Annotated in this window: 56 protein-coding genes, 1 tRNA gene and 2 pseudogenes (1 of these 59 running past the window's edge); 29 read left to right on the top strand and 30 right to left on the bottom strand. The window is 34.9% G+C overall.

Going from position 1 to position 57671, the window contains the following annotated elements; genetic code table 11:
• A protein-coding gene (gene thrC / locus ACTYA4_RS03555) for a threonine synthase (RefSeq protein WP_443480226.1) crosses the window boundary here: on the top strand, positions 1-1025 show its 3' portion. It extends 37 nt beyond the left edge of the window; the window shows 1025 of its 1062 coding nt (coding positions 38-1062); its start codon lies beyond the left edge, outside the window; the stop codon is at positions 1023-1025.
• Positions 1022-1945, top strand: coding sequence for a homoserine kinase (gene thrB, locus ACTYA4_RS03550; RefSeq protein WP_443480225.1), 924 nt, complete (start codon positions 1022-1024; stop codon positions 1943-1945). Before thrC ends, thrB begins: the two co-directional genes overlap by 4 nt.
• A 58-nt stretch (positions 1946-2003) precedes the next feature.
• Here thrB and ACTYA4_RS03545 read toward each other — a convergent pair whose 3' ends face one another.
• On the bottom strand, positions 2004-2240 hold the full coding sequence (locus ACTYA4_RS03545; RefSeq protein WP_443480224.1) for a NifU family protein: 237 nt from the start codon (positions 2238-2240) through the stop codon (positions 2004-2006).
• 149 nt (positions 2241-2389) lie between these two features.
• On the opposite strand from ACTYA4_RS03545, the gene ACTYA4_RS03540 reads away from it, so the two are divergent.
• On the top strand, positions 2390-2713 hold the full coding sequence (locus tag ACTYA4_RS03540) for a YuzD family protein (protein ID WP_443480223.1): 324 nt from the start codon (positions 2390-2392) through the stop codon (positions 2711-2713).
• A gap of 179 nt (positions 2714-2892) precedes the next feature.
• Here the strand turns inward: ACTYA4_RS03540 and ACTYA4_RS03535 are convergent, their stop codons facing one another.
• Complete coding sequence (locus ACTYA4_RS03535; RefSeq protein ID WP_445505519.1) at positions 2893-3969, bottom strand: NAD(P)/FAD-dependent oxidoreductase; 1077 nt, start codon at positions 3967-3969, stop codon at positions 2893-2895.
• 176 nt (positions 3970-4145) lie between these two features.
• Here ACTYA4_RS03535 and ACTYA4_RS03530 point away from each other — a divergent pair, with 176 nt between their 5' ends.
• Positions 4146-4382 (top strand): YuzB family protein, encoded by a 237-nt coding sequence (locus tag ACTYA4_RS03530; RefSeq protein WP_443480221.1) that lies wholly within the window; start codon positions 4146-4148, stop codon positions 4380-4382.
• Between the two features lie 62 nt (positions 4383-4444).
• Here the strand turns inward: ACTYA4_RS03530 and ACTYA4_RS03525 are convergent, their stop codons facing one another.
• A complete protein-coding gene (locus ACTYA4_RS03525) occupies positions 4445-5125 on the bottom strand; it encodes a DUF2225 domain-containing protein (RefSeq protein WP_443480220.1) in 681 nt (226 codons plus the stop codon).
• 461 nt (positions 5126-5586) lie between these two features.
• Here ACTYA4_RS03525 and ACTYA4_RS03520 point away from each other — a divergent pair, with 461 nt between their 5' ends.
• The 5 genes and pseudogenes from ACTYA4_RS03520 (at position 5587) to spsC (ending at position 8854) form a co-directional block, all read left to right on the top strand.
• Positions 5587-5952, top strand: a complete 366-nt coding sequence (locus ACTYA4_RS03520) for a HesB/IscA family protein (protein WP_443480219.1) — start codon at positions 5587-5589, stop codon at positions 5950-5952.
• 175 nt (positions 5953-6127) lie between these two features.
• Complete coding sequence (locus ACTYA4_RS03515) at positions 6128-6307, top strand: hypothetical protein (protein ID WP_443480218.1); 180 nt, start codon at positions 6128-6130, stop codon at positions 6305-6307.
• A 394-nt stretch (positions 6308-6701) separates the two neighbouring features.
• Positions 6702-7394, top strand: a complete 693-nt coding sequence (locus ACTYA4_RS03510) for a hypothetical protein (protein WP_445505518.1) — start codon at positions 6702-6704, stop codon at positions 7392-7394.
• 380 nt (positions 7395-7774) lie between these two features.
• A pseudogene (locus ACTYA4_RS03505) lies at positions 7775-7936 on the top strand (cupin domain-containing protein); the annotation flags it as partial.
• Between the two features lie 216 nt (positions 7937-8152).
• On the top strand, positions 8153-8854 hold the full coding sequence (spsC, locus tag ACTYA4_RS03500) for a stationary phase survival protein SpsC (protein ID WP_443480216.1): 702 nt from the start codon (positions 8153-8155) through the stop codon (positions 8852-8854).
• Between the two features lie 26 nt (positions 8855-8880).
• Here the strand turns inward: spsC and ACTYA4_RS03495 are convergent, their stop codons facing one another.
• Positions 8881-9357 (bottom strand): divergent PAP2 family protein, encoded by a 477-nt coding sequence (locus ACTYA4_RS03495; protein WP_443480215.1) that lies wholly within the window; start codon positions 9355-9357, stop codon positions 8881-8883.
• A gap of 256 nt (positions 9358-9613) precedes the next feature.
• On the opposite strand from ACTYA4_RS03495, the gene ACTYA4_RS03490 reads away from it, so the two are divergent.
• Positions 9614-11119 (top strand): leucyl aminopeptidase, encoded by a 1506-nt coding sequence (locus ACTYA4_RS03490; RefSeq protein WP_443480214.1) that lies wholly within the window; start codon positions 9614-9616, stop codon positions 11117-11119.
• Between the two features lie 295 nt (positions 11120-11414).
• On the opposite strand, the gene ACTYA4_RS03485 is transcribed toward ACTYA4_RS03490, so the two are convergent.
• From ACTYA4_RS03485 to ACTYA4_RS03475, 3 genes are read right to left on the bottom strand one after another with little or no spacing between them, the layout of a single operon-like run.
• Positions 11415-12431: an alpha/beta fold hydrolase gene (locus ACTYA4_RS03485; protein WP_443480213.1), complete on the bottom strand. Its 1017-nt coding sequence runs from the start codon at positions 12429-12431 to the stop codon at positions 11415-11417.
• 3 nt (positions 12432-12434) lie between these two features.
• Complete coding sequence (locus tag ACTYA4_RS03480) at positions 12435-12923, bottom strand: hypothetical protein (RefSeq protein WP_443480212.1); 489 nt, start codon at positions 12921-12923, stop codon at positions 12435-12437.
• A gap of 57 nt (positions 12924-12980) precedes the next feature.
• The gene (locus ACTYA4_RS03475) at positions 12981-13748 is read right to left on the bottom strand and encodes an SDR family oxidoreductase (RefSeq protein WP_443480211.1); all 768 of its coding nucleotides are present in this window, start codon (positions 13746-13748) and stop codon (positions 12981-12983) included.
• Between the two features lie 402 nt (positions 13749-14150).
• Here ACTYA4_RS03475 and ymaG point away from each other — a divergent pair, with 402 nt between their 5' ends.
• Positions 14151-14333 carry an inner spore coat protein YmaG gene (gene ymaG, locus ACTYA4_RS03470; RefSeq protein ID WP_443480431.1) on the top strand — a complete coding sequence of 61 codons (183 nt, stop codon included), beginning with the start codon at positions 14151-14153 and terminating at the stop codon, positions 14331-14333.
• A gap of 30 nt (positions 14334-14363) precedes the next feature.
• Here ymaG and ACTYA4_RS03465 read toward each other — a convergent pair whose 3' ends face one another.
• The 9 genes and pseudogenes from ACTYA4_RS03465 to ACTYA4_RS03425 form a co-directional block, all read right to left on the bottom strand.
• Positions 14364-14747 carry a YuzC family spore coat inner layer protein gene (locus tag ACTYA4_RS03465; RefSeq protein ID WP_443480210.1) on the bottom strand — a complete coding sequence of 128 codons (384 nt, stop codon included), beginning with the start codon at positions 14745-14747 and terminating at the stop codon, positions 14364-14366.
• Positions 14748-14989: 242 nt separating this feature from the next.
• Positions 14990-15346: a monovalent cation/H(+) antiporter subunit G gene (gene mnhG, locus ACTYA4_RS03460; protein ID WP_443480430.1), complete on the bottom strand. Its 357-nt coding sequence runs from the start codon at positions 15344-15346 to the stop codon at positions 14990-14992.
• Entirely contained in the window at positions 15330-15617 is a 288-nt protein-coding gene (locus tag ACTYA4_RS03455) for a Na(+)/H(+) antiporter subunit F1 (RefSeq protein ID WP_443480209.1), read from the bottom strand. Before ACTYA4_RS03455 ends, mnhG begins: the two co-directional genes overlap by 17 nt.
• Complete coding sequence (locus ACTYA4_RS03450; RefSeq protein WP_443480208.1) at positions 15617-16093, bottom strand: Na+/H+ antiporter subunit E; 477 nt, start codon at positions 16091-16093, stop codon at positions 15617-15619. Before ACTYA4_RS03450 ends, ACTYA4_RS03455 begins: the two co-directional genes overlap by 1 nt.
• Before the next feature lie 5 nt (positions 16094-16098).
• Positions 16099-17571, bottom strand: a complete 1473-nt coding sequence (locus ACTYA4_RS03445; RefSeq protein WP_445505517.1) for a Na+/H+ antiporter subunit D — start codon at positions 17569-17571, stop codon at positions 16099-16101.
• Positions 17564-17905, bottom strand: a complete 342-nt coding sequence (locus tag ACTYA4_RS03440; protein ID WP_443480206.1) for a Na(+)/H(+) antiporter subunit C — start codon at positions 17903-17905, stop codon at positions 17564-17566. Before ACTYA4_RS03440 ends, ACTYA4_RS03445 begins: the two co-directional genes overlap by 8 nt.
• Complete coding sequence (locus ACTYA4_RS03435; RefSeq protein ID WP_443480205.1) at positions 17905-18330, bottom strand: Na(+)/H(+) antiporter subunit B; 426 nt, start codon at positions 18328-18330, stop codon at positions 17905-17907. The genes ACTYA4_RS03440 and ACTYA4_RS03435 overlap by 1 nt, the downstream gene beginning before the upstream one ends.
• Positions 18317-20710 carry a Na+/H+ antiporter subunit A gene (locus ACTYA4_RS03430; RefSeq protein WP_443480204.1) on the bottom strand — a complete coding sequence of 798 codons (2394 nt, stop codon included), beginning with the start codon at positions 20708-20710 and terminating at the stop codon, positions 18317-18319. Before ACTYA4_RS03430 ends, ACTYA4_RS03435 begins: the two co-directional genes overlap by 14 nt.
• Positions 20711-21028: 318 nt before the next feature.
• Positions 21029-21508 (bottom strand): annotated as a pseudogene (locus ACTYA4_RS03425) (response regulator transcription factor); the annotation flags it as partial.
• Between the two features lie 707 nt (positions 21509-22215).
• On the opposite strand from ACTYA4_RS03425, the gene ACTYA4_RS03420 reads away from it, so the two are divergent.
• The 3 genes from ACTYA4_RS03420 to kapD all read left to right on the top strand — a co-directional run bounded on the left by ACTYA4_RS03420 (position 22216) and on the right by kapD (position 27394).
• Entirely contained in the window at positions 22216-24429 is a 2214-nt protein-coding gene (locus tag ACTYA4_RS03420) for an RNA degradosome polyphosphate kinase (protein ID WP_443480203.1), read from the top strand.
• A gap of 195 nt (positions 24430-24624) precedes the next feature.
• A complete protein-coding gene (locus ACTYA4_RS03415; RefSeq protein WP_443480202.1) occupies positions 24625-26151 on the top strand; it encodes a Ppx/GppA phosphatase family protein in 1527 nt (508 codons plus the stop codon).
• Between the two features lie 625 nt (positions 26152-26776).
• Positions 26777-27394, top strand: a complete 618-nt coding sequence (kapD, locus tag ACTYA4_RS03410) for a 3'-5' exonuclease KapD (protein WP_443480201.1) — start codon at positions 26777-26779, stop codon at positions 27392-27394.
• An 80-nt stretch (positions 27395-27474) separates the two neighbouring features.
• Here the strand turns inward: kapD and kapB are convergent, their stop codons facing one another.
• On the bottom strand, positions 27475-27858 hold the full coding sequence (kapB, locus tag ACTYA4_RS03405; protein WP_443480200.1) for a kinase-associated lipoprotein KapB: 384 nt from the start codon (positions 27856-27858) through the stop codon (positions 27475-27477).
• A gap of 130 nt (positions 27859-27988) precedes the next feature.
• On the opposite strand from kapB, the gene ACTYA4_RS03400 reads away from it, so the two are divergent.
• A complete protein-coding gene (locus ACTYA4_RS03400) occupies positions 27989-28501 on the top strand; it encodes a superoxide dismutase family protein (protein ID WP_443480199.1) in 513 nt (170 codons plus the stop codon).
• A 213-nt stretch (positions 28502-28714) separates the two neighbouring features.
• On the opposite strand, the gene ACTYA4_RS03395 is transcribed toward ACTYA4_RS03400, so the two are convergent.
• Both ACTYA4_RS03395 and ACTYA4_RS03390 read right to left on the bottom strand, forming a co-directional pair.
• Positions 28715-29986 (bottom strand): Nramp family divalent metal transporter, encoded by a 1272-nt coding sequence (locus ACTYA4_RS03395; RefSeq protein WP_443480198.1) that lies wholly within the window; start codon positions 29984-29986, stop codon positions 28715-28717.
• Between the two features lie 649 nt (positions 29987-30635).
• Complete coding sequence (locus tag ACTYA4_RS03390) at positions 30636-31730, bottom strand: iron-containing alcohol dehydrogenase family protein (RefSeq protein ID WP_443480197.1); 1095 nt, start codon at positions 31728-31730, stop codon at positions 30636-30638.
• A gap of 144 nt (positions 31731-31874) precedes the next feature.
• Between ACTYA4_RS03390 and ACTYA4_RS03385 the strand changes: the two genes are divergently transcribed.
• From ACTYA4_RS03385 to yugI, 4 genes are all read left to right on the top strand, one after another.
• Positions 31875-32135, top strand: a complete 261-nt coding sequence (locus ACTYA4_RS03385; RefSeq protein ID WP_443480196.1) for a DUF1871 family protein — start codon at positions 31875-31877, stop codon at positions 32133-32135.
• Positions 32136-32572: 437 nt separating this feature from the next.
• On the top strand, positions 32573-33073 hold the full coding sequence (locus ACTYA4_RS03380) for an Lrp/AsnC family transcriptional regulator (RefSeq protein WP_443480195.1): 501 nt from the start codon (positions 32573-32575) through the stop codon (positions 33071-33073).
• Positions 33073-34257, top strand: a complete 1185-nt coding sequence (locus tag ACTYA4_RS03375; protein ID WP_443480194.1) for an aminotransferase — start codon at positions 33073-33075, stop codon at positions 34255-34257. Before ACTYA4_RS03380 ends, ACTYA4_RS03375 begins: the two co-directional genes overlap by 1 nt.
• Before the next feature lie 175 nt (positions 34258-34432).
• Complete coding sequence (gene yugI / locus ACTYA4_RS03370) at positions 34433-34843, top strand: S1 domain-containing post-transcriptional regulator GSP13 (protein WP_443480193.1); 411 nt, start codon at positions 34433-34435, stop codon at positions 34841-34843.
• 469 nt (positions 34844-35312) lie between these two features.
• Here the strand turns inward: yugI and ACTYA4_RS03365 are convergent, their stop codons facing one another.
• Entirely contained in the window at positions 35313-35546 is a 234-nt protein-coding gene (locus ACTYA4_RS03365) for a DUF378 domain-containing protein (RefSeq protein WP_443480192.1), read from the bottom strand.
• 454 nt (positions 35547-36000) lie between these two features.
• On the opposite strand from ACTYA4_RS03365, the gene ACTYA4_RS03360 reads away from it, so the two are divergent.
• A complete protein-coding gene (locus ACTYA4_RS03360; protein ID WP_443480191.1) occupies positions 36001-37164 on the top strand; it encodes an iron-containing alcohol dehydrogenase in 1164 nt (387 codons plus the stop codon).
• Positions 37165-37549: 385 nt separating this feature from the next.
• Complete coding sequence (locus ACTYA4_RS03355) at positions 37550-38896, top strand: glucose-6-phosphate isomerase (RefSeq protein WP_443480190.1); 1347 nt, start codon at positions 37550-37552, stop codon at positions 38894-38896.
• 512 nt (positions 38897-39408) lie between these two features.
• Here ACTYA4_RS03355 and ACTYA4_RS03350 read toward each other — a convergent pair.
• Positions 39409-40401 (bottom strand): potassium channel family protein, encoded by a 993-nt coding sequence (locus ACTYA4_RS03350; protein ID WP_443480189.1) that lies wholly within the window; start codon positions 40399-40401, stop codon positions 39409-39411.
• A 508-nt stretch (positions 40402-40909) separates the two neighbouring features.
• On the opposite strand from ACTYA4_RS03350, the gene ACTYA4_RS03345 reads away from it, so the two are divergent.
• The 4 genes from ACTYA4_RS03345 to ACTYA4_RS03330 are packed head-to-tail and all read left to right on the top strand — an operon-like array spanning position 40910 to position 44516.
• The gene (locus tag ACTYA4_RS03345) at positions 40910-41650 is read left to right on the top strand and encodes a GTP cyclohydrolase II (RefSeq protein WP_443480188.1); all 741 of its coding nucleotides are present in this window, start codon (positions 40910-40912) and stop codon (positions 41648-41650) included.
• 12 nt (positions 41651-41662) lie between these two features.
• A complete protein-coding gene (gene ribD, locus ACTYA4_RS03340) occupies positions 41663-42757 on the top strand; it encodes a bifunctional diaminohydroxyphosphoribosylaminopyrimidine deaminase/5-amino-6-(5-phosphoribosylamino)uracil reductase RibD (protein WP_443480187.1) in 1095 nt (364 codons plus the stop codon).
• A gap of 30 nt (positions 42758-42787) precedes the next feature.
• Entirely contained in the window at positions 42788-43903 is a 1116-nt protein-coding gene (locus tag ACTYA4_RS03335; RefSeq protein ID WP_443480186.1) for an FAD-dependent monooxygenase, read from the top strand.
• Between the two features lie 34 nt (positions 43904-43937).
• Positions 43938-44516: a 5' nucleotidase, NT5C type gene (locus tag ACTYA4_RS03330; RefSeq protein ID WP_443480185.1), complete on the top strand. Its 579-nt coding sequence runs from the start codon at positions 43938-43940 to the stop codon at positions 44514-44516.
• Between the two features lie 24 nt (positions 44517-44540).
• Here ACTYA4_RS03330 and chrS read toward each other — a convergent pair whose 3' ends face one another.
• From chrS to chrB, 3 genes are read right to left on the bottom strand one after another with little or no spacing between them, the layout of a single operon-like run.
• Positions 44541-45017: a chromate efflux transcriptional regulator ChrS gene (gene chrS / locus ACTYA4_RS03325; RefSeq protein ID WP_443480184.1), complete on the bottom strand. Its 477-nt coding sequence runs from the start codon at positions 45015-45017 to the stop codon at positions 44541-44543.
• A 26-nt stretch (positions 45018-45043) separates the two neighbouring features.
• Positions 45044-45580 (bottom strand): chromate efflux transporter ChrA, encoded by a 537-nt coding sequence (gene chrA / locus ACTYA4_RS03320; protein WP_443480183.1) that lies wholly within the window; start codon positions 45578-45580, stop codon positions 45044-45046.
• Positions 45577-46152: a chromate efflux transporter ChrB gene (gene chrB / locus ACTYA4_RS03315; protein WP_443480182.1), complete on the bottom strand. Its 576-nt coding sequence runs from the start codon at positions 46150-46152 to the stop codon at positions 45577-45579. Before chrB ends, chrA begins: the two co-directional genes overlap by 4 nt.
• 1355 nt (positions 46153-47507) lie before the next feature.
• Here chrB and ACTYA4_RS03310 point away from each other — a divergent pair.
• The gene (locus tag ACTYA4_RS03310; protein ID WP_443480181.1) at positions 47508-48125 is read left to right on the top strand and encodes a flavin reductase family protein; all 618 of its coding nucleotides are present in this window, start codon (positions 47508-47510) and stop codon (positions 48123-48125) included.
• A gap of 16 nt (positions 48126-48141) precedes the next feature.
• Positions 48142-48750 (top strand): alpha/beta hydrolase, encoded by a 609-nt coding sequence (locus ACTYA4_RS03305; protein WP_443480180.1) that lies wholly within the window; start codon positions 48142-48144, stop codon positions 48748-48750.
• Between the two features lie 52 nt (positions 48751-48802).
• On the opposite strand, the gene nfsA is transcribed toward ACTYA4_RS03305, so the two are convergent.
• Positions 48803-49543 carry an oxygen-insensitive NADPH nitroreductase gene (gene nfsA / locus ACTYA4_RS03300; RefSeq protein WP_443480179.1) on the bottom strand — a complete coding sequence of 247 codons (741 nt, stop codon included), beginning with the start codon at positions 49541-49543 and terminating at the stop codon, positions 48803-48805.
• Positions 49544-49691: 148 nt separating this feature from the next.
• Between nfsA and ACTYA4_RS03295 the strand changes: the two genes are divergently transcribed.
• A complete protein-coding gene (locus tag ACTYA4_RS03295) occupies positions 49692-50687 on the top strand; it encodes a zinc-dependent alcohol dehydrogenase family protein (RefSeq protein WP_443480178.1) in 996 nt (331 codons plus the stop codon).
• A 47-nt stretch (positions 50688-50734) separates the two neighbouring features.
• Here ACTYA4_RS03295 and ACTYA4_RS03290 read toward each other — a convergent pair whose 3' ends face one another.
• Positions 50735-52156, bottom strand: coding sequence for an Ig-like domain-containing protein (locus ACTYA4_RS03290; protein ID WP_443480177.1), 1422 nt, complete (start codon positions 52154-52156; stop codon positions 50735-50737).
• A 246-nt stretch (positions 52157-52402) separates the two neighbouring features.
• Between ACTYA4_RS03290 and tlp the strand changes: the two genes are divergently transcribed.
• The gene (gene tlp, locus ACTYA4_RS03285) at positions 52403-52633 is read left to right on the top strand and encodes a small acid-soluble spore protein Tlp (RefSeq protein WP_443480429.1); all 231 of its coding nucleotides are present in this window, start codon (positions 52403-52405) and stop codon (positions 52631-52633) included.
• Positions 52634-52746: 113 nt separating this feature from the next.
• Here the strand turns inward: tlp and nspC are convergent, their stop codons facing one another.
• From nspC to ACTYA4_RS03265, 4 genes are all read right to left on the bottom strand, one after another.
• Positions 52747-53886 carry a carboxynorspermidine decarboxylase gene (gene nspC, locus ACTYA4_RS03280; RefSeq protein ID WP_443480176.1) on the bottom strand — a complete coding sequence of 380 codons (1140 nt, stop codon included), beginning with the start codon at positions 53884-53886 and terminating at the stop codon, positions 52747-52749.
• 10 nt (positions 53887-53896) lie between these two features.
• Positions 53897-55096, bottom strand: a complete 1200-nt coding sequence (locus ACTYA4_RS03275) for a saccharopine dehydrogenase family protein (RefSeq protein ID WP_443480175.1) — start codon at positions 55094-55096, stop codon at positions 53897-53899.
• Between the two features lie 438 nt (positions 55097-55534).
• Positions 55535-55607, bottom strand: a tRNA-Ala gene (locus ACTYA4_RS03270).
• A gap of 414 nt (positions 55608-56021) precedes the next feature.
• Entirely contained in the window at positions 56022-56714 is a 693-nt protein-coding gene (locus ACTYA4_RS03265) for an MgtC/SapB family protein (RefSeq protein WP_443480174.1), read from the bottom strand.
• Between the last annotated feature and the right edge of the window lie 957 nt (positions 56715-57671).

The following is a 57671-nucleotide window of genomic DNA, read 5'->3' as shown; positions in this document are numbered from 1 at the left end:
TTTTACCAATTAATGATTCAACACCTATGCTAACGTTAAACGAAGGAAATACTCCTTTAATTAAATTAGATAAATTATCAGAAGAGTGGGGAGTAGAACTTTACGTAAAAACTGAAGGTACGAACCCTACAGGATCTTTTAAAGACAGAGGCATGGTAATGGCAGTAGCGAAAGCAAAAGAAGAAGGAAATTCTACTGTTATATGTGCATCAACAGGGAATACTTCTGCAGCAGCGGCGGCATATGCAACTCGTGCTGGCATGCGCTGTATTGTGGTAATTCCAGAAGGCAAAATTGCGATGGGAAAATTAGCGCAGGCAGTTATGTATGGAGCTGAAATTATTTCTATCGAAGGAAACTTTGATCAAGCGCTGCAAATGGTACGTAAAATTAGTGAAACAGAGCCTGTTGCTCTTGTAAACTCAGTTAACCCTTACCGTTTAGAAGGACAAAAAACAGGTGCTTTTGAAATTTGCGACCAACTTGGCAGTGCGCCAGATGTTTTAGCAATTCCAGTAGGAAACGCAGGAAATATTAGTGCGTATTGGAAAGGATTTAAGGAATATCATGAAGTAAAGCAGACTGGTCTTCCGAAAATTCATGGATTTGAAGCAGCTGGTGCAGCAGCTATCGTGCATAACAGAGTATTTGAAAATCCAGAAACGATTGCTACAGCTATTCGCATTGGGAATCCAGCAAGCTGGAAATTAGCTGTACAAGCACAAGAAGAATCAAACGGTATTATCGATGAAGTAACAGATGAAGAAATTGTAGCAGCATATCGCAAAATAGCGGCAACAGAAGGTGTATTTGCAGAACCAGGATCATGTGCATCAATTGCTGGTTTATATAAACATATCCAAAGCGGAAAAATTGCAAAAGGGAGCAAAGTTGTTGCCATCTTAACAGGAAATGGATTAAAAGATCCAAATACTGCTATTGATGTTAGTCCGATTAAACCAGTACTTCTTCCTAATGATGAAAAAGCTGTTGCAGAACATATTAAGGGAGTAGTTCAAATATGAGTGAAGGTGAAATGCTACAAATAAAGGTGCCTGCAAGTTCTGCTAATTTAGGGCCCGGCTTTGATAGTATTGGACTAGCTCTTAATTTGTACTTAACACTGGAAGTTTCGCCTGCAGACAAATGGGAAGTTATTTCTTTATCAGAAGAGCTTGAACAATTTCCAAAGGATGAAACGAATTTTATCGTACAAACAGCTGCTGCTGTTGCAGCAAAATATAATAAAGAGCTGCCGCCTTGCAAAATAAAAGTGTCAAGTGATATTCCTTTAGCAAGAGGATTAGGCTCTAGTGCTTCTGCGATTGTCGCTGGCATTGAGTTGGCTGATAGCCTATGTGAATTAAAGCTTTCGAAAAAAGAAAAATTTCGTATAGCATCTATGATGGAAGGGCATCCGGATAATGTAGGTGCAAGTGTATTCGGCGGCTTAATAGTTGGTTGTCAATTAGAGGATGAAGTAGACGTGGAAGTGATTCATTCTGTTGATTTGGAGCTGCTTGCAGTTGTCCCTAAAGAAGAATTGCTTACAAAGTCTTCAAGAGGCGTTTTGCCAAATGAAATGTCTTTTTCTGAAGCTGTTGCAGCCGGAGCCGTGTCTAATTTATTAGTAGCAGCACTTTTATCAGGCAACAATGAACTTGCGGGTAAAATGATGGCAAAAGACAAATATCATCAACCATACCGTAAGCGTCTTGTTCCACATCTGCAAGTAATTGAAGACCATGCACTTACATTCGGTGCATATGGGGTAGCATTAAGCGGGGCAGGTCCTACAGTACTATGTTTTATAAAAAAAGGACAAACCCCTGCTGTGATAAATGGCTTAAAAGCACTTCTTCCAAACATGGAATATTTGCCTTTACAAGTTGATTTAAGTGGCAGTGATGTTGCAAAGAATGTTCTGTCTAAAATAAAAAAATAAAATAAAGAAGGTACCTAAAAATTATTTAGGTACCTTCTTTATTTAGATAGAATTCATATTAAAATACTTGTTCTACTTCCATAATACCAGGTACTTCTTCTAATAATGCACGCTCAATACCTGCTTTTAAAGTGATCGTAGAACTTGGGCAGCTGCCGCAAGCACCTAGTAAACGTAATTTTACGATACCATCTTCAACATCTACTAATTCACAGTCTCCGCCATCTCTTAATAGGAAGGGGCGTAATTTATCTAATACTTCCTGTACTTGTTCTTTTATTTCAACATTAGCCATACATATCGACTCCTTTCCTATTATTTATTATAATCACAATAAGGCAAAAAATCTATTCAAGAAGTACGAAAAAAGACAAACAATAATTGGATACTTTTATGAAAGCTAGGCGTTATTGGCAAATGAAAGCAGAAAAGGGGGGGAGTAGGGTGAAAAAAGAAATTGAAGTAAGTATATATGGAGCAGAACAAATTTGTGCAAGTTGTGTAAATCTACCTTCATCTAAAGATACGTATGAGTGGCTGCAAGCTGCCATTGGCCGTAAATTTCCTGATCAAAAATTTACGATCAATTATTATGATATTTTCCAACCACCTCAAGATGAAGAGAAAAAAATATTTTGTGAAAAAATAATCGAAGAAGATTTATTTTATCCTGTTGTTGTCATTGAAGGAGAAATTGTCGGGGAAGGAAATCCTCGCTTAAAAAACATCTATGCTGAATTTGAAAAATACGGATACGTAAGCATGTAATGTAAGCCACAAGGGGCAAAGCATTCGGTGAACAAATATAAGCCAATCTAGCATTGAGGTTGTTTTAAACCTCCGTGACAGATTGGCTTATCATCTCGAGCAAGTCACTTCTGAAGCTAGACACACTTCTAAGTTCAAAAAAATATAAAATCTTTATACTGGGTAAAGGCAAAACGACTTTATTTTAAGGATTGTCTTTTTTTCGTTTTATCTTTCCAAAGTACTCCTGATTTAATTAAACGAGGAACTCTTCCTGTTAAAGGTTTATTGGCAATAAGTCCAAACCCGTGTTTTTTTCCTAATGATCCTAAAACTCCTTTTATCCGAATCTCCGGCAAATAATAGGGCAGTTTTTTGTCTTTCCAGCGAGCGGTTAGAACAGCGGCTATTTGTTCAGCCTGTCCTTCTGAAAGCTGTGCACTCGGCGGTTTATTTAAACTGGCACAATCTCCCACTACAAAAATATGGTCATTCTCTGGCAAATGATGATATTTTGTTAATAGAATCCGCCCTTTTTTATCTTTTTTTACAGGTAATTCCTGTACTACTTTATTTGGTTTTACACCTGCTGTCCATACAATACAATCAAAGAAAATTGCCTCTTCATGATTATATACGATGTTTTTTTCAATGGAAGTAATATTGCTGTTGCGAATAATTTCTACCTTATGTGATTCAAACCATTTTTCAATATAGTTGCTGATGCGTATTGGATATGAGGGTAAAATGGTATTTCCTTTGTCGAACAGAGTAATTAGTAAATCAGACCGACTTTCTTGTAATTCAGAGGCTAATTCGACTCCGCTTAAACCTGCTCCAATAATGGCAACACGCGAACCGGACTGTAATTCATTTATGTGACAATACGTTTTTTGCGATTTTTCTAAACTCTGAATACTATGTGTATATGTATCTGCTCCATGTATATGATGATAATGATCCTCACATCCGATTCCAATAATTAAATCATCATAATACATGCATCCCTTGTTTTTTAAAAAGATTTTATGTTTATCTAAATCAAGTTTAACAACTTCATTGTTAACAAAATTCACTTGTGGATGTTTAGGGAATGGGATGCGGATATGTTTATCGGAAACAGTTCCTGCGGCTAAAGCATAGTATTCTGTTTTTAAAAAATGATATGGTGTTCGATCGATAAGGGTAACTAGTACATTATATGGCAAGTTAGGAATAATACTCGTAAGAATTTTCATCCCACCATAGCCACCTCCAAGTATGACAAGATTTTTCATATCATTTCCCCTCTATTGAAGTAGTTTTGTAAATGATTCTTTTTTCTTTTCGAATTATATGTTTGTTTAAATGACAAAAAACTGTTTTCTTAACAGTATATTATGAATACGATGCTCTTTATTCTTGATAATTAAAAGAAAACAAGATACTATATGTTGTATTGAGGTGAGAATACTTGATTAAGCCAATTATAGAGTTTTGTCTAAGCAACCTATCTTCTGGTTCAGAAGATGCTAAAGAGATATTAGAAAAAGATGAGGATTTAGATGTTTTGGACTATGGTTGTTTAGGCTTATGCGGACAGTGTGGAGAATCATTATATGCATTAGTGAATGGAGAAGTTGTCACGGCAGAAACTTCCGAACAGCTAGTAGCGAATGTGTATCAGTTTTTAGAAGAAAATCCAATGTGATGCATGTAAAATAACAAAAAGAAGCAGAAATAGTGCTTGTTTGCTCTGTTGACTGCTTCTTTTTATATATTTTGAACTTCTCTTATTTTATACCATCCTTCTTTAGCTAACCGAATAATGTTGGTCTCTATTGTTTTGCTTTGTTTTTCAATTACTTTTGAAAAATATTTAGTAGCTTGGTTTATTTGATCCGTTCTTCTCGATAACTCGCCAATTAAATACAGTGTTGTTAATTCTGAAACTTTTGTCCCTATATAGTCGCCTGACATATAAGAAGCTTCATATTCCTGCAAAGCAAGCTTCATAAAACGCTGTTCCTGTTCCGCTTCATTTATTAAACGATACATCCATGCTAAGCGAAGATAAATTCCTGCTGTCACGATATGTTTTTCTTGTCTTAAAAGAGAGCAATATGCTGCCAGTTTATAAGCAATGATCGCATCTGTTATCGTACGCTTGTTTCCAAATGAACGTGGTGTCCAACGAATACTTACTTTTTCAATTAGCATCATTTTCTCATTTAAAGAAAAATTGGTAGAAGTTTCATCATGAAAAGAAAATCCGCAATCCGGACAAACGTTAATATAATAGAGAAGGGGGTTATAGTCCACATATGTTGGAAAAAAATCTGCATCTAAATTAGTCATTTTGACAAATCGTGTACGAACTTTTTTGGTTGTAAAGAAAGTGTTGCACAATGGACATGTACATTGTTTATCATAAAGAGGCTCGATGGAGATCATATTTTCACCTTCTGTATTAGGTAATATGGTTCATTAATTTGTATGTTTATTATACAATATTTTATGCGTATATACCTATAAAAATAAACTATATATGAAAAAAGTTGGAACGGCAATGATAAAAATGGCTTTTACTATTCATAGAGGAAAGGATAAAAATATTTTCCAAATTCGATTCGGTTGAGTAGTTATTATTCGAAGTATATACTATAGGTAAAGAAATATAATAGGATGTTCAAAAAGGCACCAAATGGTAAGCGTCGAATCTCTTCGTTGGCTTGCTTTTCCGCTACTCACGTATCTAAATAGAGGATCTTCAACTAAAAACGCTCACGTCCTGTGAGCAACGTTGAAGTCCCCACATCCTGTGGAAGTCAGTTGCTCAAAGCTACGCCGCCTCGACCTTCTTGCTTCTAATTTGTTACCTTTTTGAACACATACTATAAGGGAGGAATAGTACAATGACAGAAGAAATAGTTATACTGACAGAAGCTGCGGCTCTTCAAATAAAGGAAATGATGAAAGAAAGTGAAGAGGAAACCACCTACTTAAGAGTAGCTGTTAATGGTGGAGGATGCAGCGGTTTGTCTTATGGAATGGGATTTGCAGCTGTAAAGGAAGAAAATGATGCGTTATCAGTACAGCATGGTATTCAATTGATCGTGGCTCAAAACGATTCAGCCATTTTAAAAGGCACGAAAATTGATTATAAACAATCAATGATGGGCGGCGGCTTTACTATCGATAATCCAAATGCGATTGCATCATGCGGTTGTGGGTCTTCGTTCCGTACTGCTGCAAATGCTGGTACGCCTGAAGAGTGTTAATGGTTTAAGGGAAATCAAGAGTGATAGCAGGGATTATGGATTACAAGGTATTTTTGAGTGTACGCAAGTCTGAAAATGTGTATTAACAATCCCAAATATGCCAAATTAGGGTTGTGGATTACATGCCTTCTCGATTAGTTAATGTCAAAAACATTACTATTGAGAAGGATTTTTTATGTCTTTAAACAAGCGAGTTAGGAAGAAACCAGTTGGTAAAATGGCTAATCAAAAGGAGTATCCAAAATTAAGAATGGAGCAGGCAACAGGCCTAGTCATGGCAGGAAAGAGTGCGGAAGGATTAAGAGAGAGAACATTAAAGGATTATAAAACTGAACAAGGATTAATAAATCTGTGATTTTATGAAGAATAAATAATACTTTCACTTCCCGCTGATTTAATACAATACCGCATACCAAATGTAGATGATGGACTAATAAAAAGGTGAGCCAAGTCTCGAATCGTGGCTTACTTCATTCAGTCATTTGCGGTTTATTGAGAATTCAAGTCTATATAGACAAAAAAAGAGAGGCAATCATTACCCCTCCATATTTTTGAATTCAAAGGCAATATACTACGTTTACTCATAAACTAAACGTGGGGTGATGAATATGTTTGTACGGAATCAAAAGGACATAGCTGCTTATCATCAAAAATATTTTCGTCCATCATGCTTGTCCGCTTTAAATTTGAGATTCGACACTTAGGAGACCTTCTCCCCTTTTTATGATAAAACCCATGACCAAATCTTATTGCCAATTGAACTGACAAAAACTCCAGAAGATACCCTTCTCAACTATTTTAGTATTTTACGTGAAGCAGAAAATTTGGGAGGACGAAGTTGTGGTTCGGTTGGTCAAGCACGAATACCATTTCCACTTGCATACAATTTTTTGTCCAAGGAGTACCAAAGAAAACTAAGTTATGAAGACTATTTAAATTCGTTTGCTGGTGTGGGGCATACGAGTTTGATAAAGCTTTGTAGATTGCCAGATATAAAACAAGGAATAAGGTTTTTTTATGAAATCGAAACGATTGAGGGATTTAAGGAAAAAAGAAATGAGTATTTTGGTTATTATTACGGATTTATCCAACTTATTGACGAAAAAGAAGGTTATCGAATTTCAGATGTGCAACAGATTGGGAAGGACTTTCTCTGCGCACCTTATCATGGGTGGAGTCATGATGCGGAATCAGTAGTTGAAGTGAAATATGGTAATTGGTGCAAGTTGATTCAAAAAATATACCCAACTACAAAGAATGGATATGTTAAAAATATTTATTTTCACGGTAATGATGGTGCAGATTATTGCATTATATTTTTTACATTAACGAATGGAACAGACGTAGAAGTTGCTCAATTTCGAAAAGCAAGGAATGGAAAGTGGAAACTGATAAAAATGAAACCCGAAGAAGAATGTTTAACGGAAAAAAGGCGCAGATAAGCCTATTGTAAATGGTACACCGATTGCCTAAAGCTTACGGTGCAAACGAATTGCGTTTCTCTAATAAGCAGGAGCGCTTTTCTGTTGTATTAACGGACAGTTAGCGGAGGATAAATATAATGATTTTGCAACGCCCGCAGACGCTCAAAATGGCTCGTGTGGCGGTTCGGAAGTCCCTTCTCTATTTATCCCCCATTAATTTAAGGTGTGCTTTGGATTTAATCTTATGGGAATATGCGGGATTGTCAATCTTTTTCACTCCCCCGCTCTTTAATGCAAAGCTATTAGTATAGTTTAAGAAAAAATTCAACAAGCTTTTTTATTGGAAAAACTATCCTCAAAGATTAAAATTAATCAAAAGAGACCAAGGAGAGGTTGTAATGAAAATAAGTAAACAAAACGTAGAACATTACATATGGGGAGACAATTGTGATGGTTGGCATTTAGTAAAAAATAAAGATTTAAGTGTTATTCACGAACGTATGCCTGCGAACACTTCAGAAGTAAGGCATAATCATAATCAAGCACGTCAATTTTCCTTTTTTGAAAAATAGCTAGATGACATTGGCGCCTAGCCCCTGTGAAAGATAACTTCTTGCCTCTAAAAGTAAAAAACACTTTTGAGTCAAGAGAACATTTTTCTTCGGGCTTGCGCTTTTCTTATTGGATTTATTAGAAAGTGTTAGAACTCCTTTTGAATTATTTATGAATATTTTCTTTGAAAATGGGAAATGAATAGTTTTGAGAGGAGTGAAAGAATGAATTTATGTAAAAAATATTTAAAAAGATTAGGAATGGTCCTGCTTTTTATTGCTGCATTATTAACAACATTCCAATCTATTTCAGGAGTTAAAGCAAGTTCCTATTCTCAAGAGGTTAATCAAGGTGAATTAGAAAGTGAAGAATCGCAGTTTGATCATAAACTTAAAGCAATTGGTGTCGCTGTAAAAACATTACAGCAAGTTTTTACTGAAAATACACAGATTTCATCTAGTAAAGAAGTAGAAGGTGAACAGCCGTCATTAGAAAACAGGGATTGGTCTTCCTATCCAAAAAAGAGGGTAGTAGCAACAGGGTATACGGCAGGATATGAGTCCACAGGAAAAAATCCTAATCATCCTCAGTATGGCATTACTTTTTCGGGTGTAAAGGTAAAAAGAGATTTATATAGTACGATTGCTGCAGATCCAAACGTATTTCCAATCGGGACGATTTTATTTATTCCTGATTACGGATTTGGTGTGGTAGCGGATACAGGTTCGGCAATAAATGGTAATAAACTAGATTTATATTATAAAACGGTTGATGATGTATACAACAATTGGGGTAAAAAAGCAATAGACGTATACATAGTTGAAATGGGAAAAGGAACATTGACAGAAGAAACGCTAAAAAATTTAAATGAAAAAAAATCAATGCAAGTTTTCCGTCAAGAATACACAAAAGCAGAAAGTAAATAAAATAAAAGCGCCAAGGCGCTTTTATTTTATTTAAAAATCATATCTAAAATAAGCGTTAGGGCTATTCCAGTTAACCCTCCAAAAAATACTTCAATTGGTTTATGGCCAAGCAGTTCTTTTAGTTCTTTTCGTTTTTGTTGTTCTGGCTTATTTTGCCATCCTTTTGCATCCGTTAAAAATTTATTAAAATCAGAAACTAATTGATTTAATACAATCGCTTGTTCACCAGCCTGTCTTCTAACGCCGGTTGCATCAAACATGGTGATAACCGCAAATATAGCAGCTACAGCAAATAGAGGAGTATTGACACCAGATTCAAGTGCGACGCCTGTAGTTAAAGCGGTAACAGCTGCTGAATGAGAGCTTGGCATCCCCCCTGTACTCGTAAGTAAAGACCAATCTATCTTTTTTGTAATAAAAAAAGTAATCGGCACTTTAACAAATTGAGCAAAGAATATCGCAGCTAAGCTTGCGAGCAAGGAAAAATTATACAATAATTCCAAGTAAATCACCTCATGTTTATGTAGTTTATACTGTATTATCTTTCCGCTAAATAATTGGAACTTAGTTCACAACATTAAAAGTATGTAATTTCCTACCCTTACAAATGTGATCTAACTGGGGGTTAGATTTACTATTATTATAACATAACCAATAACGATTTGTTTTACGTACTAATCTGCCTTTACCTAATCATTATTTTTTAAATAGTATGATCTTTTCAGTATAATAAGAAGAAAAAGGGTGGAGGTCATCTATTTGTTTATTAATCAGGCGGAGTGGGATATTTTTAGTACTCAAGAAAGCATTATTATTGGACTCTTTGACAAGACAATTAAATTCGAAGGAAAACTAGCGCAGCTGGATGAGGTTTTTCAAGGAGAGCTTACAAATTTAGTGAAAAGCGGAGATATTTCAGCTAAGAAGAAACGACTTGCGAAAATACATACGTTTGGAAAAATAGGCGCAAAACGAATTATTTTTGTAGGATTAGGAAAAGAAAAAGAATTAACTTTTGATGTATTAAAAGAAATTTTTGGAGCGACATGGAAAGACATAAAAAAAGAAAAATGGATGGAAACATCTATTTATATCGATTCTTTTGTAACAGAAAAAATAGACGCATCAGATGCCTCCCATGCATTTAGCGAAGCTTTTGCATTAGCGACATATGAATTTACAGGCTATAAGCAAAAATCAAATGAACCAGAGAAAAAGGTTGAAAAAATTACAGTCTTCAGTCAAGCAGATCAACAAAAATTGGAAGCAGCTTTACATGTTGGTTATGTATATGGAAAAGGAACAAATTCTGCTCGTGACTTAGTTAATTTACCAGGAAATATGCTAACAGCAGCTTGTTTAGCAGAATATGCACAAAAACTTGCCGCCACTTATTCTTTTGAAGTAGAAATTTTAGAAAAAGAGGATATGTTAAAGCTCGGTATGGGTGCCTTGTTGGCGGTAAATCAAGGGTCTGTTGAGCCTCCAAAAATGATTGTGCTGAAATATCAAGGGAAGGAAAAATGGCATGATGTGATTGGCTTAGTTGGCAAAGGAATAACCTTTGATACGGGTGGCTACTCGATTAAAACAAAGGATGGCATCGTTGGCATGAAAACAGATATGGGTGGTGCAGCCGCCGTTCTAGGCGCGATGGAAATTATCGGCGAATTAAAGCCAGAACAAAATGTAGTGGCCGTTATTCCATCAACGGATAATATGATTAGCGGTGCTGCTTTTAAACCAGATGATGTGATCACATCTATGAGCGGGAAAACCATTGAAGTATTAAATACAGATGCAGAAGGTCGGTTGGTTTTAGCAGATGCTGTTACGTATGCAAAACATCATGGAGCGAATTACTTAATTGATGTAGCAACATTAACAGGTGGCGTCATCATCGCATTAGGTATGGAAACAACTGGTGCGATGACGAATAATGAATCGTTTTTTGAGCAAGTACTAGAGGCATCCTACGAAGCAGGAGAACCGATTTGGCGGCTGCCGATTTTTGAAAGCCATAAGAAAAAGATAAGAAGCAGTATCATTGCGGATTTAAATAATTCTCCAGGAAGAGAAGGCCATGCGATTATGGGTGGTGCTTTTGTTGGAGAATTTTCGGAAGGAACTCCTTGGGTACATCTTGATATAGCCGGCACTTCTACTACAAAATCGAATTCTGATCTAGGAGATATAGGAGCGACCGGTGCTATGACAAGAACCCTTGCGCTGCTGGTAGAAAGATTTGAAATAGACGAGAAGTAATAGGATATGAATATTTAACTTTTTTCGGGCTAATAAGAAAAGCGCAGGCGCCTTGTTCAGCCCCGAAGAAAAATGTTCTCTTGACTCAAAAAGTGTTTTTTACTTTTAGAGGCAAGAGGTTATTTTTCACAGGGGCTAGGCGCCGGAGCTAGACACTAAACTAGGTTCGAAATTTTATGCTTTCTTATCTTGTAAAAAAAGGTGAGAACCCATCATCAAACAAGGGTTTTCACCTTTTTATGTCGTGTTTAGTTACGAGAACAATTTACTTTAGGGCTAACCAAAGCGCTTCCGTTTATAAAGGTGTAGAATGCTCTTCCAGCCAGAGATCCATAAAGTCCATTAGTTTTTCTTTTGTAACTAAGGAAATATGTCCGGCTTCTAGTAATTTAAACGTTTTATCTTCACTTGAAATAAGATCTACGATAGGTTCACATAAATTGCTGGGAACTAAAGGATCATTTTTTGTCGCAAACCCAAGGAAGTTGCATGTAATGTTTTTGAAATCAATGATTTCACCGTTAATGGTCAGTCCCCCTTTTAGTACTTTGTTATCACGAATAAAGTCGTTCATTATTTTTTTACCTGCTTCCCCTGTAAAAGGAATATGATCATTTGTCCATTCATTCATACGCGTCCACTTGTACAAATGTTTTGGATCAGGCGGTAGTTTTAATAAAGATAAATAATGACTAAAGGTAATAGGTGCAACAATCATTTTTGTTCCGTATTTAATAAAAGTGGCTGGAACAATTCCGATTCTATCCGTTAACTCATTTATATCAACTTCTCCATTTCGTAATGCAAGAAGCCATTTATCATAATCAGGGAAGGAGTGAAAATCAATTGGTGTAACAGCTAAAATCAAATTTTTTATTTTCTCTTTTGTAAATGCTGCGTGAATTGCTGCTAATGTTCCTCCTAAACAGAATCCGATTATGTTCATTTCATCTACTCCAGCATGCCTAAGGGCACGCTGATACCCTTTATCAATATATTTTACTATATAATCATCGATTGAAATAAAACGATCCTCAAATGCAGGTATGCCAAAATCGATTAAATATGCGTCATATCCGGCATTAGTAAGTGCTTGAATGAAACTGATAGAAGGGCCTAAATCTAAAATATATGGTTTATTTGCTAAAGAATAAACAAGGTAAACAGGTTCTTTATACCGTTTCGTTGGTGCTGGATAATACCATAAGGTTGCTTTATTTTTTTTCCAAACAGCATGTCTGGTAGTTGGGCCAGCATCATAATCTAAGGAGTCAGTTGGGTGTAGGTAGGAACGACGTTGATTTTTCCCCATTATTTACAGCACCTTATCGTTATTATCTTCGGAGTGCTGTTTTTGTTCAGAGATTTTTTCTTTTACGTCTAACACGTCCTGCTGAATAGCTTCAATTCCTTCTTTTTGTTTTAAAAGATCTGTGGAAATGTTTGTTAATTCAGGGTTATCTGTAGTAGATAATGTCTTTACATGCTGTTGTATCTCTTGTAGCATAGTGGTTAATTCATAAAGTTGTTCATCTAAACTATCGATTTTCTCTTCTGATTGAAGAATAAGCTGAGTAGCATTAGATACGTCTGTTTTAGTAGGAAGATGAAGAATAGAGGCTAATCTTTCCACATGGTTCTGAACTTGTATAACTTTTTTCGTTAATGCTTTACTGCGATTATTTGCTAATAAAATCAGATTTTCATTGTTTAATTTATTTTTTATGATAGTATTTATCCGATATTGAAGCAAATTTCCACCTTTTCTTATTAGCTGATATACATCTAATGTAACTTGTACCATTCGTTTCATTTCCTTTCTGTACGTTAATTATTGATATCGTTATGATCTTGTTAGCTGTTAAAGCATAGAGGATAATCCGCCATCGACCGCAATCGTTTGTCCTGTAATATAATCGGAAGCATGCCCTGCCAATAATAGTGTGATCCCTGTTAAATCTTCTGGTGATCCAAATCTGCTAGCAGGAATTTTGGCAAGAATCGGTTTTTGAAGTTTATCTAAAACAGTCGTTATTTTTGTTGGAAAAAAACCAGGAGCAATAGCGTTGACTTGAATATTGTATGGTGCTAATTTTACGGCTAATTCTTTTGTTAAGGTGATGATCGCACCTTTGCTTGTATTGTAGGCAACTGCATCCAAAAAATGAGGATGTGTGCCATAGTAGGCAGTAACAGAGGAGATATTAATGATTTTTCCGCTCCGGTGCTCGATCATTTTTTTTGCAGCAGATTGTGAAAATAAAAAAGTGCCTTTCACGTTGGTGTCTATTACTTTATCCCATCTATCTTCTGGATAATCAAGAATAGGAGCCATCCATGAGGTTCCACTGTTGTTAATTAAAATATCAATCTTTCCATATTCGGCTATTGTACGTTCAATAACTGCATCAATATCTTCTTGCTTTGCGATATCACAAGGTAATGCTAATGCTTGAATCCCTTTCTCTTTTAATAATTCCACTGTTTTTAAACAATTGTCTATATTTCGTGAGCAAATCACAATGTTTGCACCTGCTTCTCCTAATGCAATGGCCATTTGTTGTCCTAATCCTCGTCCCCCACCTGTTATGATAGCTGTTTTGTCTTCTATATTATATAAGTCGTTCAATGTAAAAAATCCCTCCTTTTCTTTCCGTGTTTTCTTTACAGTATAAACAAGCTTTATGTGAAGGGTGATTAAATTGATGAATTTGCCTTTGCCTAAATCAGCAAAAGAAAATATCGATTTATACAATGGCTGTTTTCTCAAAGTTTGTTGTTTTTTACGTAAAAAATGGGAGAAGAAGTATTCAGGCTGCGAGTTTAAAAGCAACATTCTATACGAAAACAGCCTATACAATACTCAAAATTAGACATTAATAGTTCTGAGTGGGCATGGTAGGCAAAAGTAAAGGTTAAAGGATAATATATGACAATTGCTAAGAGGTTTTAGCCCAGTCCAAATGACGGGCATATGCATATGTAATAGAGTAGGGAGCAAATAGAAAAAGAGTGGAGGTAATCGCTGATGATGTATGGATATAGACATCCGCAAGATTCAAGAATTTGGTTTGCAGGTCCTTTTGTTGGTGGCTTATTAGGCGGGTTTCTTGGTGCGGCGATAGTTAGACCAAGACCATATTATTACGGACCAGCGCCATATGGACCGTATCCTTATGGTCCAGCACCGTATGGACCGTATCCTTATTATTAATAAAATCGTTTAAAACGAATGCAATACTTGCTATTTCTCTATCCATTTTAGTTGAATAGAGAAATAGCAGCAATGTGGCGGTTGATTTTTATGGTCAAAATTAAACGTAATTCCGTCAGGGTTATAGGAGATTTTTGGCATGTTTTTTATGCCGAGTGATTGAATAAGTTGGATAACCGTCTGATTTTGGGATGCTTGTGCAGCACTCATTAATTGACTTGAAAATTCTTTCGAATGGGAAATTCTTGTCAAAATGGTTTCACAATCCTTTAAAAGGCTTAAAGAATCTTGTGCAGAATGAATTAATTGATTTGGGTTTACTGCCGGCAGCTCGCGGAACATCATGGGATAATGCAAATAAGGATGATTGATGATCGAATGCATCCTTTTATAAGGATAATGAGGTCGATACATAAGGACAATCCTTTCGTTTACGAATATATATTGTTACATATTCTATGCAAAATGATAAAATGAAGAACAAAAAATGGGGAAAAATCGCACTAAATAAGAGTAGAGTTATTGTGAAGGTAATGAATATAATCGTATGAAGATAGAAAATAGTGGTGAAGGGCACTCCACCACTATTTAATGGGCACGTAAGATTTCAAAAAGGAAACCAGAATTTGAAATCGCTGCTCCTCGGAAATAAACAACTATTTAGATGAATCAGCTTCTTTTTTTGCTTTTAAATCGTCTCTGATCGTATGATCTGCCATTGGAACATTTGTATGATAGGCTGCTCGGATAATAAGATGTCCGGCAACAGGTGAAGTAAGAAAAATAAACGCAATCGCGAGAATCAAACTAGAGTGAAAAACTCCTTCTGTTTGTAAAAAATAAAGACAAGTTCCAAGAAGAATACACATTACTCCAAGCGTTGCAGATTTGGAAGCAGCGTGGTTTCTAGTATAAACATCGGGCAGTTTGATAACCCCAACTGCTGCAATCAAATTCAACAATGCTCCACTAAGTATAAGGAAACCAATGATTATGTTAATGATGATTTCGATCACGTTCGATAATAATCCCCTTTTCTAAGTATTTCGAGAACGCTACTGTCCCGATAAAAGCAAGAATTCCAATCAGAAGGATAATTTCTATATATACATCTATTTTTAACAGGATAGACAGGATGCCAATGATGGCAACTAAATTGATGCCAATAGCGTCTAATGCAACGACTCTGTCAGGAGTTGATGGTCCTTTTATGACTCGGTAAATAAACCCTGCCATTGATAAAGCGATGATAAATAAGGAAATATGCATAATGACGATCAACATTATTTACTCACCTCTAAGATTGCTTTTTCAAAGCTATTTTGAATACTTTTAATCGTTTCTTCTTTATCGCGAATATCCATTGCGTGTATATAAAGTATTTTATTATCTTCTGAAATATCAACAACTAACGTACCAGGTGTCAAAGTGATTAAATTAGATAATGTCGTAATTTCCCAATCTTTTGTCAGAACTGTTTCCATTGCAAAAATACCGGGAGTCAGTTTTGATGCTGGCTGCAAAATAGCTTTTAATACCGCAAAATTTGCTACTATCAATTCTTTTAAAAAAATACCAAGCAAATTTAAAATGGCAAAAACACGGTACAAATAAAAGCGGCTTGTAAAAAAACGCCTTGTGATAAAGATAATCAGCAAACCAAGAATATAACCGATCAAGAAAGCATCTGCTTTTGCAGAACCTTTTAAAAACATCCAGATAAATGCTAAAAATATATTTAATAATAGTTGAAATGCCATGTTCACTACTCCTTTAAAACTGCTTCAATATAATGCTCTGGGTGAAGCAATGTTTCGGCTGCTAATGAAATATAAGGATAAATTGCTTCAGAAAATAATCCCATCGCAAAAGAAAGACAGACAAGAATAATGGAAGGAACGAGCAATAATTTTATCGATAAGGTTTCCTTTTTCGATTCGTTTCCCCAAAAGGCTTTAATAAATATTTTCATTACAGACAGCAAGACAAACAAGCTCGACAATAAGACAATAAAACTGCCGATGTAATCATGCTGTTTAAATCCTCCTTGGACGATCAACAATTTCCCGACAAAGCCGCTTAAAGGAGGAATTCCTCCTAGAGAAACCGCCGCAATAAAAAACGTCCATGCAAGTACAGGATAACTTTTTAATAACCCACTTATATTTTTTAAATGATTAGATCCTGCAGCGAAAATAATGGCGCCAATTAATAAAAACAATGCAGTCTTAATGATCATATCATGCATTAAATAATAGATAGAGCCGATGATAGCTGTTTCATTTAACGACGCAACTCCATATAAAATAACGCCAACTGCTGTTAAAATATTGTAGATAATAATTTTTTTAAGATCATTATAGGCAATCGCACCAATTATTCCGAGTACAATGGTTATTAAGGAAAGGACATTTAATAAAGAGAAAATAAAGCTCGTATCTTGATAAAAAAATAACGTAAAAGTTCTTGTGATTGCGTAAACTCCTACTTTGGTTAAAAGAGCGCCAAATAAGGCAAGGATCGGAATCGGTGCTGCATAATAAGAGCCTGGCATCCAGAAAAATAACGGGAATATAGCACCTTTTAAACCAAAAACGATTAAAAATAATACTGCAATAACGGTTATAATGCCTGAATGGCCAACTTCTGAAATTCTTGCTGAGATGTGGGCCATATTCAGTGTTCCCACAACAGCATATAAATACGCGACTGTCGCTACAAAAAGGGCCGATGAAATAATATTCACTAGTATATATTTAACAGTTTCCCTTAATTGAATTTTCGTGCCGCCGATGACAAGTAGTACATAGGAAGACATAAGCATTACTTCAAAAAAAACAAATAAGTTAAAGATATCTCCTGTTGAGAAAGCCCCAATGACACCTACAAGCAAAAATTGAATAATAGAATAATAAAAATAGTTTTCTCTATCTTTGTCGATTCCTTTAATCGAATACAAGATACAGCATAATGCTACCACATTGGTTGTTAACACTAATAAAGCGGAAAGCATATCCGATACAATTGTAATGCCAAATGGAGCATCCCAGTTGCTCAGATTAAGTGTTTGTATGCCATCAGCTTTGACTTTTCCTATTATCCATAAGGAAATAATGATAGAACAAAACAAACTTATCATAGATAAAACACGTTGCAAAAGCACTTTTTTATTAAAAAAGATCAATACGATTCCTGTTATAAAAGGAATGATAATTGGTAATATAATCAAATTAGTCATGTTCTTTTTTCCCTCGTAATTTCTCCAGATTATCAGTACCCAGCTCCTGATACGTTCGATAGGCAAGTACTAAAAAGAAGGAGGTTACACCGAAGCTAATAACAATAGCCGTAAGTATTAATGCTTGAGGAAGAGGATCTGTATAAGAACTTGCATGTTGGTCAAGCAACGGTGCTGCGCCTTTTTTTAATCCTCCCATTGTTAAAAGCAGTAAATGAACCCCATGGCTTAAAAGCCCTGTGCCGATAATGATTCGCAGTAAGCTTTTCGACAGCATTAAGTACGTAGCACAAGTGAATAAGATTCCAATAATGACAGCCATTAAAATTTCCATTAATCATCCTCTCCAATCGTTTGAATAATTGTCATTGTTATGCCAACAACAACTAAATAAACACCTAAGTCAAATATTGCCGCAGTATGAAGAGAGGTTTCTCCGATAATTGGTAAATAGACATGTTTATTAAAAGCATGTGTTAAAAAAGGTTTATCACGGAACAGAGCGCTAATCCCTGTTAATACAGCAATAAGTAAGCCGGCAGCGGTAACGTATATATAATTGACAGGAAAAATATTCTGAACCGTTTTCAAATCAAAGGCTAACAATAACAGCACGATGGCAGCACTTGTCATTAAACCGCCGATAAATCCACCACCAGGGGTATAATGTCCAGCAAAAAAAATATCAATTGAAAAAAGGAAAATAAGGAAAACAATTGTTTTTGTTACAGTTTGGAGTATCAGGTTATTTGTTTTCACTGTTTCTTCCTCCTAAACGCAATTTTATCATCGTATAAATGCCGATTGAGGCAATGGCGAGTACTGCTATTTCAAATAAGGTATCAAAGCCGCGGAAATCCACTAAAATAACATTTACCATATTTTCTCCCGCTGCCTTTTTATACGTGTTTGCTATATAGTACGCAGAAATAGAATCGAATAATTTAGTGTTATAGGCAGTTATGGCAATAATAGTTGCTGTTATGCCAACCATTATGGAAATAACAGCATTCGTCAGTTTAAAAGGCATGCTTTTCTTTCGTCTCGCCTTTATTGGCAAATGATAGAAACATAATAGAAATAAGGATACGGATACTGTTTCTATCACTAATTGTGTAAGTGCTAAATCGGGTGCTCCAAAGATAACAAAAAATAAAGAAACCGTATAACCTACTGCACCTAATAAAATAATCGCAGACAAGCGTGACTTGGCAAAAGGAATCGATATCGTTGCCCCAATTAAGATAACGGAAAGCAACATTTCATAAAATCCAATAGAAGCAAGGTTTTTGTGTTGGAAATTTACAGCGTTTTCCACAATAAGTGTATAGCCTAATACAGCAACTAAAAAAGCAAAAATATAAAGCAGATAAATTCTAATAGAACCAACCATATAAAGATCTGTTATTTTTTTAGAAACAAAAGTGCTTCTAGTCAAAAGGAAATGGAAGATAGGATTTAATGTATCAGTAAATAATCTGTAAATTTTCTTCCATTTGGAGACGGTTAAGAATAAGACCGTTCCAAGTATAAAGACACCAAGTGTCATTAAAAATACCAAGTTAAATCCATGCCAATGATAGATTTCTAGCTCATAAGGTTGTCCACCATAAACGGCCGATACAGCTGGCGACAGAATGGAGTTAGACAGCAAATTAGGAAATAAACCAAATACAATGACAAGGGAAACAAGGATAAGCGGCGAAATGAGCATGCCGATTGGCGCTTCATGCGGCTTTTTTGGCAATTGTTCTGGTTTATAAGTTCCTGTAAATGTCTTAAATACAAGGACCATACAATAAACAAAAGTGAAAATACTAGCTATCCAAGCGAAAATAGGGAACAAAGATCCCCATGTATTTAATTGCATCCACTTTAAATTTTGGATATGCACCATCGAGGTGAAAAACATTTCTTTACTGAGAAAGCCATTAAATGGAGGAAGTCCCGCCATGGCAAAACTACCGATAACAGCAACAGTAAAGGTAAGCGGCATCAACGTCATTAATCCGCCTAATTTTCGAATATCCCTCGTCCCTGTTTCATGGTCTATGATCCCAACCATCATAAATAAACTTCCTTTAAAGGTCGAATGGTTTACTAAATGAAATAACGCTGCAGCTGTAGCAGCAGCATAACCATTATCTAATACATCAAAATGAACTGCTGCTGCCCCAATTCCTAATAATGACATGATCATGCCAAGCTGACTGATGGTCGAGTAAGCTAAAATTCCTTTTAAATCGGTTTGTTTTACAGCAAAAAAGGAAGCGTAAAGCAATGTAATGATTCCAACAGATGAAATGATCAAAAGCCAAAGAGCAGATTCCGCAAATACTGGACTTAATCTCGCAATAAGAAAGATGCCTGCTTTTACCATTGTTGCGGAATGCAAGTAAGCACTTACTGGTGTTGGAGCTTCCATTGCATCAGGCAGCCAAATATGAAAAGGAAATTGTGCAGATTTCGTAAATGCACCGAGTAAGATACAAATCATTGCAGCGATAAATAACGAATGCGATACAATGTTTTGGTTTTGAACATAAGAAATCATTTCTGAAATTTGGAAGGTTCCACTTATTAAATAAAGCAAGATGATGCCGCCTAACATTGATAAACCGCCAAAAACAGTAATAATCATCGATTTTAATGCACCATTCCGTGATTTGCTTCTTTCATTCCAATAGCCAATAAGTAAAAAAGAAGATAAACTAGTTATTTCCCAATATGTATAAAGAACAATTAAATTATCAGAAATAACAATTCCAAGCATTGCTCCCATAAATAGAAGAAGATAAAAATAAAAAAGGTTTAATTTCTCTTTTTCTTTATGTAAATAAAAAATGGAGTAAAAAATAACTAATGCACCGATTCCGGTAATAAGCAAAGCAAATAACAAAGCAAGTCCATCTAAATGTACAGTAAAATTAATGCCTAAAGAAGGTATCCATTGTACCGTTTCCATTATTGTATGTTGATTAGATATAGATGTTATATTGCTTAGAAAGTAGAGAAACAAAAGGAGCGGCAGCGGAACAATAAACCAGCCTATATGTCTGTTTTTAAAAAAATAATCAATAAAAGGAATGCAAAGAGCATATAAAAATGGGGATAGCACAACCCAATGCAGTAATGTCAAAATATAACCTCCTCGAACAAAAGCAGAAAATAGAAAATCCCAGCCAATTGTTCATATTTTAAATGGAATGATATAAACTTTTTTGATGAAATGAATCAAGTCAATAAAATTATAACGTAAAAAAAAGCCCTCTGCACAAGAAGAAAAATGTTAAGACCCTTATTTAGTCTTTTCTTTTAAATAGGTAGAAACACGTAAAAAATAATGAAAAAAATATTTTTGTTTTTGGCTATGTTAAAGCTAATTGTTAATTTGATACTTTGTTAATTGAAGCGGAAGGCGTGAGACTCCTGTGGGGTATTGGATATAAATGAACTTTTACCGCTTGCCAGTCCATTTATATCCAATACCCCAGACGGTTATTAAGTAATCATCAGCAGGAAAGCCTGCTTTTCGCAGTTTTACCCGTAAATTTCTGACGTGGGAATCTATCGTTCGATCTTCAGTTGAACCATCATAACCCCAAATAGATGTAATTAGATGTTCTCTCGTAAAAACTTTATTCTGGTTATTTAAAAATAAGCTTATCATTTCAAATTCCTTAGGCGTTAAGGCAATTTCTATTTCGTTATACCGAGTTTGAAAAGAATCCAGATCAAGTGTTAGACCTCGAAATGAAATTTTTTTACATTCGTTTTTTTGTCGGCGTAAAACGGCTTCAATCCTTGCTGTCAGCTCTTCTTCATCAAAAGGTTTCGTAATATAGTCATCTGCCCCATGCTTTAATCCTTTTACGATATCCGATTTTTCACTCATTGCAGTTAGCATTATGATTGGGGTATCCCAATATTTTCTGATTTATTGTTCTAAACCGAGTCATATCAAGATTTGTAAACGAATTTGAAGGTGCGAAGTTTGAGTAAATATATTAATTTATTTTTATGCAGAAATAATAAGTGGGGAAGTTCTGATCATTTCCCTAATAACATCGCAATAGTCATAAATAAGCCCCCGTTCTTAGAATTTGATACCTTGATTGTGTACATATTCGTCGAAGGGGAAAAATCCACTTTTTTATGGCTTCATTTGAATTTAAAATTCATTTTATTTCAAGTTTTCTAACATATAAAAAGGAGTATCTCTTTAAAATGTCGAAATAAGTAAATAGATGAAACTAATAAGAGTATTGTGGAAATAATAAATATTTCGATCCCTTTGGAAAAATACAACAACCAAAATGAACTCGTTTCAGAAAGCTGAAACTTCAGGGAATCAGTTGAAGACACTAATTAGAAAACGCTACCTGTACTTGCTTAGAGGTGAAGGACTTAATCCTTAATAAATATAGAGCTAAACCTATTTACGATGATGCAAGAGGGCTGTCAGTCTAAAAATGACACAAGAATTCATCAAGCATAGATATTGTAAAAAACTATTATCCAAATAATAGGTGGTAAACCTTTTTTTAACTTAACATTTACAATTTCTTTACTAAGCGTTTACAATATAATGGTATTTTTTAGATGATGAAAAAAATGTAATTTTGTCGAAGGGGATGTCGAAAATTGAACACGGCAAACGAGGTTAAAACGGATATTAATTTAGAAAATCCTTCTTTTTATAATAATAGGGAATTAAGTTGGCTTGATTTTAATCAGCGTGTACTTGAAGAATCAATGGATGGAGAAAATGCACTTTTAGAAAGATATAAATTTCTTGCTATTTTCAGTTCCAACTTAGATGAGTTTTTTATGGTACGTGTTGCGGGGTTATTAGATCAAGTAAAGGCCGGTTACAATAAGCCAGAAAATAAAGCAGGAATGACGCCAAAAGAACAGCTTGGTGCTATTTCTGAAATCACTCATAAATTAGTAGACAAGCAAGATCACACGTATATACATGAGTTAACACCACTTTTAGAAAAAGAAAATGTACGTATTGTTCCAGTATCAGAGGTATCCACCGATGCTTTAGCATTTTTAGAAACATTTTTTGATGAACAAATTTTTCCTGTATTGACTCCTATGGCTGTTGATGCATATCGACCATTTCCTATGCTACTAAATAAATCTTTAAATATTGGAATTAAAATCGAAGAGGAAACGATTAAATCAGAAGATTACTCAAAGTTTGCGATTGTACAAGTTCCTTCGGTTATTAGCCGTTATATAGAAATTCCGGCGGAAGATGATAAACGTATTTTTGTTTTGCTGGAAGAAGTAATCTCACAATTCAGCAATAAACTATTTAAAGGTTATCATGTCGTATCGACAACGCCTTTCCGCATTACAAGAAATGCCGATTTAACGATACATGAGGATGAAGCGGAAGACTTATTAAAAGAAATCGAAGAGGAATTGAAAAAACGTAAATGGGGAGCTGCTGTTAGGCTCGAAGTACAAAGTCATTTATTCGATAGTGAAGTGATAGAATATTTGAAAGAAGAATTGGAAATCCATGATAAGGATGTATATTATACGCGTGCACCTTTAGATTTGACCTTCCTGTTCTCCTTTTATAAAGCGATTTCAGCAACACATGAACATTTAGTAGAGCCAGCATTTATTCCACAGCCTCCACAAGATTTAGAAGGAGAAACCGACATTTTTTCAATAGCATTAGAGAAAGATATTTTATTGCATCATCCATACGAATCATTTGAACCGGTGGTGGATTTTATTTCGCAGGCAGCGGATGATCCCGATGTATTGGCGATTAAGCAAACATTATATCGAGTAAGTGGAGATTCTCCGATTATTAAAAGCTTGGAGAGAGCAGCGGAAAAAGGCAAGCAAGTTACAGTGCTTGTTGAATTAAAAGCAAGATTCGATGAAGAAAATAACGTTCAATGGGCAAAAGAGCTTGAGAAGTCTGGCTGTCATGTTATTTACGGGATGACGTATTTAAAAACACATAGTAAAATAACACTCGTTGTTCGTAGAAGGAAAATGAAAATAGAGCGGTTCGTTCATTTAGGCACAGGTAATTATAATGATGCAACCGCAAGAATTTATACAGACATGGGGTTAATTACATCTGATCCTAAAATTGGCATTGATGCGACAAACTTCTTTAATTATTTAAGCGGACATATGGAAAAACCGAATTATCATCATTTATCCGTTTCGCCATTTGGTATAAGAGATACTTTTATAGAATTGATTGATAAAGAGATAGCTTATCATCAAGAAAGTGGAAATGGTCATATTATTGCGAAGATGAACTCGTTAACTGATAAAAAAATTATCATGAAATTATACGAAGCTTCCAATGCAGGTGTAAAAATAGATCTTATCATTAGAGGTGTATGCTGCTTACGCCCTGGCATTCAAGGAGTGAGTGAAAATATTCGTGTATGCAGTATTATCGGTGTATTTTTAGAGCATACACGCATCTATGCTTTCCATCATAATGGGATGAAGAAAGTGTTTTTATCCTCTGCAGATATGATGACACGCAATATGGAAAATCGGGTGGAAATTCTGTTTCCTATATTAAAAGATCATCTGAAAAAGCGAATCTATAATTGGTTAGATTTGATGTTGGCAGATAACCGAAAGGCTCGTGAACAAGATAGTAATGGCAATTATCATTATGTCACAAAAGGAGAAGGAGAAGAGAGCATCAATAGTCAGTCACAGTTTTGTGAAATGGCTTATAGTGTGAAGCAAGAGAAAGTAGAATTGACTCCCCAGGGAATGAAGCAAAAGTTGATGAAAATCAGCCAATCTTCATTAGGGGGCTTAAAAAAAGTTTATGGTTTTATGAACCTGAACTAATTAATGTTGCTGCTCTTTTAAGGGATTGGATTTCTTTATCTTAACCCCCTTCAGAATAGAAAAAGTGGCCTTAGTATAAAACTGAGGTCCTTTTTGTATATATGCTAAAGTAAGTAATTATTACTAGTAGATGATTTCTGTATAGGTTTTGTGGGTATAAATGAATATATGTGAGATGGAATGGAGGGTGTAATTTTGAAGAAAAAAGTTGCAATCATTGATATTGGCTCTAATACAACAAGACTAGTGATTTACAAGCTGTATGCAGGAGGTAATGGTTTTAAAGAATTAGAGAACATTAAGGTAAGTACACGTTTGCGTACTTATTTAGATGATAAAGGAGTTTTACAAGAAGAAGGAACTACCCAATTAATTGACACGTTGATAACCTTTAGTTCGTTGCTTCGATATTTTCAAGTAGAAGATGTTACTTGTGTGGCAACAGCTACGATACGACAAGCAAAAAATAAAGAACATGTGTTAACTTTAGTGAAAGAAAAAACTGGTTTAGATGTAACAATTTTAAATGAGTACGAAGAAGGGTATTGTGGTTATTTAGCTGTTATTCAATCGACAGATATTACTGACGGCATAACCGTAGATATGGGGGGCGGAAGCACAGAGATTACTTGTATTAAAAATCGAGAACTTATTCATTATGCTAGTCTGCCGTTTGGTTCTTTATCATTAAAGCTGCAATATGTAGCAGGTGACGTACCGACAAGTGAAGAGCGAAAAAAAATTAGTGATTATGTTCAAAAGCAGTTGGATACACTTCCATGGGTTAAAGATAAAAAAATTCCTATTATTGCGATTGGAGGAAGTGCGAGAAATATAATACAAATTCATCAAACGATGATTGATTATCCAATCGCTGGCATTCACCAGTATGAGATGGAAGTTTCAGAAATAAAAAAGGTAAAAGAAAAAATAGTCCCTTTATCTGTTGCTGAATTACAAGATTTAGAAGGCTTATCAAAAGACCGAGTGGATACGATTTTACCAGCTATAGAGGCATTAGATGCGATCTGTGAACGAGTAAAGGCTCCTCGCTTTATATACAGCCGTAAAGGATTGAGAGAAGGAGTGCTTTATCAAAAGATAAATAAAAATGAAACAAAGTCTAGTTCTATTGTCGATGCCAGCATTGCTGAACTGATAGAGGACTTTAATATTAATAAAAATAATAGTGAACAAGTATACAAAATTGCTCAACTCCTTTTTACGGAAATACAATCGAATCTTATGTTGAAACCACTATGCGAAAAAGATTTAAAGCTATTAAAGCAAGGATCTGCAATTTTTAATTTAGGTAAATATATAAATGAAGAATCAAGCAGTCATCATACTTTTTACATTTTAATTAACCGAACAATATTAGGGCTGTCGCATCAAGATAGAGTTAGGCTAGCGCTTATTGCTTCTTATAAAAGAAGAGGCAGCTTTAAACAGTATGTAAAATTATTTGAAAGTTGGTTTGACAAAGCGGAAATTTCAAGGCTTTCTTTATTAGGAGCTGTTTTAAAAATAGCAGAATGCTTAAATGCCACGAAAAGAAATATTGTGGAAGATGTGAGGATAGAGCAAAAAGAGAAGCACTTATTACTTATTGTTCATTGTAAAGATGACTACAAACCAGAACAAATTCAATTAGAAAAACAAAAGAAACATTTAGAGAAAGTAATCAAGCAATCGATTGTGACACGTTATATTTGTGTATGATACATAGATTGATATCACATTAGTTGACTAAGTTAAATAAATTCCACCTATTTTGTCCATTTGTAGCAAATTTCTAGGTTATAAGGAAGGAGTACTTCCTCGAAATGTCGAAATGAGTAAATGTCTATACTAACTCAATGACTCGAGGAAAACTCCTTATGACTAGAACAAGACAAAAAAACTTTTGATGCTCCCCTAGAAGAAAAGGGCTTTTGGTTTTAGCATAAGTCCCAATCCCACCTAAATACATCCTATTCTCAATATCATACTAAACTCCATTCTTTTATACTGTTACTCATCCTCATTTTGAAACGATGAATCATGCGGTATCACAAGAGCGAAACCAAAAATAGAATTCTTTTGGAAAATGCAGAAAATTTAGAAGATGAAGGAATATTCTGTTATAATAAAAGTAAACATAAATCGGTTAACTGTATTCATAATGTATTTAACAAGGTTATTTTTTTAGTAAAGAAAAGCATAAAATTTCTGAAGTCCGACAGGTGTCTAGCTTCAATGTACAGGATGTACTAGTGCCGATGTTGCACAGGTTCCGCTTTTCTTGTTAGTTTATCTATTTTGTCATCTTGATCGTAAAATATGGTGAAAGAGAGAAGGTGAAAAGATGGAAAAGATTCAGCATTTATTTATAGACTTTGAATTTACTATGCCTGAAAAAAGTGTAAGATTCAAAGGGTTTTATCCTGAAATAATTGAAGTAGGCATTGTAGCGGTTGTAAATGATGTGATTAGAGAACAATTTTCTTCTTATGTAGCTCCTCGGAAATTTTCAATTCTTTCTGAACGATGCAAATCCTTTTTACATATAACACAGGAACAAGTGAATAACGGCATCTCTTTTTACGATTTAGTGAAGAAAATAGAGGAGATAAGCATCGGTTTTGAAAATACGGTTGTGACGTGGGGCAATATGGATATGAAGGTGCTGAGAAATAATTATGCAAAAGCGGGACTTCCATTTACTCTACAAAGTAAAGAAGTTGATTTATCGATGGAATATAAACGTTTTTTTGGAGATCAAAATCAAACCGGACTGTGGAAAGCAGTAAAGGAATACGGAAGAGAAGGAATTGGAAAACATCATCGGGCATTAGACGATGCTTTAACGACATATCATATATTCAGACTGGTAGAAAAAGATAAAAAATATTTACAAAAACCAGAGCCGACAACAATTGGTGAACTTATTGATGTAACAAAACTTTTTAATAAGTTTGCTTAAGATCCTTATCCTCACAAATAAAGAGGAAGGCCCCCCTTTATTTGTGGGAAATTCACTTTTAGCCCATGCTATTTTAAAATTTAGTTAAGCGCATATTCTTTTTTTAGTTCGTTTAGATTATGTAAGCTTCGTTGCGCATAGTCAGACGAATCTTCTATCAGTTCACCTTCCATTTTGTTCACCGCTTGCTGCAATGATTCTTTATAGGACGGAATACTGCCTTCATATACTTTGACCATTTGTTTTGGTGCATTCATCTTCTCTTTGTATCCAAGAGCTTTTCGCTCATGAAAAAAAACTCCTTCTACTATTTTTGGATGATGTAAATCACCTTGCATCGGATGCTTTAATACTCCAAGCACTGTAACTAAATAACTTTGTGCACGAATCTCCGTAATTTCACCAATATATTTTCCTGTTTTATAAAGAGCTGTAACAATTGTTCCCGCAGTTAATTCTGACATGATAGAATCCTCCTTTGATCTAATACTATTTAATATTATACTGATTTGATGCATGATAAATAGATAAGAAGGCATAATAATTTTATTTTTACAAACAATAAAAGAAAATGTCTTCGGAGGAAATAATAAAATGAATAAAATTGTCGTTTTCTTTCTATCCATAATATTTCTTGCTGGTTGTGGACAAAAGGAAGTCAGCAAAGTAGAGGTGGAAATGATGAATGATGTTGGTGACTCATTAGGTAAAATTACGTTAACGGAAAAATCATCTGGTGTTATGTTAAATATTGATTTAAAAGGGTTGACGCCTGGCGTACATGGCATTCATATTCACGACGTAGGAAAATGTGAGGGACCTGATTTCCAATCAGCAGGAAATCATTTTAATCCAGATAATAAAGAGCATGGTCTGCTTCATCCAAAAGGAGCTCATGCTGGTGATCTCCCGAATATTATCGTAGAGGATGATGGTTCTGTAAAGGCAGAAATAATGGCGCCTCAAGTGACATTAAAGGACGGAAAAAATTCTTTGTTTACTATAAATGGAACCTCTATTGTAATTACGGAAAATCAAGATGATGGAATGACACAGCCAGCAGGGGCTTCTGGAGCGAGAATTTCTTGTGGTGTTATTAAAAAATAGGCTGTATTAAAGCTAATTGTTGATTTTGATACTTTGTTGATTGGAGCGGAAGGCGTGAGACTCCTGTGGGAAAAGCGAGTCAAAGGGTGACCCCACAGCGTACAGCGCCGAGGAGGTTTCCGGACCGCGCCCGTGGAAAGCGAATGCCTCTCGCTGCAATCAACAGGCAAGTTTAACAGAGCCAAAAAATAAAGCCCCGATTAGCGGGGTTTTTTAAAATGATTCAACTAGTAAAAATATGTTCAGGAAAATAATAAGAACAGCCATAGCCCATGAGATAATTGTAATTATTTTAGAGTTTTTTAACGAGCCCATAATTCTGCTGTTGCTTGTAAATAGAATTAATGGGATTAAGGCAAAGCCAATTCCAAATGATAGCACAACTTGACTAAGAACTAATGCAGTTGTTGGATTAACGCCGGATGCGATGATAATAATCGGCGGGATAATGGTAATAAGCCGTCTTACATAAAGAGGGATTCGATAATGAATAAATCCTTGCATGATAACATCACCAGCCATCGTTCCAACAGAAGAACTGGATAGTCCTGCAATTAATAGCCCTAAGCCAAATAATATTGCAGACAGTGGACTGACCAAATGTTCAAAATGGTGAAAAGCAGCCGATAAGTCTTCTACGTAAATTCCATTTTTATGGAATAATGAACTTGATACAATCAACATTGATGCATTAATGAATCCAGCAATAAGCATCGCAATAAGAATATCAATAAACTCATATCGGAAAATCATTTTTTTCTCTTGCGTTGTTTCGCCGACAATTCTTTTTTGTGTTAAGGCAGAATGAAGGTAAATAGCATGTGGCATAACTGTTGCTCCTAAAATACCGGCAGCAAGCAAAATACTGTCAGTACCTTTAAATTGCGGGGTGAATAATCCATGCAAGACCGAACTCATTTCTGGTTTGGCAAAAAATATTTGAGCAATAAAGGAAAGAACTACGATAAACAACATAGCAGTTATGCCTGCTTCTAAAGAACGGAAGCCTCTTCTTTGTAATTCTAAAATTGCGAATGATCCCACAGCTGCAATAATGCTTGCTTCTATTAATGGAATGCCGAATAGTAAATATATACCGAGTGCTGCGCCGATAAATTCGGCTAAATCGGTAGCGATAATAACTAGCTCACCTTGAATCCATAATCCAATTGATACGGGTTTTGGAAATTCTTCTCTTGCAATTTCCGGTAAGTTTTTTCCAGTAGCGATTCCAAGTTTTGCAGACAATGATTGAATAATAAGTGCCATAATATTCGAGAAAAAGATAACCCATAACAATAAATATCCATATTTAGATCCAGCAGCTATATTTGTTGCAAAATTGCCTGGATCAATATAAGCGATAGCGGCAATAAAGGCGGGACCTAAGAACGGAAGTATTTTTTTTAATCCTGTTATTCTTCCATCGAGAACAGCTTGTGCGGAAGAATGATTTTTATTGCTTAAGGAGTTTTCATTATCCATGCTGTCACCTTGTTTCTATTTGAAATTTTGCTTGATATTAAAAAGTTTCCTAAATACAACTTTATATTAAATCATATTCTGACATAATGGAATTGTCAATGAATTTACAATTTTTTAAGCATTAGGCTGTTTACGTAAAGATTGTAGCTTTTAAACTCGCAGCACGAATACACTTCGCTTTCCGTGGGAGAGCGTCTCGCATACGCTCTCGTGGGGTCTCTTCTTTCTCGCATTCCCACAGGAGTCTACGTGTATTCTGTCAGCTGAGTACTTCTTCTCCCATTTTTTTACGTGAAAACAACAAATTTTGAGAAAACTGCCTAACATTAAAAAACTAAATGGGGACTTATATTAGTCATATGTTTATGACTAATAATTGATGTTTTTTTTGTTTTGGCTATGTTAAAGCTCCTTGTTGATTTTGGCACTATGTTGATTGGAGTGGAAGGCGTGAGACTCCTGCGGGAAAAGCGAGTCAGCGGGAGACCCCACAGTCGAACAGCGCCGAGGAGGCTCCCGGACCGCCCGCGGAAAGCGAACGCCTGGAACGGAAATCAACAGACAAGTTTAACAGAGCCTTTGTTTTATATGTAAAATAAAAAAGTGCTCAAAATTATTTGAGCACTCAGAGTGTAAAACATTAATTCTTCTAATGTTTTTGAATAAAAGCTTCTAAATCATAAATAGCTTGTAATACCTTCTCTGCTGTAATTTCCTCTTTCATTAAATGAATAGATTCTTTTTGTATCGTTGCAGCTTCAGAGACCTTTTTTAATTTATCTATTTCTTGAATTGTGATGCCTAAATCTTTTAAAGTTAACGGCAAAGACAAGGCCTGATAAAAACTTTCTAAATGTTTAATTTCATCCCAGTTTTTTTCTAATGCTAATTGAACTAGTATTCCATAAGCTACTTTTTCTCCATGCAGCAAATGATGCGTTTCTTCTAATATAGTTAATCCATTATGAATAGAATGGGCCCCTGCAATTCTTCCGTATTTATCACCGTAACCGCCAACCATGCCACCTGCAACAATATTCGTTTCCATTACTTTTGTTAATGCGGCAGTAAGATGGCCATCTTTTTGATCATGAACTGCTTGTGCTCCGTGTTCCAGTAATACGTCACGGCATAATTGTGCTGTCTGATGAGCAATAGTTACAACAAGAGGTGTCTCTTCTAGTTCTCGAATAATAACATCCGCTTCATACCATTTTGCTAAAGTATCAGCAATGCCTGCTATAAAGAAATTAGTCGGCGAATCTAATAGAACTCTAGGTTCAAATAAAATCATTAAGGTGCTTTTCGGAAAAATGGAATAATGAGTAAATGTTCCATCATCTGTATAAATAACACTTAGTGGTGTCCAGGCAGCACAAGTGGAAGCTAATGTTGGAATTAATATAGCATCAACATTTGCATCATTTCCAGCTGCTTTTACTAAATCTAATACCTTGCCACCGCCAATCCCAATGATGGCATCAAAGCTATTTTCCCTTACAAGTGCTGCAATACGATTAATTTCAGTTAACGAACATTCCCCATTGTAAGGAATAAACGTTAAAGATGCATACTCAAAAGTATTAGGAAAATAAGGAGAAATAGCATCCCATGATTTTTCTCCATGTACAACTAAACAGTTTTTTTTATTATATTTTTGCAACAGTTCATCTAATTCATTTAAAACACCTGGTTCACATGCATAATAAACAGGTGCTCCTCTTACTTCTATTGCTACCATCATGTCACGTCCTTTTTTTATTAACTGAATCTTAAAACTTGTCCATATGAATGTCAATAAAAAGCTTCTCAGCAGATAGAAATATGTTGGAACGATTTTGTTTATGATAAAATATTGTTAGTGAAAAAGATGTAAGGGTGAATAATAATGAATTTTCAAGAAATGAATATAGAAATGGTAAATGTATTAAATAAGTGGGATCCTTTTCAAATTGGGGAAGGAAACTATGAAACAGAAATTGCGGACTGTATTCAAGCAGTTCACGATTTAGATAATATAAATGCATTAGCGGAAAAAATTCAATCTATTTATGAATTTTCATTTGAAGAATATATTTCAATGGACCAGTGTGTAAATATTTCCAAGCAGCTTCTAGCGATTAAAGATAATGGAGCTTGTTCGCTATAAAAAAATAGGCTGTTTTCATATAGATAGTTGCTTTTAACCCGCAGCCCGAATACACTTCGCTTTCCGTGGGCGAGCGTCGAGCCTCCTCGTCGCATACGCTCCTGTGGGGTCTCGTCTTTCTCGCATTCCTACAGGAGTCTACGTGTATTCAGTCTGCTGAGTACTTCTTCTCCCATTTATTTACGTAAAAAACAACAAAATTTAGAAAACAGCCAAAAATTAAAAAAATAACGTTCATTTTATCAGTAATTTGATATAATAGGTATATTTTAAAAGATAAGAAATTTTGAATTCATTTGAGTATTTAGCTCTAGCGTCTAGACCTTGTGAAAAAAACTTTGCCTCTGAAAGTAAAAAGCACTTTTTGAGTCAAATGAACATTTTTCTTCGGGGATAAACAAGGCGCCTGCGCTTTTTTATTAACCAGGAGGGTTTTTATGAAACTAACAGAAAAAGAAATTGAAATTGCTGAAATATTAGAAAAAAATGCTCGTATTTCTGATGAAGATATTGCCAAAATGATAAATGAGCGTTTAGATGTAACAAAACAAATGATAACGAAGCTGGAAGAAATGAATGTTGTTGTCCGTTATACATCGATTGTCGACTGGTCTAAAGTAGAAGGTCATGAAGGTGTAACAGCAATGATTGATGTAAAAGTAACTCCAAAAAGAGGAGTTGGATTTGATGAGGTTGCGCAAAGAATTTACCGCTTTAAAGAAGTGAAATCTTTATACTTAATGTCAGGGGCATACGATTTGTCCGTGATTATTGAAGGGAATTCCATGAATGATGTGGCAAGATTTGTGTCAGATAAATTATCTACAATTGATTCTGTTTTATCTACAACGACACATTTTATTTTAAAACAGTATAAACATGATGGAACGGTTTTTGAACCAAATGATGATGATAAACGAATAGTGGTGTCACCATAATGAAACAGACAAAAAGTTACGTAGCAAAAAAGGTAGAAGAAATGAAACCGTCGGGAATTAGACGTTTTTTTGACTTAGCTTCGGGCATGGAAGGAGTAATTTCTTTAGGTGTTGGAGAACCTGATTTTGTTACTTCCTGGTCTGCACGTGAAGCAGCAATCCTTTCGCTTGAAAAAGGATATACATCTTATACTGCGAATCCGGGAATGCTGGAGCTTCGCATGGAAATTGCTCATTATATGAAAAAACGATTCCATGTTTCACATAATCCGAAATCCGAAATTATTGTAACCGTTGGGGCAAGTCAGGCAATAGATATTGCCTTAAGAGCAATTCTGAACCCAGGGGAAGAAGTGATTGTATTAGAACCAAGCTTTGTTTCTTATATACCACTTGTAGCACTTGCCGGTGGTGTTCCGGTGGCCGTACAGACATTAAAAGAAAATGATTTTAAAGTGCTGCCGTCACAATTAGAAGAAGCAATAACACAAAACACCAAAGCGATAATGATTTGTTCGCCTAATAACCCAACTGGCTCTACTCTTTCGAAAGAAGAACTAATAGCAATCGCTGAGGTAGCCAAAAAGCATGATTTGCTCGTTATCTCGGACGAAATATATGCAGAACTTAGTTATGATGAAGAGTATACGAGCATGGCAGCAATTGAAGGAATGAGAGATAGAACGATTTTAATCTCAGGATTTTCAAAAGGATTTGCCATGACTGGGTGGCGTTTAGGTTTTGTCTGCGCAGAAGAAGAACTGATTCAAGCAATGCTGAAAATCCATCAATACAGTTTAATGTGTGCTCCGACGATGGCTCAGTTTGCTGGCTTAGAAGCACTTCAAAGCGGTGATAATGATGTAGAAGAAATGAAAAAAAGCTATCGCCGCAGACGGAACTTTATTGTAGACTCATTAAATGAAATGGGACTTACATGTCATATTCCAGGTGGTGCTTTTTATGCATTCCCATCCATTGCTTCCACAGGATATACATCCGAGGAATTTGCAGAAAAGCTTTTACTAGAAGAAAAAGTAGCAGTTGTACCAGGAAATGTATTTGGTGAAAGTGGAGAAGGACATATCCGCTGTTCATACGCTTCTTCATTGGAACATCTCCAAGAAGCAATGAAAAGAATGAAAAGGTTTGTTGAAAATCATTCTTACAAGCTAGTAAAATAATTGTTTATATCCATTAATTAAAAAGGATGGTTCCGTAAAAGGGGCTATTCTTTTTTTTCCAAGGAAAAGATTTCTTCTATCAAAGTGAATAACATTTTGTAATGACTTGTATTCTGTGGTATAATTTTATACTGCGTATAAAAGTAAATTTATAATAAAAATTAGGAGTGTTCTCATGTCAGATAAAATTGAAGTTGGAAGTGTAATTACAGGAAAGGTTACGGGTATTCAACCTTATGGCGCGTTTGTTTCTTTAGATGAAAATACACAAGGACTTGTGCATATTTCAGAAGTAACACACGGCTTTGTAAAAGATATTAATGAATTTTTGAAAGTTGGAGAAGAAGTAAAAGTTAAAGTTCTTTCTATTGATGAAAATGCTGGTAAAATCGGTCTTTCCATCCGTGCAACAGAAGAAGCTCCAGCTCCACAACCAGAAGCAGAAAAAGCAAAAAAAACTCGTGCAAAACGTCAAGCTGCACCAATTAAAGTAGAAGCTGATCAAGCACAAGGTTTTAATACATTAAAAGATAAACTACAAGAGTGGATTGACCAATCAAATCGTAATGATTTAATTAAGAAGTAAGCTTTAAAAACTAAAAAAGCATCATGCATTTGAATGAAAGCTGATATTAAAGGCATAATGACCAAAAACATAAACAGAAAAGTTTGTTGAAGGTAGATATTTAGGGGAAACCCTATCCTTTTTTATCAGCTTTTTTCAAAACTAGTTTAGTGTCTGGCTCCGACGTACAGGATGTACAAGTGCCGGCGTTGCCACAGGACGTGGCGTACTTAGTCGATTTTCCTCTGTGCGCATTTAGCCGGCCGACGCCTAGCCCCTGTGAAAGATAACCTCTTGCCTCTAAAAGGAAAAAACACTTTTTGAGTCAAGAGAACATTTTTCTTCGGGGCTAAGCAAGGCGCCTGCGCTTTTCTTATATGGGAAAGGGGACGGAGCTTCGTCATTTTAAAATGGCAAAATTCCGTCCCCTTTTCATACAAAAAATCCATTAGTGTGGAAAGTAATGAATCCCCGCTTATGAGGGATTATATTATCTAGTGGTTCTTGGTTCAGGTTCTCTAACCATTTCACGGCTTGGTTTAAATAAAAGTCCAAGATTAATTAAACCGGCAATTCCAACAAGACCATAAATGATTCTAGCGATGGCAGAACCTTCTCCGCCAAAGATAACAGATAAAAGATCAAATTGGAAAAATCCAATTAATCCCCAATTTATTGCTCCGATAATGGTAAGTACTAGTGCAATTCTTTGGATTGCGCTCATCTTTGTTTTCCTCCTTTTTATAACTTCCTTGTTAGCTTGATGCAAATATTATGTATTTATGCATTGTTTGTTTATTGTTAGGATTGCTTTTTTTAGAAGGCTGTTTTCGTATAGATTGTTTCTTTTAAACCCGCAGCCTGAATACACTTCGTCCGTTTAGCGAGCGTCGAGCCTCCTCGTCGCATACGCTCCTGTGGGGTCTCGTCTTTCTCGCATTCCCACAGGAGTCTACGTGTATTCAGTCTGCTGAGTACTTCTTCTCCCATTTCTTTACGTAAAAACAACAAACTTTGAGAAAATAGCCTTTAGAAAAATTATATTAATTAATAATAGCTATAAAGCGGAATTTTTGCTTTTGTATCTTTTTTGATTGATAATAAAAAATATGCCAGTATAGCTTAAATAGAAATAAAAGAGATAAAGCTCATTTTTACAGTTGAGGAGGAATAAATGCATGGATAATTTTATGTTTTGGAATCCGACAAAGCTTATTTTTGGGAAAGGACAGTTAGAACAATTAAAAGTTCAACTTGCTCCTTTTGGCAGTAAAGTCTTACTTGTTTATGGTGGAGGCAGTATTAAAAAAAATGGGTTATATGATAAAGTATGCAGTATATTAGCGGAGAATGGGAAAGAAGTATTTGAACTTCCTGGTGTAGAACCGAATCCACGTTTAACTACGGTGCAAAAAGGGGTAGATATTTGCAAACAAGAAGGCATTGACTTTCTATTAGCAGTTGGCGGTGGAAGCGTGATAGATTGTACAAAAGCGATTTCGGTTGGTGCAAAATATGACGGCAATCCATGGGATATCGTAATAAGAAAAGCAACACCGACAGAAAGCATTCCTTTTGGGTCGGTGTTAACACTTGCAGCAACAGGTTCTGAAATGAATGCAGGTTCTGTTATTACGAATTGGGAAACGAATGAAAAATACGGCTGGGGCAGTCCGTTGACATTCCCTGTATTTTCTATCTTGGATCCTGAGAATACATACACTGTACCGAAAGATCAAACCATTTATGGGATTGTTGATATGATGTCTCATGTATTTGAACATTATTTCCATTTGGAAGAACATACGGAGTTTCAAGATTATATGTGTGAATCTTTACTGAAAACGATCATGGAATTTGGTCCAAAACTTGTAAATGATTTAGAAAACTATGAATATCGTGCCACTATTTTATACTGTGGAACAATGGCGTTAAATGGAATGGTGAATATGGGATATCAAGGAGACTGGGCAACCCATAATATAGAACATGCAGTTTCTGCTGTATATGATATTCCGCATGGGGGCGGCTTGGCGATTCTTTTCCCAAATTGGATGAAACATAACTTGTCTGTTAAACCAGCCCGATTTAAACAATTAGCTGTCCGAGTATTCGGTGTAAATCCTGAGGGAAAAACAGATGAAGAAGCTGGATTAGAAGGAATTGAGAAATTAAGAACGTTTTGGAACAGCATCGGTGCACCGTCTAAACTAGCTGATTATGATATTAATGACAGCAAGTTAGGCCTTATGGTAGATAGAGCCATGGCTAGAGGTGAATTTGGCCGTTTTAACGTATTAAATGCTGCTGATGTAACAGCCATTTATAAAGCATCTTTATAAGGCTGATATAGGGCCAAGTGCTTCATCTCTATCATCTACAATAGAAAGGGAGAGTCCATCTCCTACTGGGACTAACTGTTTTTTATCATTTATTATTTTTTAACAAGAAACCATAAAATTAGATGAGTGTCTAACTCCAGCGCCTAGCCCCTGTGAAAAATAACCCTTTGCCTCTAAAAGTAAAAAGCACTTTTCGAGTCAAATGAACATTTTTCTTCGGGGCTGATCAAGGCGCTTCCGTTTTTCTTTGTATTCTTGAATAAAAAGTGAAAGAATAAAAAAAGTCACTATGAATGCGCTTACATTCGAAGATCTTTCTTGATTAGTTTTCATACATTCGTTAAAGTGAAATAGGAAGCAAAAATAATAATATGGAGGATCATTTATGACACACGTTCGTTTTGATTACTCAAAGGCACTTAGTTTCTTTGGAGAACATGAAATTACATATTTAGAAGATGCAGTGAAAGTTGCTCATCATTCATTACATGAAAAGACAGGCGCAGGTAATGACTTTTTAGGATGGATTGACCTGCCGGTAGATTATGATAAAGAAGAATTTTCTCGTATCGTAAAAGCAGCAGAAAAAATTAAAAATGATTCTGAGGTACTACTTGTAATTGGTATCGGAGGATCTTATTTAGGAGCACGTGCGGCTATTGAAATGTTAAATCACAGCTTCTATAATGCGTTATCAAAAGAAGAAAGAAAAACACCGCAAATTGTATTTATCGGAAAAGATATCAGTTCTACTTATATGAGTGATGTAATTGATTTCTTAGGAGATAAAGATTTTTCTATTAATGTTATTTCAAAATCTGGAACTACGACTGAACCTGCAATCGCTTTCCGTATTTTCCGTAAATTACTGGAACAAAAATACGGAAAAGAAGAAGCAAAAGGTAGAATTTATGCAACAACAGATAAAGCAAGAGGTGCTTTAAAAACATTAGCGACAGAAGAAGGTTTTGAGTCCTTTATCATTCCTGATGATGTTGGCGGACGTTATTCTGTTTTAACACCAGTTGGATTATTGCCAATTGCTGTAAGTGGTGCGGATGTTGAAGCAATGATGAAGGGTGCTGCGGCTGCAAGAGAAGATTTCAGTAACTCTGAATTAAAAGATAATATTGCATATCAATATGCAGCAGTACGCAATGTCCTTTATAACAAAGGAAAAACAATTGAAATGTTAATTAACTACGAGCCAGGCTTACAATATTTTTCTGAGTGGTGGAAACAATTATTTGGCGAAAGTGAAGGAAAAGACCAAAAAGGTATTTATCCGTCTTCTGCCAATTTCTCAACAGACCTTCATTCATTAGGACAATACGTGCAAGAAGGACGTCGTGATCTGTTTGAAACAATTGTAAAAGTAGACAAACCTCGTCATGAATTAACAATTGAAGCAGAAGAAAACGACTTAGATGGACTAAATTATTTAGCTGGTAAAACAGTTGATTTTGTTAATAATAAAGCGTTCGAAGGTACGTTATTAGCACATACAGATGGTGGAGTACCAAACTTAGTCGTTACTATTCCAGAAATGAATGAGTACACATTTGGATATTTAGTGTACTTCTTCGAAAAAGCATGTGCAATCAGCGGCTACTTATTAGGTGTTAATCCATTCGATCAACCAGGAGTAGAAGCATATAAAGTAAATATGTTTGCACTACTTGGCAAACCAGGCTTTGAAGAGAAAAAAGCAGAACTAGAAAGCCGTCTGTAATAAACAAGAGCATATACCTTGTGTTTCATATTCTATTTGGAATGTGGAATCGGGTATATGCTCTTTTTATATTATGCTCTGTTAAATGATCATGTTGTTTATAGTAAGGGAATCTGTGAGACTCCTGCGGAAAAAAGGGGCTAGAAGACCCTGCAAGACTCGGCGCTCGTACCGTGAAAAGCAGCGATAAGCTTCGGAAAACCTCTTTTAATAGAACTTATTTTCAGGGTAGACACTCATACAATAAAAATTTGCACCATGGCGCATGAAAAGAAGCAGTATCCCTATTTTTTAGCGCAGAGCAGCTGGCATATACGAAGACTCCTATGGGATTAGCGGGATAGCCGAGACCCCGCAGGAGCGCTAGCGACGAGGAGGCTCGACACCCAACCCATGGAAAGCGAAGTGTATGTCGGCTGCGGACTACTCACAAGAACATCACACTTTTCAGGGGAGTCTAATTATTAAATAAGTTGTGTAAAAAGGATTAATATTTGTCCACAACCAAAATATTATGTAATTACAATTAGTTGATCATTAGTTTCTATTAAAAAAGAAGCATCAGGATTAATAAATGATGTTTCTCCTCTTTTAATTCCTAGGAGTAAGTGTCCTTCTTTTAATAATTGTGCACTTAATGTGACAAAATCCATGTCTTCAAATATTCCCCACTTGTTTAATGGTATAATTTCCAGTTTCTTATTTTGTACTTGATAAAGTAAATCAATAAATGTTGTCAGTGTATTTTGTACCTGTAAACTGCTGTGCATCACAAGACTTGTTAAACGATTGGACTGTATAATTTCATCTGCTCCAGCTCTTCTTGCATTAGATACTTGCTCTGCTTTTAAAATTTCAACTATGCATAGAGTAGATGGGTTTAACCCTTTAATGGCTAAAAGGGTTAAGATGGAGCTCATATCAGCATGTAGTTCATCTTTGCTTTGATCAGATGTAATCATCACTTTATCGGCAACGGTGATATTGGCCATCAGCAAAGTACTGTCGAGGTTAGGGTTTCCTTGGATAAAATGAATCGCTTCTGGTAAAGGGTTTGTTTGCAATGACTCATCAATTAACGTAATAGAAGATTTTATTTGTTCCTGTAATAAAGAGTAGATAAGTGCTTTTGAGCGTTCATTCCAGCCAACTATTACTACATGCTTTTTCCCTTTATAAGTAGATTTCCCTTCCATAAAAGCATTTTGTTTGGAAACTGCTGCTGTAGCTAATGTTACAAAATAAGTAGATATAAAACCAACACCAACAAAAATTAGTAGAATTCCGGTTATTTTTCCTAAAAATGTTTCAGGAACAGAATCACCATAGCCAACTGTAGATATTGTGATAATCGCCCACCAAATGCCATCGAAAAAAGTAGGGAACTTCGTCGGTTCTATAAATGTGATGGCAATTCCAAATGTAGTAATGATGAGAACAACAATAAATAAGATTCTTAATGTCATCGGTAAGCGTAAAAAGGCGGTTAAAACGTTATTTGGCAATAGGTTCACCTCTATTAAAGCATGAATTTTTTTAAAAGATAAGAAAGTATAAAATTTCGAACCTAGTTTAGTGTCTAGCTCCAGCGCCTAGCCCCTGTGAAAGATAACCTCTTGACTCAAAAAGTAAATAGCACTTTTTGAGTCAAGAGAACATTTTTCTTCGGGGCTGAGCAAGGGCGCCTGCGCTTTTCTTATATAAGTATGGACAAACTCAACAGCTTTCAGACTGATTGTTCGGATTGTAAAGCAAGTGCTGATAAAATGGAAACATAAATTAGTGAAAAAACATAGAAATAACTTGCTCTGAGAATGTACAATAAGATGAAGTCTGTAATCGAAAAAAACTAAAGAAGACTTAGCCAATGCATTACTTGACGTTAATCTATAATCAATATATACTTACTTACATAAAGTAAGTGTTGAAGGTAATAAAAAACTTGACTGTTCCTCTAGCTTTTACACAAAATAAGAAGAGAAAACATGCTAGCGGAAAAAGGAGATTATAAATATGAAAAAAGAAGTCATCAATCTTCTTCAAAATAAAATGGAACTAATTCAAATAAATGATGCAAATAATTTATGTCTTGTTGGACCAGTAAAGCTGCCGGTACAATTAGACGATAAGGTAATAACATTTCAATGGTATACATGGCTTCCTGTTGAGAAAAATCAAACAAAAGAAGAACTATTGGAGATACTGCCTGCTTTAAAGTTAGCTGATTATCAACAGTCTTCTGTGCTTGTATATGGAGATTTTAAAGAGTCTGATGATGCATTAATTCGTATGCATAGCATTTGTCATACAGGAGATATATTTGGAAGCAAACGTTGTGATTGCGGCTTTCAATTGCGAGAAGCAATGAAAATGATCGTTGAGAATGGCAGCGGAGCATTATTTTATCTTGCTGATCATGAAGGTAGAGGCATTGGCTTATTTTCTAAATCTTTAGCGTATCTTTTGCAGCAAGAAGGATTAGATACAGTAGAAGCGAACCATGCACTTGATTTTTCAGATGATCTTCGCAGCTATGAAGAACCAATAAAAGTTCTTCAGTTTTTACGTCAAAAACAAGTAAAACTGATTACAAACAATCCGAAAAAGTTAGAAGCATTAAAATCTTTAGGACTAACGGCGAAAGAAAATATTCCCATTTGGGGAGATGTCTCCGAATTTAATGAAAACTATTTAAAAACAAAAGTTCAAAAATCGGGTCATATTCCAGTAAACGAAAAAATCGGTATGTTATAAGGGAGAAAAAGGATGAAAAAAGATCAGGATTTTATGAGAATGGCATTAGATCTTGCAGAAACGGCAAAAGGAAAAACCAATCCAAACCCGGTTGTCGGTGCAATCCTTGTGAAAGATGGCGTTATCGTCGGGTCAGGCATCCACCGGAAGGCCGGAGAACCGCATGCAGAGGTGCATGCCTTTAACATGGCAGGCGAGCATGCACTTGATGCAACATTATATGTAACGCTTGAACCATGCTCTCATTATGGCAAAACACCTCCTTGTGCAACGCTTGTGAAAGAGTCTGGTGTCAAACGAGTAGTTGTTGCAACAGAAGATCCTAATCCTGCTGTAGCTGGAAGAGGTATAAACCTGCTTAAAGATGCTGGAGTTGAGGTTGAAGTGGGATTATTGAAGGCGGAGGCACAAAAAATAAACGAACGGTTTATTCATAATATGGTTCATGAAACTCCTTTTGTTATTTCAAAGGTTGCGATGACATTAGACGGCAAAATTGCTGCATATACTGGGCACAGTCAATGGATTACAGGAGAAGAAGCAAGGCAGGAGGTTCATTATTTACGTAATGAAGTGGATGCCATCCTAGTTGGAGTCGGAACTGTTTTGGCTGATAATCCTAAATTAACAACACGATTAAGCATTCCTTCCAAAAATCCGGTTCGTATTATTATGGATTCGAAGCTTCGAACACCTGTTGATGCAAATGTAGCTGACTGTTCTCAAGCTGCAACGATAATTGTTACAACAGAAGATGCAAATAATGAAAAAGCCAAGGCATTAGCTGCAAAAGGAGTCCAAATTATTACTGTTTCTTCAGAAGACGGCAAAATCAATAGTAAAGAAGCTTTAAAATATTTATATAAAGAAGGAATTACCGATATTTTGTTAGAAGGCGGAAGTGAAATAAACGCAAGCTTTTTGCGAGAAGGACTTATTCAAAAGTATATCATCTATGTTGCACCGAAAATTCTCGGCGGCAAAAACTCATATACACCATTTAGGGGCGATGATGTAGAAACGATACATGAAGCAGTTGAATTAAGTTATGAAACCGTTGAAAAAGTTGGTTCTGATTTAAGAATCACTGCCTATCCTATTGGTTAGCAAAGTCATGGCTATAAAAGAACATTTCAGATGAAAGTAACGGAAAGAGTGGAAGAAATGACGGTACTATATACAGATGTTTGTATAGTTGGTGCAGGTCCAGGGGGAGCATTATTAGCTTACTTATTAGCACGAGAAAATATTTCAACTTTATTGTTAGAACGTCATCAAGATATTAACAAAGAGTTCCGAGGAGAACATTTAAATGAAGAAGGAGAAAAAGTCCTTCAATATGCCGGATTGTATGAAAAGTTAGAAGACATAGGCGTTTTATTAATGGATCGAGTGGAATATGTTAATAAAGGCAAGATAATAAAAAACATCTTACCTAATCAAAATAGCAGTCATACAGGTATACATGTTCCACAAAACCATCTATTAAAATTACTTTTAAAAGAAGCAAGTCAATTTCTTTCTTTTCAGCTAAAGATGAATAGTAAAGTAGTAGATGTTAGAAAAGATGAAAATCATCATTATCGTGGAGTCACGGCAATAATAGATGGAGAAAAAGTAGATATTGAAAGCAACATTATAGTTGCTGCGGATGGGAGATTCTCCACTATAAGAAAAAAGGCAGCATTTCCTTTTACAACGATTAAACATGGATATGACTTATTATGGGCGAAAATACCTGCTCCTGCTAATTGGAAGCCGACGATAAAGATTGGGCTTGTTAATGATCAGCAAGTCGCTTTATTTACTCAATTTGGAGGATGTATTCAAATTGGATGGAATATTAAAGAAGATGAATACCCACAATTAAAAAAAGGTTCGTTTGATTTCTTTATTAAAGGTCTTATACAAGCATTTCCCGAATTGGAAGAAACAGTGACCAAACATATTCGTTCATGGAAAGATTTTGTATTACTGAAGGTAGAAAGTTCAAAAAGTCCTCAATGGGTGAAAAATAATGTTGTATTGATGGGAGATGCAGCTCATACAATGAGTCCTACTGGAGCATTTGGTTTAAACAGTTCTTTAAAAGATGCAGAGGCTCTTGCCAAAGTTATTAAAGCGATTCAGTTCGAAAATCAGCCATGTTCTTACTTAAAGCACTATGAAAAAATTAGAAAAGAAGATGTAGATGCTATTCAATTAGAACAGCTAAAACGAGAAGCAAGTTTTAAAGAAAATTTTATTCCATAAAATGAACCTTAATTTGTTCAGTGGAGGAGTTAAAATGAAGTTTGGATTTGATATTGATGATACACTAATTAATTTAAGAGAATATGCTTTTCAGCTATATAATCAAAAGTTGAATAAGAATCTTGATTTAAGTGTATTTCAAGCAATAAAAACAGTAGGAATACATGAACCATTCGGATTGCTTGCACATGAAGGAAAAGCATTATGGAATTCCATGAGGGAAGAGATTTATTTTACAAATTGTCCGCCATTCCCTATGGCAGTAGAAGTGCTGAATGAGTTGGTAAACAATGGACATGAAGTATATTATATTACAGCAAGAAATAAACAGTTTGCAGTGCAGACAAAAGATTGGATGAAACAACTAGGATTTCCGATTAGCGAGGAACATTTTTATTGTGGAATGGAAGATCATGAAAAAATACATGTTATCCATCGTTTAGAGTTGGATTACTACTTCGATGATAAGCCGGCAGTATTACATACACTTTTAGATACGTCGATTAATGTGTATGTAAAAGACCAGCCTTATAATAAAGAATTAAATATTAATAGAATAAAAGATTGGTCAGAGTTGCCACAGCTGCTAAAACAAAAAGGAAGTCAGGCTTAATAACAGCCGACTTCCTTTTTATAATTAAAGCTTCATTCCCATTCTACTTTTGTACCTTTTGATTAAAAGTTGACAGTCTACACTTACAATTCCTTCAATTGCATATAATTTGTCTGTTAAAAATGCTTCCATTTCTTGATTATCGGCAAAGATGCCATGCATATGCAATTTACTTGGACCTGTCATATGATAAAGACTCGAAACAGCAGGTTCAAGCGATAAAAGGTCCGCAACATGTTCTAAATATTTTGGTTCTACATCTACGTTAAAAAAAGCAGATACAGTCATCCCTATTTTTGTTGGGTTGATAACTGTGGTGAATTTTTCAATAATTCCTTGCTCCATTAATGTTTGAATTCTCATTTGTACCGCTACACGGGAAATACCGACAGATTTTCCGATATCTGTATATGAAAGGCGGCTGTTTTCATGAAGCAATGCTAATATGGCTTGATCTGTTTTATCCAATGTAAAGCTAGGAATTTGAAAGTCATTTGACATAAAATTCTCCTCTTTTTTTCAAGTCTTTAAATATGTGGAACAACAAGTCCGCCATAAAGAAAAGCAAGAATAATTACTAATGCAGGATGCAGTTTAACCTTTTGGAATAATAATAATGCAATAACAGCAATTGCTATCGTTTGAAAAAGTCCTAATGAATCATGTGATTCTTGAAAAAAATCAAATGTAAGCATAACCATAAGAGCTGTGATGACTGGTTGAACCATTATAGTCATTCCTTTAACAATTGCTGAATCTCTATGTTTACTCATTACGTTTAGCAAGAAAATAAGCGCAGCTGCAGATGGTAAAACAGTGGCTATTAAGGCAATGAGAAAACCTGGCCAACCACCCATTCCGTAGCCAACATAGGCAGCAACCTTTGTTGCAATTGGCCCTGGTAAAGCATTTCCTAATGCAAGCATACTGGAAAATTCTGCATTAGACAGCCAGTTGTATCGATTAACAATCTCTTCATACATTAATGGAATAGATGCAGGACCGCCTCCATAACCAAGCAGATTTGCTAGAAGAAAACTTAAAAATAGGCTTATTAATATCATCCTTTACGCACCTCTTTCTTTCTTTGAAATACTTTTTCTTTAATTTTAAAATGGAAAGCTCCATATATTAAAGAAATTAAAATAACGATTGCTGGATGAATAGAGATGGTTTGGATAAGGATTAAACAAACAACTGATAATAATATTCCAATATATATTCCTAACCCTTTGACAGCTTTTTCCCCAAACTCGTATGCCATTATTCCCAACATCACTGCAATGACCGGTTGTACAGCAGAAATCATGCCTCTAACAATTGGGGAGTTGCTTAATTCATTAACGAAGGTGATTAATAATACCATCGCTAAACAAGTAGGAAGAATATGCGCTAAAACGCTGACAATGGCACCAAGAGGTCCTTTTACCTTGTATCCTAAATAAGCAGCCATTTTAGTAGCAATGGGTCCTGGCAGCGTATTTGCAATGGCTAATACTTCACCAAATTCATCATTATTAACCCATTTAAAACGATTAACCGCTTCATGGCGAATAAGTGGAATAACAGAAGGTCCTCCTCCAAAACCAAAAAGTCCTGATCGCATCATTCCAATAATAAGTTCTTTATATAACATCACTTTCTCCTTTCGATATGATAACGTTTTGTAATTTTTTAAAAATAAAGAGAAACAATACGTAAATATAATAGCATATTTTATGTGGATAAATAATAAAAAATGAGAAAAATAATTACAGTTTGCTTTTTGATTTTTGTAGATTCTATATAAAAAAAGAATACGTGGTGCTGCAAAAACGGAAAAAGCAAATTTAGTGATTCAAAATGCAAATATCGAAATGTTTTTACTGGAGAGTTAATGCAAGGAGATATCGCAATAGCAGATGATACGATGGGGAATACTTTTTATGTTTATCTGTTGTTCCGACATTAAAATTAAAAGGCAAAGGACTATTTAATTTTGAATCTTTCTCTTATATATCAGTTGAAGTTTAAAAAAGGATTGAAAAGATTGCTGCATAAATCTTTTCAACCCTTTTTTTAGTTGGCTAAACTTCCTGCAATGAAGTAAATCTTGCATAAAAAAGAGGTTGTCCAAATTTTAAGGCAACCTCAAAAAAATATATAGTAAAGAGGGGAAACTCTTAACAAGTATTATCTTAAAAGATAATTATGAAAAAATAATGAACAAATTATGAATAGATGAATAAAATTTAAAAAATATTCTTTGCTAGTATACAGAAATCCAAAAAAAACCTTCATAAATTGGTCATAATTATTTGGTATATTTCATGTAGGATGAAATTAAAGTGTATAAAAGCTAATAATAAGGAAAAGATGGAAGTATAATAAATGGAACCAATAGCTAATTCTGATATTAAATACCGTGTTTTGAAAACGCTCTCTTTTAATAATTGGATATGAATTATTAGTTAATCTACTTACCATTAAGGAGTGGATAGAAATGGAAGAACAACGAAATTTTTTAAAAGGATTAAAATGGGGAGTTATTATTAGTATACCTCTTTGGATTTCCTTTTTCGGCTGGTTAAAAATGATATACCTTATAATTTGACGATAAGCAGTCCACTTTTGGCTTTTAAGGATAGGAAGATGATTTATTATTTTCATGGATGTGATTTTGCTAAAAAGTTACATTTAAACAAATATTCGAAAAAAACCTCCTAAGTGTAGAGGTTTTTTCTTATTTAAACTAATGGAATGAATCTATTCAAAAATAATAATGTTCTATTTATAGAAACTAAACTGACAACAGGCCATTTGTGTCAGCAACTCTTAATCAATTAGTATTGTCAGTGGAGGTTAGCTCATCTAGTTTGATTTCGATTTTTTGTTACTTGTTTTTATTTTCCTTTCAGGTCCAAGTATATTTTCTTGACAGGATAAGCAAAGAAATAGTATTATTATCTCGAATTCAAGATATTTTAAATCGAAATTAGGAGGTAAAACACGATGCAATCAATTGATCCAGCTGCTTTATCGGCAAAAGAAGTCTATAAATTCTTCATAGGAAGCATTATTCCAAGACCAATCGCATTTGTGACAACGTTGACAGAAGGAACTATTTTAAATGGAGCACCGTTTAGCTTCTTTAATATTGTTTCTTCTGATCCACCTATTCTTTCGATTGCGGTGCAAAGAAAAGAAATGATACAAAAAGATACAGCACGTAATATTCAGCAAACGAAAGAATTTGTGATTCATATTTGTGATGAAGATAACATCGAGAAAATAAACGAAACGGCAGCAAATTTTCCAAGTGATATAAGCGAAATAGAAGAAGCGAAATTACAACCAGTTGATAGTTGGCTGATTTCAACACCAGGAATTATGGAAGCGAAAATTAGAATAGAATGCAAACTGGAAAAAATAATAACGATTAATAATGAGGAAGGAAAACCTGCTTGTGATCTAATATTAGGTCGTGCAGTTTATTTTCATATTTCAGATGATTTGTATAAGGATGGAAAAATCGATGCAAAACGTTTAAAACCCGTCAGCAGGATGGCTGGAAATGATTATAGTAAACTTGGCGAAACATTTACAATCGAAAGACCAAAACTAATATAGGAGAGGAGCACAAGATTTGAAACATATTTTTAAAAAAGGGAGAAATCCCCATAAACCCGTTCTTTTATTATTGCATGGTACAGGTGGAAATGAACAGGATTTACTTCCACTTGCAGATATGGTGGATCAAGAAGCGTCTGTATTAAGTGTTCGTGGAAATATTTTAGAAAATGGAATGCCTCGTTTTTTTCGTAGATTGGCTGAAGGCCTATTTGATGAAGAAGATTTGGTTTTTCGTACAAAAGAGCTTCATGCCTTTTTAGATGAAAGTGCAGAAAAATATGGGTTTGACCGAAATAACATTGTTGCAATTGGCTACTCTAATGGCGCAAATATTGCTGCAAGTATTTTATTTCATTATGCAAATGGATTAAAAGGAGCTATTCTTCATCATCCGATGGTGCCGCTCAAAGGAATAGAACTTCCAAATCTATTTGATTTGCCAGTTTTTATTTCAGCAGGAAATAATGATCCAATCTGTCCATTAAAAGAATCAGAAGAATTACAAGACTTATTAGAAAAAGCAGGCGCAGCTGTTGAAATGCATTGGGAAAATTTTGGACATCAGTTAACAAGAACAGAAGTGGAAGCTGCTGCAAAATGGTTTCAGCAATATTTTGTTTAAAAGTTAGGAAGCTGCCCAGGGATAAATCGGGACAGCTTCTATTAAATCGTTATTACCGTAAATCTTTTGCCGGAAATCCTTGTTTTTTCAGCATTTCAGCAATACTTGGATAATAGGGTTGATTATAGAAGGAGGCAATACGTTCTGTCCAGTTGGCTTCTTTGTCTCCACGATTCCTTAAATACTTATTAAATGTTTCATTATAAGATTGTAATAAAGGTAGTTGATCTTTATCATAATGTTCTTTATGCATAATGCTTTCTTTTGGCAAACGTGGTTTCACCCCAGGGTCTTCTGCAGGATAGCCAAGGCATAAACCGGAAATTGGGATAACATATTCAGGTAATTGTAGAAGCTCAATCACTTGCATGGAATTTCTTCTAATTCCGCCAATTGCAACAATTCCTAATCCAAGTGATTCAGCAGCGGCTATTGCGTTACCCATGGCAAGTCCCACATCCGTTGCCCCAACTAATAGCGCATCTACATCATCCACTGCTTGCATTTTTTTATTTTCTAACTCACTGGCAAGTTTTGCACGATAAAAATCTGCACAAAATACTAAAAAAACAGGTGCTTCGTTAATATGCTGCTGATTGCCGCATAGCTCTGCAAGTCGTTCTTTTCGTTTTATGTCTTCAATGACAATAATAGATACTTGTTGGCCATTAATCCAAGATGGGGCAGCTTGAGCTGTTGTTATAATCGTATCTAATAGGTCAGAGGATACAAGTTTTTCTGTGTATTTTCGATAAGAACGATGATTTTTTAATGTTTCAATAACGTTATTCATCTAAAAACTCCTTTATTTATGTACTAATTATTATCTTAACAAACTTCATCCTAATTGAGATAATTTTTTGTTTGGATCATTAAAAAGCAAATGCTATTGTTCTCGTATTAAAATTTTCTGTAAAATAAAAGAGAGAGGAGAGATGAAGATGAAAGCGCAAATGATAAAAGAATTTGGAGATTCGTCTGTATTTCAATTAGTGGAAACAGAAAAACCAGAAGTTATTTCTGGACATGTGTTAATTAAAGTAGCTGCAACAAGTGTAAATCCGATTGATACAAAGGTAAGAAGCGGAGCTGTTCCTGCTGCTGCACCGGAGCTTCCTGCCATTATACATGGAGATGTAGCCGGCATTGTAGAAGCAGTTGGAGAGGGAATAACTGACTTTAAAGTCGGCGATGAAGTGTTTGGTTGTGCAGGCGGTTTTAGAGGAACTGGCGGCGCACTTGCACAATATATGCTTGCTGATGCAGCATTGCTGGCACATAAACCAAAAAATATTTCCATGGAGGAGGCTGCTGCCATTCCATTAGTAGCAATCACTGCTTGGGAAGCTATATTTGAAAAAGGGAAATTAGCAGCCGGACAAGACATACTAATTCATGGTGCAACTGGTGGTGTCGGGCATATAGCTATTCAGCTGGCAAAATGGGCAGGAGCAAAAGTGTATACAACTGCTTCTTCCCCAAAGAAAATGGAATTGGCAAAGGAATTAGGTGCGGATGCTGCGATAAATTATAAGGAACAATCGGTGCAGGAATATGTAGAGCAATACACGAATGGAAAAGGATTTTCTGTTGTATTTGATACGGTAGGCGGAAAAAACTTAGACTATTCATTTGAAGCAGCTGCAATTAATGGAACCGTGTTGGCGATTGCGGCAAGATCTACTCATGATTTATCCCCATTACATAGTAAAGGATTATCCTTGCATGTTGAGTTTATGCTGTTGAAAATATTAAATAAAGAGAAACGTAAAGATCACGGTGCTGCATTAACGAAAATAGCCACCATAATAGAAGAAGGCAAGCTTCGTCCACTTATTGATAAAAAAGTGTTTACTTTTGATAATGTGTCAGAAGCTCATGATTATTTACAATCAGGTAAAGCAATAGGAAAAATCATTTTGAAAAATACATGGTGAAAAGAAGAAGACATTCAGCATAATTAAACTGGATGTCTTCTTTTTCATCATTTTACCACTTTAATAATGCTGGCTTTGCTTGTATTGTTGGCGGCATCTGTTGCTGTTGCATAAATCTTTGTGTTTACTTTTTGCGGTTTAATAGTAAATCTGAATCTTCCTTTTTTATCCGTAGTTCCCCAACCGATTTTTTTATTATTTACTTTCAGAATAACATGGGATGAGCTTTCAGCTTTTCCTGTTACCATTTTTGAAGTCGATTTGACTTTATCTAATTTTGGAGCAGAAGGGGCTGTTTTATCCACCACTGTGACTTTTTTCTTCTCACTTAATGCATGTAAATAATTTGTATACATAACTTCAAGTTTTGTACCGGCTTTTTGATGCGGTATATTAATTGTAAATTGCCCGTTATTATCAGAAACAGCAGAATTAAGGAGTGTTGCTCCTTTCTTAATCATAACATTAACATTTGCCGGTGCTTTTCCTGTAATGGATTTATCATTATCATCAATCTTATTAACGGACGGTGCATCCACCTTTTTTGTTATGTAAGCAGACGAAATATAACCAGTATACTTTCCATTAGAAGTTTTTACTGGATACCAGACAAATTGATTAGAGATATTAGGATCAGAATCATATACGAAAGTGCCATCAATCACTAAAGTCGCATTTTTTGCTAATTTGTGGATGGACTTAGACGTATTTGCCTCTTTTCTTAAACGAACATGATCATTTATTGTTACTACTTTATCCCCTTTATTTAAGGAATAGATGGATTCATGTAATTCCGATTGAAGATTATAGTTCAATGTTTGAAAAATAATATTATCTTCAGTATCAGGATTATATTGAAAATCTTCTTTAATTAAAGGAATAGGTGATAGGGTATGACTACTTAAAAAGCTATGTTCATATAGCTGGCGCAATACTTTTTCCTGATAAGCTTCTGAATTTATGTTCCCTGTGCTCTGAACAATCGGACTATTAATCGGCTTTGTACCGTTATAGGCCATAATTGGAAAATACCAGCTTTCCAATACTTGTTTATTTGCTCCGGAAATTTTTGGCAAATCGGTTCGATCATACATACTATTTAATATTTCTATGCCTGTTGAAATATTATAAACGATATCTGTTTTTAATCTTTCTTGATCATAATTTGTTTGGTTGGTAATTTGCATTAAGCCAATTCCACCATCTGCAGATATACTGGCTTCCCCGTTATCTTTAAATTGTTTCCAATCACTTTCTTGAGTAGCAATTGCTTTTGCCACCTCAGGAGGAATACCTGCTTTTAATGAGGTAGTTGTTAATAAGCAATTTATTTGCTTATTGGAGGGGTTTTGTCCTTGAAGGATGTTGCCACATTCCGTGCTATCTTCTGCAGCTGCTATAGAGACGGAATGAGATAATAAATAAAGTCCAAATAGAAGACTTAAGCTGACTTTGAAAATTTTGTTCATGAATGAAATATCCCCCTGTTTTTCCTGATAAATTCCTATTCTATAATTCTACTATATTTAGATGGATATAAAAGCTGGGAAATGAAAAAAATATTGGGAAATTATTGACTTCATATCGAAACTGCTTTTTCGTAAAAATTTCAGTTGAGAAAATGCAGATAAGCGAAAAAAAATCAATATGCACCGAATAAAATAAGTTGAAAACATACAAAATACATACGTATTTAATTACTAAGGAGGTCATGTATTTTGAATAAACCAAACCAAGATAATCGCTTAGATAATGTGGAAAAGCTGCAAGATATGGCAGAAAATACAGTTGAAAATATCGAAAAATCGGAACAAACATTATCATTTGCTGGTGAAGAAGAAAAAGCACAAATTGAACAAAAAAATAAAAGACGGGAACAATCTCTTCAAGCATTTAAAGAAGAGATAAAAGATGAAGCATCTGATCGGGAAAATGGCTATCAATAAAGTGAAACTTATTATAAACAAAAAATACACCTTGAGAGGTGTATTTTTTGTAAAAGAATGAATAAATCTTTGAAGTTACATAGATGTTCAGCTTCAGCGCTGAAGCTTTTCTTTTAAGATAATCGGTTGCTGTAATCTTCAAACTTAAATTGTCTTACCACTTTAATACCTTCTTCATCATTGTAAGATGCTATGGAAGGTAGGTTTACACCATTAAACATATGGTTCTTTACCATTGTGTAATGTGCCATATCACAGAATATTAATTTATCTCCTGGTTTTAACGGTTCTTTAAATGAATAGTCGCCAATAACATCTCCAGCTAAACAAGTCATTCCGCCAAGTCTGTATGTGTATTCATTTTCACTAGGCATTCCTGCATCAATAATATTTGGTCTGTATGGCATTTCTAGTACATCTGGCATATGACATGTTGCAGATGTATCTAAGATAGCAATATCCATCCCATTATTCACAATATCAAGAACAGTTGTAGCCAAGTAGCCAGTATTTAAAGCAATTGCTTCACCTGGTTCTAAATAAACGTCGACATCGTATTTTTCTTTTATGAACAAAATAGTCTCAACAAGCGTTTCAATATCATAATCAGGTCTCGTAATATGATGTCCGCCGCCAAAGTTGATCCACTTCATTTTTTTAATGTATTCGCCAAACTTTTCATCGACCACTTTAATCGTGCGTTTTAACGTATCAGAATTTTGTTCGCACATTGTATGAAAATGAAGACCATCAATGCCATCTAATTCTTCTGGTTTAAAGTTGTCCAATGTCACGCCGAATCGTGAGTAGGGAGCACATGGATTATAAAGTTGTGTTTCAATTTCTGAGTACTCTGGATTAATACGAAGACCTGTTTCGATTTTTTTGCCAGCGTTTTTTACTTTATCTTTAAAACGATTCCACTGATCAAATGAATTAAAGACAATATGATCTGTATATTGAAGCAATTCGTCAAACTCACTGTCCACGTATGCTGGTGCATATGCATGAACTTCTTTGCCCATCTTTTCAAAGCCAAGTCTTGCTTCAAAGAGGGAGCTTGATGTAACACCTGCTAAATATTTGCCTACTAAAGGAAAGACGGAATGCATCGAAAATCCTTTTAAGGCTAAAAGAATTTTTGCTCCTGTACGCTCTTGAACAGAATGCAGCACTTCTAAGTTTTTCTTTAACAGACGTTCGTCTACTACGTAACATGGTGAAGGTACTTGGTTAAAATCGATGTTTGTCATTTCTTTCCTCTCAATCTAAAAGAGTTGGAGAGAAGTTCTCCTGCCATGGTAATCCGTATTTATTTAATGCATCCATGAATGGATCTGGATCGAATTCTTCTACATTGTAAACCCCTGGTCTTTTCCAAACACCTTTCATGATTAACATTGCACCAATCATTGCAGGTACACCAGTAGTATAAGAAATAGCTTGTGATCCTACTTCTTTGTAGCATTCTTGGTGATCACAAATATTGTATACATAATAAGATTTCGGCTTGCCATCTTTTACCCCTTGGATAATACAGCCGATATTTGTTTTTCCTTTTGTTCTAGGTCCTAAAGAAGCAGGATCTGGCAGAATTTCTTTTAAAAATTGCAGCGGAATAATTTCTTTTCCTTCGTACATTATTGGTTCAATAGATGTCATTCCAACATTTTCAAGCACTTTTAAATGGTTTAAATAGTTGTCAGAGAATGTCATCCAGAATCTGATGCGTTTAAGACCTTTTATGTTAACAGCAAGGGATTCTAATTCTTCATGATATAAAAGATAGATATTTTTAGTTCCAACTTGATCTAAATCATATTCTCTTTTTTCAGAAAGAGGAGCTGTTTCAATCCACTGTCCATTTTCCCAATAACGTCCATTTGCTGTGATTTCGCGAATGTTGATTTCTGGGTTGAAGTTTGTTGCAAAAGGATAGCCATGATCTCCGCCATTTGCATCCACGATATCGATATAATGAATTTCATCAAAATGATGTTTTTGAGCGTATGCAGTAAATACACCCGTTACACCTGGATCGAATCCACTGCCTAATAATGCAGTCAACCCAGCTTCTTCAAATTTTTGTTTGTATTCCCATTGCCATTTATATTCAAACTTTGCTGTATCTGGCGGCTCGTAGTTTGCTGTATCCAGATAATGAACTCCTGTAGCAAGACATGCGTCCATAATCGTTAAATCTTGATATGGAAGAGCTACATTTATAACAACTTCAGGTTTAAAAGAATTGATTAATTCAATAACTTCTTCGGTTTTATCGGCATCAACTTGGGCTACTGAAACCTTTGTTTCGCCACCATCTAATTTATTTTTAAGCGCTTCACATTTAGAAAGCGTTCTGCTTGCAATACAAATTTCTTCGAATACGTCTGGCACTTGGCAACATTTATGTGCAACAACACTTGCAACACCACCAGCACCAATGATCAATGCTTTTCCCAAAATGAAAAACCTCCTTAATAATCGTTTTGAAAAAATTCAATATGCGCTGATTATACAGAATGTATGTCAAATAATCCATAAAATCCGACAAAATATAATTTTTTTTTTTCGTAAATATTATGAAGGATAGAAGATAAGGGAGAATGATACAAATGTTTTTATAAAATAATGAAAAATAATGGGGTTTGTGGAAAAAGTAAAAATAAATAACGGCTGTTTTCGTATAGCATTGTTGCTTTTAAACGCGAAGCCTGCTAAGAAACGCTTTTCCTAATGTATTATGTAAAAAAACAACCAACTTTTAGAAAACAGCCTAAATAAAATAAGCGATATTAAATATTGTCAACTGTTGACAATATTTAATATCGCTTTGATTAGTTTGCAAATTATATGCGCATATTTCAAAAACAATTTAGTGTTTTGATAGGTTTGAATAGATGGAGACTATCGGGATCGAACCGACGACCTCTTGCATGCCATGCAAGCGCTCTCCCAGCTGAGCTAAGCCCCCACAGAATTTAAAGACAATATTAATTATACAGATTATTGTCATTTTTTCAATCTTTTTTAATGGATTATTACTGGGATATTAAAAAAAAGGAAATCTTAAAAACTAGGCTCTGTTTAACGATAATGTTGTTTATGGGAAGGGAATCTGCGAGACTCTTGCCAGTTTGTCCGCGGAAAGGGAGTGGATTCCCTGATCTTTTGAAAATCAACAATGGAATTTACCAGAACCAAAAACTAAATGCAATTTGTTGTTCAAATTATTAAAGGTTGTTCAAAAAGTCCGGGAATATAGCTGTCGAATTTCTGCGCAAGCTTTTCTTATTACTTCTTTAAGCTGCACTTTCTTGAACTTCTTGGCTCTTATCGTCTTCCTTTCAAACAAGTGCTAATAGAAATTTCCTTATCCTAATCTTTGTTAATTTAAGCATTCAATTTCAATTTGTTCCACACCGTGCAGTTCTGAAATTTTTTGGTATACATCGGTGACTTCTCTTTTATGATCTACAATCAGCATAAGAAGAATAGAGTGCTCACCTGTCTCTAAATCTTTAATTCGAACATGTTTAATACCGATTTCTAGTGTTGAAATGGATTTAACAATCGATGATATATCTTGTTTTTCATGGGCTTTTAGTTTTACTTTAATGTCTTTTTCCCTTAATTGTCTTGGACCAATTAAACTCATTAAAAACGGAATTACTTTAACGCCGATTATTAAAAGTAGAACACCAGAAATTGCTTCCAAATAATAACCAGCACCTACAACTATTCCAATTCCGCCAGCTCCCCAAATAAGCGCAGCAGTAGTAAGACCTGAAATACTGTCGTTTCCTCTTCTTAAGATGACCCCAGCTCCCAAAAAACCAATTCCAGAGACAATTTGTGCAGGTAAACGCAATGGATCCATCTGAATATTTACTTCTTTGCTACCGGGAAATTTATAAGCAGCTTCTATAGAAATGATGGTTAATAAGCAGCTAACGATAGATATCACAAGACTTGTTTTTAACCCAACTGGTTTGCGTTTAATCTCTCTTTCTAAACCAATGATAATTCCTAAACCTGTTGATATTGCTAATTTAATAAAAAAATCTAATTCAAAATGCATTATGTCTCCCGTCCTTCCTCTTAAGTACAATTTTAAAAATATATTTTATGAATTTTATAAAAATTAAACGGGATTCTTTCTTAATCTTATTTTGAAAAAATCATCGATAGTAGGTTGTTTTTTAAACGTATGTAAAGAATGCTTAATTTATTACTAAGAGTAAGTAGGGTTATTAAAAAAGCACATGGAGGAATGAATCGTTTTCTATTAGGGGAAGAGGTGTTTTATTTTTTTATATATAGGCTGTTTTCTCAAAGTTAGTTGTTTTTTACATAAAAAACATTTGGATAAGTGTTTCTTAGCAACCTGTATACACGTAGACTCCTATAGGGGGATCGACGCTCTCTAAACGGACGAAGTGTATTCAAGCTGCGATTTTAAAAGCAATAATCTATACGAAAACAGCCTTTTAAATTAACACAAGTTTAACCAAAAGACTACTCCTATTTACCCCACCATTAACTGCAACTTTACATTGTTTAATAGAGGCAATTAGGAATAAGTATAATGATATATTATTTATAGTAGTTCCACTTGATATTTTTGGTTTATATTTCTTTACATTTTTGTAATAATTGAATATATCAACTATTAACCTATTTGCTTTCCAATCAAAGTGTAGATGAGAAGAAGGCTTTATTTCGACAAAAAACGTCGAAGTTCAAAATTGGCTTATTAATATTAATGGAACTATGTACATTTACAAAATAGTCTTCGATTTTTTTAATTGAAGTGAATTTATTTATATAAATATAGGAAGTTTTTTGGTTTGGTAAGTAAGTAATTGAATTCTTTTTTAAAAAAATAGAAAAAAGGGTTGTGTTGTTGAAATATACATGATATATTAAATCTCGTCCTCAACGAGACAAAGGAAATATGAAAAACTTTTTTTGGGAAGTTGTTGACAAGAAACGATATGATGTGATAAATTAGTAAAGTCGCTTATCAAGCGAAAAA

The organism is Niallia yueguangensis (assembly GCF_052663115.1).
The sequence above is the reverse complement of the archived record's forward strand: the minus strand, read 5'-3'. Positions and strand labels throughout refer to the sequence as shown.

Bases quoted from the DNA above. Each gene is read 5' to 3' on its own strand.
- ACTYA4_RS03455 (WP_443480209.1), bottom strand. From the start codon at position 15,617: ATGTTGATCGTCATTATGCATATTTCCTTATTTATCATCGCTTTATCA.
- ACTYA4_RS03535 (WP_445505519.1), bottom strand. From the start codon at position 3,969: ATGAAAAATCTTGTCATACTTGGAGGTGGCTATGGTGGGATGAAAATT.
- thrB (WP_443480225.1), top strand. From the start codon at position 1,022: ATGAGTGAAGGTGAAATGCTACAAATAAAGGTGCCTGCAAGTTCTGCT.
- ACTYA4_RS03390 (WP_443480197.1), bottom strand. From the start codon at position 31,730: ATGATGGTAGCAATAGAAGTAAGAGGAGCACCTGTTTATTATGCATGT.
- chrS (WP_443480184.1), bottom strand. From the start codon at position 45,017: ATGTCAAATGACTTTCAAATTCCTAGCTTTACATTGGATAAAACAGAT.
- ACTYA4_RS03295 (WP_443480178.1), top strand. From the start codon at position 49,692: ATGAAAGCGCAAATGATAAAAGAATTTGGAGATTCGTCTGTATTTCAA.
- ACTYA4_RS03395 (WP_443480198.1), bottom strand. From the start codon at position 29,986: ATGGATAATGAAAACTCCTTAAGCAATAAAAATCATTCTTCCGCACAA.
- ACTYA4_RS03385 (WP_443480196.1), top strand. From the start codon at position 31,875: ATGAATTTTCAAGAAATGAATATAGAAATGGTAAATGTATTAAATAAG.
- ACTYA4_RS03440 (WP_443480206.1), bottom strand. From the start codon at position 17,905: ATGGAAATTTTAATGGCTGTCATTATTGGAATCTTATTCACTTGTGCT.
- ymaG (WP_443480431.1), top strand. From the start codon at position 14,151: ATGTATGGATATAGACATCCGCAAGATTCAAGAATTTGGTTTGCAGGT.
- ACTYA4_RS03355 (WP_443480190.1), top strand. From the start codon at position 37,550: ATGACACACGTTCGTTTTGATTACTCAAAGGCACTTAGTTTCTTTGGA.
- ACTYA4_RS03445 (WP_445505517.1), bottom strand. From the start codon at position 17,571: ATGACTAATTTGATTATATTACCAATTATCATTCCTTTTATAACAGGA.
- ACTYA4_RS03465 (WP_443480210.1), bottom strand. From the start codon at position 14,747: ATGTATCGACCTCATTATCCTTATAAAAGGATGCATTCGATCATCAAT.
- ACTYA4_RS03515 (WP_443480218.1), top strand. From the start codon at position 6,128: ATGTCTTTAAACAAGCGAGTTAGGAAGAAACCAGTTGGTAAAATGGCT.
- ACTYA4_RS03375 (WP_443480194.1), top strand. From the start codon at position 33,073: ATGAAACAGACAAAAAGTTACGTAGCAAAAAAGGTAGAAGAAATGAAA.
- ACTYA4_RS03480 (WP_443480212.1), bottom strand. From the start codon at position 12,923: ATGGTACAAGTTACATTAGATGTATATCAGCTAATAAGAAAAGGTGGA.
- kapD (WP_443480201.1), top strand. From the start codon at position 26,777: ATGGAAAAGATTCAGCATTTATTTATAGACTTTGAATTTACTATGCCT.
- ACTYA4_RS03520 (WP_443480219.1), top strand. From the start codon at position 5,587: ATGACAGAAGAAATAGTTATACTGACAGAAGCTGCGGCTCTTCAAATA.
- nfsA (WP_443480179.1), bottom strand. From the start codon at position 49,543: ATGAATAACGTTATTGAAACATTAAAAAATCATCGTTCTTATCGAAAA.
- ACTYA4_RS03335 (WP_443480186.1), top strand. From the start codon at position 42,788: ATGAAAGTAACGGAAAGAGTGGAAGAAATGACGGTACTATATACAGAT.
- nspC (WP_443480176.1), bottom strand. From the start codon at position 53,886: ATGACAAACATCGATTTTAACCAAGTACCTTCACCATGTTACGTAGTA.
- ACTYA4_RS03450 (WP_443480208.1), bottom strand. From the start codon at position 16,093: ATGGCATTTCAACTATTATTAAATATATTTTTAGCATTTATCTGGATG.
- ribD (WP_443480187.1), top strand. From the start codon at position 41,663: ATGAAAAAAGATCAGGATTTTATGAGAATGGCATTAGATCTTGCAGAA.
- ACTYA4_RS03360 (WP_443480191.1), top strand. From the start codon at position 36,001: ATGGATAATTTTATGTTTTGGAATCCGACAAAGCTTATTTTTGGGAAA.
- kapB (WP_443480200.1), bottom strand. From the start codon at position 27,858: ATGTCAGAATTAACTGCGGGAACAATTGTTACAGCTCTTTATAAAACA.
- chrA (WP_443480183.1), bottom strand. From the start codon at position 45,580: ATGATATTAATAAGCCTATTTTTAAGTTTTCTTCTAGCAAATCTGCTT.
- ACTYA4_RS03400 (WP_443480199.1), top strand. From the start codon at position 27,989: ATGAATAAAATTGTCGTTTTCTTTCTATCCATAATATTTCTTGCTGGT.
- ACTYA4_RS03545 (WP_443480224.1), bottom strand. From the start codon at position 2,240: ATGGCTAATGTTGAAATAAAAGAACAAGTACAGGAAGTATTAGATAAA.
- ACTYA4_RS03265 (WP_443480174.1), bottom strand. From the start codon at position 56,714: ATGCATTTTGAATTAGATTTTTTTATTAAATTAGCAATATCAACAGGT.
- ACTYA4_RS03380 (WP_443480195.1), top strand. From the start codon at position 32,573: ATGAAACTAACAGAAAAAGAAATTGAAATTGCTGAAATATTAGAAAAA.
- ACTYA4_RS03525 (WP_443480220.1), bottom strand. From the start codon at position 5,125: ATGATCTCCATCGAGCCTCTTTATGATAAACAATGTACATGTCCATTG.
- ACTYA4_RS03330 (WP_443480185.1), top strand. From the start codon at position 43,938: ATGAAGTTTGGATTTGATATTGATGATACACTAATTAATTTAAGAGAA.
- spsC (WP_443480216.1), top strand. From the start codon at position 8,153: ATGAATTTATGTAAAAAATATTTAAAAAGATTAGGAATGGTCCTGCTT.
- ACTYA4_RS03345 (WP_443480188.1), top strand. From the start codon at position 40,910: ATGAAAAAAGAAGTCATCAATCTTCTTCAAAATAAAATGGAACTAATT.
- yugI (WP_443480193.1), top strand. From the start codon at position 34,433: ATGTCAGATAAAATTGAAGTTGGAAGTGTAATTACAGGAAAGGTTACG.
- ACTYA4_RS03365 (WP_443480192.1), bottom strand. From the start codon at position 35,546: ATGAGCGCAATCCAAAGAATTGCACTAGTACTTACCATTATCGGAGCA.
- ACTYA4_RS03485 (WP_443480213.1), bottom strand. From the start codon at position 12,431: ATGGGGAAAAATCAACGTCGTTCCTACCTACACCCAACTGACTCCTTA.
- ACTYA4_RS03290 (WP_443480177.1), bottom strand. From the start codon at position 52,156: ATGAACAAAATTTTCAAAGTCAGCTTAAGTCTTCTATTTGGACTTTAT.
- ACTYA4_RS03310 (WP_443480181.1), top strand. From the start codon at position 47,508: ATGCAATCAATTGATCCAGCTGCTTTATCGGCAAAAGAAGTCTATAAA.
- chrB (WP_443480182.1), bottom strand. From the start codon at position 46,152: ATGTTATATAAAGAACTTATTATTGGAATGATGCGATCAGGACTTTTT.